Raw genomic sequence first — 57,671 nt, forward strand, 5'->3', positions numbered from 1 at the left:
GTACTGGGATGCTAATGATGCTGATGTAGCTGCATTTGTACCGGGTAAAGTGGTTAAACTTAACGGCAAGCGAGAATTATATCAGGGTAAGGCGCAGGTCAAGATTCAAAAATTACGATTAGCAACTGATAGTGAACCTAACGATCCCAGTTACTTTGTACCGCACGCACCCGAAAAACGAAAGAGTATTCAAGAAGAGATTGAAACATTCTTGTTTGATATTACCGAACCAACTTGGAATCGGATTGTGAGAAATCTGTTACAAAAACATGGTGAGGCGTTTTATACGTATCCAGCGGCTAAAACTAATCATCACGCTTATGCGGGTGGATTATCTTTCCATACCTTGTCGATTTTGAGATTAGCGAAAGCAGTCGTGAATGAATATCCGGGAATTAACGCACCGCTACTGTATGCGGGTGCTATTTTACACGATATCGGTAAAACGACTGAATTATCAGGGCCTGTATCGACTCAATACACAACGACCGGAAATCTACTGGGCCATATATCGATTATTGATGGTGAAATTGTCAGTGCTTGTGATGAATTAAAATTTGATCCACAAGGGCAGGCAGTGGTTTTGCTTCGCCACATGGTTTTGTCTCATCACGGATTAATGGAATATGGATCACCAGTACCTCCGCATATGCTTGAAGCAGAAATCTTACATCATTTAGATGAAATGGATGCTTCAATTATGATGGTTCAAAATGCATTAAAAAATACTCCAAACGGACAATTCTCTGAACGTATTTTTGGCTTGGATAATCGGACCTTTTATAAGGAATAACCGTTAAGATATAAAAATATCCATTCACTTGCTGTTGTGAATGGATTTTTTTTGTTTATTTACATGTTAACGTTAATTTATTCTAAATTGGAATAAGATATTTTCACTTAAATAAATTTTCAGATACAATGGGGTTATTAATAATAATCGAGGATAGATAATGGATATTCAAAAGCTAAAAGCATTCGTCTAATTGACCGAGACCAATAGTTATACCGAAACCGCTGAGCATTTATTTTCTACACAAGCAACAATTTCGAAACAAATAATGTCACTAGAAAAAGAATTGGGCATTAAATTATTTAGTCGCGAGCACCGAACAATTGAAATCACAGATGAAGGCCAACTAGTTTTAGAATATGCCAAACAAATTGTTGCGTTAAAAGATGAAATGTACGAAAAAATCAGTGAGAATAAACGGGAACATTCACTTGATTTGGTTATTAAAACAATTCCATCTATTTCTAATTACCATGCTCTAGAATTAATTAGTGAATTTCATCAAGCACATCCAGAAATCACCTTACATTTATCTGAGGCAGAAAGCTATGAATTGATTCCGGCATTACAAAATGGTATTGCTGATGCTGTGTTTATGCGCATTTTTGATATGGATGAATCTGAGTTTGAGGTGGCTAGTGGCGAAGAAGATAAATTTGTCGTGGTGGTACCAAAGCAACATCGGCTTGCTGGTCAAACTGCAGTTACAATGCAAGATCTGAAAGCAGAAAATTTTTTGATGTTGGGCAAAGAAACTAATCTATACGACCCAGTTATGAAGTTGATTAATCAAGCTGAATTTACACCTGAAGTGATTTATGAAGGGCGCCGAATTGATTTAGTTTTAGAGTTAGTTAACAAAGGCATGGGAATTTCGATTGTAATGGACAAAACTGTTAATCTGAAGGAATATCCACAAGTCGTCAAAATTCCACTAATACCTGAAGTTACTAGTCGCTTGGCTTTTGTACGTCGAAAAAATGACCATTCTGTAGCTAGTGAACAAATTGGACAGTTCTTTCAAACACATTCTAAATTCAATTAATTCCAAATTGGAATAGGGCAATTGCAACTCGTGCTAATATTTTAACCATACAAACAACTGAGCATTTTTCCAAATAAAAAAGCCGCGATTTTATAATCGCGACTTATTTATTTAACTAATTATTCGCTAGCTGAGCTTGATGAATCTGAGCTGCTTGATGAGCTAGTAGAACTTGATGAAGTGGATGAACTTGTTGAGCTTGATGAAGATGATGATGTTAGATAATCATCAAGAATGCTCTTCAAGTCATTGTCCTTAATTGAAACATGACCCTTCTTCAAGACTTTTGAAACAACATTGTGTAACTTAGTGCTGTTGTTCATGTTTGAAGTGATAATTTGATCTTTCAACTTAGCACGATTTGATTTTTCAGTACCCTTGTTTGGATGCTTGATCATGTAGATAACTTCATAACCATCACTTGTTTTAACAGGTTCTGCACTGTATTCGCCAGTCTTCAATTGGAAGGCGGCCTTACGATATGCGCTTGCTAAAGTAGTGTCAGTGTTATCAAAGGCTGATAATTTACCACCAGTACTTGCAGTTGTTGTATCAGTTGATTTGCTCTTGGCAAGTTTCTTGAATGTTGACCATTTCTTATCTGACGAAGCTGAATTTAATTCATCAATGACAGATTGAGCGTCATCTTTACTTGATACTAAGATGTGAGCAGTTGTAACTTCTGGTTCAAACTTCTTCCATTGCTTGTCGATTTGAGCTTGAGTGATCTTGCTGTAATCTTTGACAGCTTCTTTAAGAAGTAAGTTAGAACGGATTTGTTCTTTCAAACTTGAAGCAGTCATACCACTTTGTGAAAGAACACTGCTAAATGATGAACCATATTGTGCTTTATAAGCATTATATTCTTTGGTAACTTCTGATTTTTTAACGTTATCGCCGTATTCTTTTTCAAGAACCTTGTTTAAAATCATTTGTTGGAGGACTTGCTTACCACTAGAAGTACTCTTCATGCTGCTGTAATAAGCACTTTCTGTAATTTTACCCCCGCTAGTAGTGGCAACAGCTTTGTTACCACAGGCAGCAAGCGGAATCATAATTACAAGTCCCGCTAAAATTGCAAGCCATTTTTTCATTTCGAAAACACATCCATTCCTTTTATATTGTAATACTAAAAAATCTCACCTAGATAATATACCACACTCACCAATTTATGTTTGGAATCCAGAGAAAAGTTTAAAGAAAATTCATAAGTTATTCATAATCTAAATGGATAAATTACCACTAAAAAAGTCGAACCAAGTCGACTTTGATAGGTTTATTTAAGGGTTCAAAATTTTTCCGTTTCTTTTTCGATTCTTGCTTGTGCTTCCGCAATACGTTTCAAAGGAACTTCATTTTTATGATTGAAATCTTCCACGGATTGGTTGATGGAATCAATTGTTCGTTGGGCTTCTGCCATTTTGTCATTTAAATTGTGTAACGACTTAGAGAGGTTAGTAGAAGCTTTCACTAGTTGCTTGATATCGTTGACGAAACTTGTAAACGGTGCGAATATTTTTTTCATAGGCTTACTCCATATGATCAATGATTGACTGTTGAATCCTGGTGTAACTTTCATCATTATATTTTTTGGAATTATCTTGGAAAATTATCTTAAAGTTGTCATCCGTGTAGCGAGGTACTAAATGAAAATGTGAATGGAAGACGGATTGATAAGCGAGTTTACCGTTGTTATTCATCACGTTCATAGCTTTAATGTTGGGATTAGAAGCTTTGACGGCACGGGCAATCTTGGGAATCCGTGAAAAAACAGCACTGGCTAAGTCTTCGTCGTAAGCGAATAAATCGGGAACATGTTTTTTAGGAATCACTAACGTGTGGCCAGGGGTGCCTTGAGAAATATCAAGAAAAGCTTTCACCACGTCATCTTCATAGACCGTATAACTAGGAATTTCACCAGCTACAATTTTACAGAAAATACAATTTTCATCCATTATAAATCCTTCTTTCCATTGCTTGTTTGTGCTTAGTATACAAAATATTTCGACTATCTGCACCTTTTTCTGCATTTTGCTGATATGCTATAATGAACCCAAATTAGAAAATGAATAAATAGAGGATTTAACATGACCTTAAGAGTTGAAAATATTGTGGGAGGTTACTCCCAAGTTCCAGTTTTAAAAGATGTGAGTTTTGATGTGAATGATGGTGAATTAGTCGGATTAATCGGCTTGAATGGGGCTGGTAAATCGACTACTATTAATCATATTATTGGTTTATTAACGCCATTTAAAGGGCGGATTTCGATTGATGGCACGAGCATCATGGATGACGCTGAAAAATATAAAGCACAGATTGCTTATATTCCAGAAACACCAATTTTATATGACGAATTGACTTTAAAAGAACACTTAGAATTGACAATTACCGCCTATGGTCTAAACAGTGATGCCGCCTGGGCAAAGGCGAACCATTTACTAAATATTTTTCGACTAGACAATAAGTTAGAATGGTTCCCAGCCAATTTTTCCAAGGGGATGAAGCAAAAAGTCATGATTACCTGTGCTTTTATGACTGATGCCAAATTATTCATCGTCGACGAACCATTCTATGGCTTGGATCCAATTGCGGTCCATGATTTATTGTTGGAAATTGAAAAAGTTAAAGCAGCAGGGGCAGCCGTGTTGATGTCAACACACGTCTTAGATACTGCAGAAAAGTATTGTGATAAATTTGTGCTGCTTGCTGACGGTCAGGTCAAAGCCGATGGAACGTTAGACGAGTTGCGCGCACTTAGTCATGGTGAAAATCAAACACTAGATGATATCTATTTAGCATTAGCAAAGGAAAATGAAAATGAGTAAATTATTTCAAACTCGATTACAAGCTCATTTTTCAATGCTATTTAAGTATTGGAAATTGGTGTTTAATGACCATTTTGTAATCGCGTTATTCTTCATGTTTGGGGCGTTAGCGTATGGCTACTCTCAAGCATTAGACAAAATTAAATCACCGGTCTGGTGGGGCAAACCATTAGCTTTAGTGGTATTACTATTGATTGTTCAACTCGGTCGATTAGCTACGTTGGTGGAAAAACCTGATCCAGTCTTTTTGCTACCACAAACAAAGCAAATTAATCGTTATTTGAATCAAGCTCGTAACTACAGCCTGCTCATGGCTGAATTAATTACAATTGCCTGTTTTGCGGTTTTATCACCATTTTTAGCTGTTGGAGTGGGCATGAATACCACTTCCATTATCTTGCTCGGAATTTCGATGATTGGTCTTAAATTAATTTGGATGAATTGGTCGGTGGTAGCGTTATTTGACCGGAAGTGGCAACGCAGTGCTTACGATTTCAATGCTAAATGGCTTGATCCAGCGTTGCTGATTGTGATTGGATTGTATTTAAGCGCAGTGATAACAGTAGTAATTACTATTATTGTGGGTCTTTCGTCATTTTACTTAATTTCAAATACACAAAAAAGTAATGTACTCGATTGGCGTACTGCGGTTGATCAAGAAGCTACCCGGATGCAACGCATTTACCGATTTTTCAACATGTTTACCGACGTGCCATCAGTTCAAGGCACGATACATCGTCGTCGGTACCTGGATTGGATTATTAAATTACTTGGTAATCAAAAAACTACCTATGGTTATTTATTTTCAAGAGGACTGGTCCGTGGGGCAGATATTAGTGGTCTAATTGCCAGATTGACGATTGTCGGGATGCTGATTGTCTTTTTCATTCCGCAAGGTTGGCTAAACGTCATCGTTTTTGGCTTGTTTATTTATCTAGTTAGCGTTCAGTTGATTTCGTTATATGGACAATTTGATAATTCAGTCTTTGTTCACATCTATCCAGTCACCGAAACTGAAAAGCAAACAGAATTTAGATTGATTGCAACCAAGGTCTTGGTCGTAGTGACAGTCTGTCTGTTGGTCGGTAGTATCACCCAAAAACCAGATTGGATGATGATGGGAATTAAATTTGTGCTCGGAGTAGTTGAAGTTGGAGTACTTTCTACGGTATATTTAAAGGGTCGGATACAATCAAAAGCTTAAGCGAGGAAAACAATGAGAGTTAGAAACAAACCGTGGGCATTACCAATGATTGAAAAGAACCCACAATTAATCACTGCAGATGCAACTAATTTTGGTGGTCACTGGGATGAAAAGTTTGCGAAGAAACAACCAATTCATATTGAAGTGGGGATGGGGAAAGGCCAATTTATTATTGGTATGGCTAAAGCACACCCAGATATCAACTATATCGGTATTGATGTTCAAGTTTCTGTTGCCGCAGTTGCATTACGCGCTGCGTTGGAAGAAGAACAACAATTGACTAATTTATTTTTAGTTGCCGGGGATGGTGAAGACCTCACCGAATACTTCAATGATGGTGAAATTGATCAGTTATATTTAAATTTCTCTGATCCATGGCCCAAAACGCGTCACGAAAAACGACGCTTAACTTATAAAACATTCTTGGATACGTACAAACGAATTCTCCGTCCAGAAGGTCGAATTGAATTTAAAACTGACAATCGTGGCTTGTTTGAATTTTCATTAACGAGTCTCAATAATTACGGTATGATTTTCGAAGGTGTTTGGTTAAATTTACATGACAGTGACGAAAACGAGGGTAATGTTGAGACTGAATATGAACAAAAGTTTAGTGCTAAAGGTCAACCAATCTACAAATTATCTGCCCGTTTTCAGAAAAAATAAAAAGTCGATTTCAGCTGAAATCGGCTTTTTGTGTGCTTGGCCTAAACTTAGTCTTTTTAAATGTAATTCAATAATTGAATTGATTAGTGTTGCGTTAATAATGGATCGAATAATAATCCTGAAGGATTTGCCAGCAGCGGTGAAATTATTGTTACTGGTTTACCAGTTATAATAAGAGTTATCTTTGAGACATTTTTGGATCAAAGTAATCTCCACCGCGTTCCCTGGCAATAAATCCGAAAGATTATGTTTCTATACTTGGTTCATTTTAAGTACAGTACCAGTGCCACTTTAACTAGGCGAATTGAGCCGTAGTTAAATCGACAACGGAAGTAAGTATCAAGTAGGAATTAATAAAAGAATGTGATTACTAAACTCGATTCATTTTAAGTACAGTGCCAGTTTGGGCATCTGTTAAAAATTCGTAAGTGACAATGTCGTTATCTTCATAACGAGAAATCCCGCCTTTATAGGCATCGGTCTCAAAAGCAAAGTTATGGAAGTGAATAGGGGTACTCTCAATCCATGAACCTTGAATTGGACCTTCTTTTTTAAATTGTTTTTTGATTTTACCAAGGATATCAGTCGCTGAGAGATTCTTATCAGCAATTTTTTTGCCTGCAAAGTAACTAGTTGCAGCAAGGGCAGCGATGCCTAAATTTATTCCAAGTCGTTCAATTGGAGAAATTGATTTCGTCATAATAATTGCCTCGCTTTACTTTTATATTTAGGATTTAAACCTCATTCGATTATGACTGATTTAAGAAAAAAATGCAAAAGTAGTGAATTTAAAAAATAATCTTGTATAATGATATCTTAGACAGTAATTAGAGGGGAGATTCATCATGGAAAAATTACCTAAAGTAGATAAAGAAACACTCTTAACACAAATTGCAGATGGTAAATATATGTTATTCTTTAGTGCCGATTGGTGCCCAGACTGTAACTTTATTAAACCTCGTATGCCTGAAATTGAGGCAGAATACCCTGAATATAAATTCTTGGCAGTTGATCGTGATGAAAATATCGACTTGGCTGTTGAATTAGATGTCTTTGGGATTCCTAGTTTTATTGCTTTCGAAGATGGCAAGGAACAAGGACGCTTTGTTAACAAAGACCGTAAAACTAAAGAACAAGTTGAAGAATTTGTAAATGCTTTATAATATTTAAACAAATAAGTAAGTCAAAATGGCGGCTACCGCCATTTTTTTGTGAGAAAGGGAATAATAATGTTAATAGCAAGTTATAATCGGAAAGTTTTGGGAGATATTCTAGTCGTTGTGGTTGATCAAGACGGCGAGGAACAAGTGACTGAAGTCAAAAATAATGTGGCAATTATCAAAGATGTTGAAAATGACCGTGTATTAGGTTTTAATTTCTTGAATGTCAGCCAAATATTGGGTGAGATCGAAGTTAATGGTCAAGTATTTTTAACACCAGAACAAGTGGAAAAATTAAATCAAGTTTTGCGTGATAACGAGATTACTGCAGAACTTGAATTTGATGATAGTCCTAAGTTCGTTGTTGGCCACGTTGAATCTCTTGAAGAACATCCAAATTCTGATCACTTGCATATTACTAAAACCAGAGTTGATAACAATCAAGAAGTGCAGATTGTTTCAGGCTCACCTAATATTGCTAATGATATTAGAGTTGTAGTGGCTAAAGTTGGAGCAATGATGCCAAGTGGATTAATCATTTTCCCAGGCGAATTGCGCGGTGTGGCAAGCAATGGTATGATTTGTTCAGGTCGTGAGTTAGAAATTAAAAACGCACCACAGAAACCAGGTGCATTGATTTTACCAAATGACTTCCAAGAAGTGGGACAACCATTTGATTTTAAGTTGGGCGATCTACTATTTCAGTAGGCGCTTTTTTCTTGTAATGAGGTGAAATGAAGATGACAGACAAATATGATGGGCCATCTTTTTCAAGAGCTAATCATGAAAACAAAAATTCAGAAACTGGCTATGAAACAAAGTCGGGTGATTTTTTGAGCACTTATGTACCGCCCGTAATGAAAAAAGAAAAATTCAAAAACAAAACTAATTTTAGAATGCTCGAAAGACGTTTATACAAACGCCCAGAAGATTATTACATTGTGGTTGATGATGAATCAACTGATTCAAAAGTAACATCGGCACGTGAAGAATCGGCAACAAATGTTAAAGAAACCGTTAAACGTGATAACAAACAGGCCCTAGGACACTCATTAAGCGATATTCTAGAGACTGAGAACCAGGCTCAAAAAAAGTTAAAAATATTTAATCAGAATAATTAAAGTCTTTTGAAAGAGGGAACTCGGGATGGATAAGAACACAGTATATTACTTTGTAGGGATTAAAGGCTCAGGCATGAGCGCACTTGCATTGGTACTTCATGACAAAGGGTATCAAGTAGAAGGGTCAGATATTGATCAATATACTTTTACTCAACGTGGCTTGGAACAAGCCGGTATTAAAATTTATCCTTTTGATCCAAAAAATTTGCATGAAGGACAAACTGTGATTGCTGGGAACGCCTTTCCTGCAACACATCCTGAAATTTTACAAGCCAAAAGTTTAGGCTTAAAAACATATCGTTATCACGAATTTTTAGCTCAACTAATTGAAGGCTATACAAGTATTGGTGTCGCTGGTGCGCATGGTAAAACCAGCACATCTGGTCTATTAGCACATGTCTTAAGTGGTGTTGCACCAACGAGTTATTTGGTTGGAGACGGTAGTGGTAAAGGCCGTCCTGACGCACGCTTCTTCGTGTTTGAAGCTGATGAATATCGTCGCCATTTTGCCGAATATCGTCCAGATTATGCTATTATGACGAACGTCGATTTTGATCATCCCGATTATTATAGTGGTATTGAAGACGTCTTTGATGCATTCGAAGGCTTTGCTGGTCATGTTAAAAAAGGAATCTTTGCATGGGGTGAGGATGAACATTTACGTAAATTAAAAGTTGATGTACCTGTTTATTATTACGGTACTGAAGAAAATGATGACATCCGTGCGACTAATATCAAACGCTCAACTAACGGTTCAACCTTTGATGTGTACTACCGTGATGAATTCTTAGGTAATTTTGCAATTTCATTATTCGGTCAACACAATATTTTGAACAGTTTGGCCGTGATTGGTGTTGCTCATTTTGAAGATATTGATTTAGATGAAATTAAGGAAGAATTGCTTTCATTCCAAGGGGTTAAACGTCGCTTTAGTGAACGTGATGTTGCGGATATGGTGATCATTGATGACTATGCCCATCATCCATCTGAAATTCAAGCAACATTGGATGCAGCCCGTCAAAAATATCCAGACAAAGAAATTGTGGCAGTTTTCCAACCACATACGTATACCCGAACATTGGCATTGTTAGATGATTTTGCGGCCAGCTTGAATTTAGCTGATAAAGTTTACTTAACTGATATTTTTGGCTCCGTTCGCGAAGACGCTGGTAAAGTCTCTAGTGCTGATTTAGGTGCAAAAATTACCAAAGGTGGAGAAATCCTCAAATTGGATAATATGTCACCATTATTAGACTTCCATAATGACGTAGTGGTCTTTATGGGGGCAGGCGATGTGCAAAAGTATGAACGTGCTTATGAAGAATTACTCAGCAATATTACACCTAAAAATAATTAATCATTAAGAAAATATTAAGATGAGATTTTCACGTAAATAGTGAGTCTCATTTTTTTATTTGACCAATGTTGATGTATAAGCCTGTAGTGAGATTGTTAGCTTTTTGATTATGGATTAATTCGGAATAAATTACTTGATTAAAACAGTGGCGTTAGCTAAGATGTTCATTACAGAAGAAAAAATAATTTGTAATTTTAAAGGAGAAGTGAGATAGATGAACAACCCTAACGGTGATTATTCTGATTCAAGGCGGGTGGTAAATGCCGACGCCGGATTAAATCGATTTATGACGAAAATGTACGGACACATGGCACTGTCAGTCTTGGTTTCAGCAGTGACTGCCTTTATCTGTTCGTTCTACACCAGTAGCATTACCACATATTTAGCACAACATGGTGCGATGATGTGGTTGCTATTCTTGGTTCCAGTTGGACTTTCAATGGGAATCAGCTTTAAGGCAACGCGCAATTATGCAGCTAGCTTTACGATGCTGATGGCAATGGCGATAATTTACGGATTTATATTCTCGATTATCAGTCTGGCATATACTAGTGCCAACATCGCTGCAGCCTTCTTATCAGCTTCGGCAGTCTTTATCTCAATGACGGCTTATGGTGCTGTTACAAAACGGGACTTAACCAAATTTGGAACACATGCGCGTGCCGCATTGATTGCATTAATTATCGCTAGTGTGATTAACTTGTTCCTACAAAGTCCAGCAATCACTTATATCTTTTCGTACATTGCAGTTATCATCTTTACCGTTTTAACTGCTTACGATACACAAAATATGAAACGGATGTATCTACAATATGGGTCACAAGTTTCAGTTGGTGGGTTAGCCGTGATGGGTGCCTTACAACTATACTTAGACTTCATTAACATCTTTATCAGCTTGCTCCAAATCTTTGGAATGGGTGGCAGTCGCGACTAATAATTAGATTTCAAACAAAAAAGCAGCCAGATGACTGCTTTTTTTGTTACAATTGATAGTAGATTAAGTTAAAGTCGGGAGAAAATAATGTCAAAAAAAGTATTACTAATTGATGGAAATAGCGTCGCCTTTCGTGCATTTTTTGCGCTGTTTCAACAGGTGGATAAATTTGTAAATCAAGATGGTCTCCATACCGGAGCGATTTTTGGGTTCAATAAAATGTTAGATATTGTGTTAGATGAGGTTAAACCTGACTATGCGCTGGTTGCTTTTGATGCTGGGAAAACTACCTTTAGAACTGAAATGTTTTCAGATTATAAGGGTGGCCGTTCAAAGACACCATCAGAACTGTCTGAACAAATGCCGTACATTAAGAAGTTAGTTCAAGCCCATGGGATTGCGACATATGAACTGCCTAACTACGAAGCCGACGACATTATTGGTACTTTAGCTAAAGAGGCTGGTACCACCGGCTTTTCAACTACGATTGTTACCGGTGATCGTGATTTAACGCAATTGTCGACTGACAATGTGACGGTCTCGGTCACTAAAAAGGGTGTGACTGAGGTTGAAAATTACGATCCAGCTCACGTGATGGAAAAATATGAACTTACACCTGGCCAAATTATCGACATGAAGGGCTTGATGGGCGATACTTCAGATAACTATCCTGGAGTAACTAAAGTCGGTGAAAAGACCGCTATCAAGCTCTTGAAACAATATGGTACTATTGAGGGTATCTATGACCATATTGATGAATTTAAAGCCAGCAAGATGAAAGAACATTTGATTGATGATAAGGATTTAGCTTATCAAGCAAAAAAATTGGCCACAATCAATCAAGATGCACCCTTGGAAATTAAGTTAGCCGATATTGAATTTAAGGGAATTCAAACAGAAGATTTAATCCAACTGTATCAGCAATTAAATTTTAAATCATACCTAGCCAAATTAGATGGCGAACAAACGACGCTCGATTTAGATCCTGAAATTAGTGCGATTGAGTTCACGGTCTTAACTCAGGACAATTTAAGTGAAGTGGCACAATTTGATGATGAAATCACGTTGTACGTAGAGATGCCAGACAGTAATTATCATACCTCTGACTTTGCTGGCTTTGTCATCGGCAATCAAGGCAAGTGGTATGTCAGTCGTGACATCGAGCTACTACAATCTACAGTATTAAAAGCTATTTTAGAAAGTACCACAATTAAAAAGAACGTCTTTAACGCCAAGGCGATGACCGTGGGGCTCAATCGCTTGAATATTCAGCTCAATAATCCAGATTTTGATTTATTGTTGGCCTCATATCTTTTAGATACGAATGATAACAGTGATGACCTTGGACAAGTTGCACATGAACATGGTTTCATGGATGTACAATCCGATGAAGAAGTGTATGGCAAAGGGGCGAAGTTTGCGATTCCTGGTGATACAGAATTGTTTGAACATTTAGCTCGCAAAGCTCATGCCATTGATTCGTTACATGAAAAACTGTTTGCTGAATTGGAAACGAATGAACAAACAGCCCTTTACCGGACAATTGAGTTACCACTTTCTGATGTCTTAGCGAAAATGGAAATTCGTGGTATTCATGTGAATGCCGATACGTTGCAATCGATGGGAAGTAAGTTAATCGAGCGACTCAGTGAAATGGAACAATTGATATATCAAGAAGCCGGTGAAGAATTCAATATTAATTCACCCAAGCAACTGGGTGAAATCCTATTTGAAAAAATGGGCTTACCAGTGGTCAAGAAAACTAAGACTGGTTATTCAACGGCCGTTGATGTCTTAGAAAAGCTCCGTCCAGATGCACCAATTGTGGACAATGTCCTGCAGTATCGTCAAATTTCGAAGTTACAATCGACCTATATTGAAGGCTTACTCAAGGTGATTCATTCAACAGATCAAAAAGTCCACACTCGTTATTTGCAAACCTTAACTCAAACCGGTCGGTTATCATCAGTTGATCCTAATTTGCAAAATATTCCAATTCGTTTGGAAGAAGGCCGCAAAATTCGGCAAGCATTTGAACCAAGTCATGAAGGTTGGGAGATTTTCTCATCCGATTATTCGCAAATTGAATTGCGTGTCTTGGCACATATTACTGGCGATAAGAATCTTCAAGAAGCGTTCATCCAGGATGAAGATATTCATGCCAGTACTGCCCGTCGAATTTTCAAATTAGGTCCTGATGTTGAAATTGATCGTAACTTACGTCGGCAAGCAAAAGCCGTCAATTTTGGTATTGTGTATGGTATCAGTGATTTCGGTCTGGCACAAAATATCGGAATTACTCGTAAGCAAGCTAAAGCGTTTATCGATACGTACTTTGAAGAATTCCCTGGGGTAAAGCAATACATTGACGATATCGTTGAACTGGCCCACAAGCAAGGCTATGTTGAAACATTGACCAACCGTCGTCGTTATCTACCAGACATCCATGCGAAAAACTTTAACTTACGTTCATTTGCTGAACGGACTGCCATGAATACACCAATTCAAGGGAGTGCTGCGGATATTATCAAAATCGCAATGATTAAGATGGAAGACGCATTAAAGGATACTGGCTTACAAGCTAAGATGCTGCTACAAATACATGATGAACTAGTATTTGAAGCTCCAGCAGAAGAAATTGCTACATTAGAAAAATTAGTACCAAGCGTCATGGACTCTGCAGTCTCATTGGATGTGCCTTTGAAAGTTGAAAGTGCCCATGGCAAAACTTGGTATGAAGCTAAATAAATTCATTCACTTTGGGAGAGAAGAATATGCCTGAATTACCAGAAGTTGAAACTGTTCGTCGTGGTTTAATCAAAATTGCCAAAGGTCGTAAGATTATTGGTATCGACGTACACTACCCACAAACAATCACTAATGATGTTGAAATGTTTAAAGAAGCTTTAATTGGCCAAACAATTGAAGATATTAACCGCCGTGGAAAATATTTACTGTTTCGTTTCAGTAATCAATTAACTATGATTTCGCATTTACGGATGGAAGGAAAGTATTTCGGGATTCCGGAAGGCGAAGTACCTCGCAAACATACACATGTTGTTTTCCATCTAGATGACAACACGCAGTTATGCTATAACGATACGCGTAAATTTGGTCGGATGACGTTAGTCGAAACAGGCGAAGAATTAAGCTATGCCGGGTTGAAAACGATTGGGCCTGAACCGACAGACAAAGATTTTACGCTTGAGTATTTTAAAGACATTGTCCACAAAGGACGTCGAGAGATTAAACCATTTTTGCTAGATCAAAAAGGCGTTGCTGGATTGGGTAACATTTACGTTGACGAAGTTTTATGGATGAGTCAAATTCATCCGGAAGAACATGCCAATAATTTAACTGACCAACAGATTACTCGCCTCCGCGAAAACATCATCGATGAAATTGCGATTGCCACTGAGCATCATGGTACTACGGTGCACTCGTATACCAATGCGTTTGGTCATGCGGGTGATTTTCAAAATGAGTTACATGCATACGGTCGCGTTGGCGAACCTTGCGAACGCTGTGGAACCAAGTTAGTGAAGATTAAAGTGGCGCAACGTGGGACGACTTTTTGTCCTCATTGCCAACAATTGAGTGAGGAATAAGCATGACGACTATGGTCCTGGGATTGACAGGTAGTATTGCCACCGGTAAATCGACTGTCAGTGCATTTTTTCGAGAATTAAATATTCCAGTGATAGATGCTGATTTGGTTGCCCGTGAGGTGACTGAACCGCATTCTTTAGGCTTACAGCGGATTGCAGCTTACTTTGGCGAGAAAGTTTTAAATCCTGATGGGACAATGAATCGCGGGTATCTTGGCCAACGTGTTTTTGGCAATCCAGCGGAGCTAAAGGTGCTAACCAACATCACAGCGCCATTAATTCGGGTCGCCATTATTGATGAATTAGCTGCCTATAAGGTCAAACAAATTCCCTTAGTGGTGTTAGACATGCCGCTATTATATGAACAACATTACGAGACAGTTGTCGATCAGGTGATGGTCGTTTGTACGACTGAAGAACAACAATTAAATCGCTTGATGCAACGCAACGGATTAACACAAGTTGCGGCTCAACAGCGTATTGATTCGCAAATATCAATTGCTGAAAAAATTAAGTTAGCTGATGTGGTGATTGATAATACTGGGGATGTTGCCGAAACAAAGCGTCAAGTGGTAAAATGGCTTGAAGAACAATCGTTTAGAAATGAGGAGTGACGCACATGCATTGTCCCAATTGCGGCAATAATAATTCGCGCGTGGTTGATAGTCGACCAACCGAAGATGGCAGCATCAGACGCCGTCGAGAATGCGAAAACTGTAATTACAGATTTACGACTTTTGAACGCATCGAAGAAACTCCGATATTAGTCGTCAAAAAAAATGGCGACCGAGAAGAATTTAACAGTAAAAAAGTTCTCGCCGGGGTAGTTCGGTCTGCAGAAAAACGGCCTGTGAACATGGAAAGTATGACCTCCTTAGTCAGTCGCGTAGAGACAAGTGTTCGCGGCTTAGGTGAAAATGAAGTGTCCAGTACTGCCATTGGTGAATTCGTGATGAATGAACTGAAAGACTTAGATGAAATTGCCTATATTCGCTTTGCCAGTGTTTATCGGCAGTTTAGAGATATGGATGATTTTATGTCCGAATTAAAGAAAGTTATGAAAGACTAAAATTAGATTGGAGGAGCCGTCGTGGTCAATCAAATTCAAAGAATTAAGCCACATACTGGTTTCGTCGTTTCGTTAGCAGCTGATTTTAGTGCTTTTTCTGAACAAAATTTTACCAATCTCTATCAACCAATTATTGGTGCAAATGCGTTTGCACTTTTTTTTGCGTTACAAACAAATGTTGAGGCGCACCCAATGCTTTCAAAGCGAGTGGGCCATACTAAATTATTAAATCGATTAAACTTTGATATTGATCAATTAACCGAAGCACGTGCCAGGTTGGAATCTGCTGGTATGTTAAAAACGTTCGAAACTAATGATTCTCTTGGTGAGGCAGTGGTGTATGAATTGCAGCCCACGTTGACGGTCCATCAATTTAATAATGATGATTTATTGAGTGTGTTACTGTTGGAAGCAATTGGGGATGCAGATTATACCGCTTTGATCAATCAAGCAACTCAATATCAATTGAATACGCGTGATTTAAAACAAACCACTCAAAGCTTTTTTGGCTCATATCATGTCGCGCAAAGTGAAGTTGAACAAGTACCGGATGTCATTCAAGAGAGTCGGCAAAAGTTTGTGATTTCTGATAATGCACAGCCTCAAATTGCCGATAGTAAATTTGATTTTCAATTATTACTTAATTTAGTTGATCAACAACCAATTCGAATTGATGGTGTTGAAAAGCATCAACAATTGATTATGACCGAACACGTAATGTATGGGATTGATGAAATGACGATGGCTAGAATGGTGGGCCAGTCGATTAACTTAAATACTAATGAGTTAGATGAAAACAAATTTAAACGTAATATTGTACAAGCTTTTACGATGGTGCAACCAGTTCAAACGATGGAACCTGAACAACAAGAAGTACCTGTGACTAAAGCGGATGCTAATCAGTTAACGCCGAAAGATCAACAGTTACTCAAGGTTGTTGAGGCCTATACGCCTAATGAGTTCTTAACAGACTTATTAAAAGAAAAAGGTGGTTACATTTCCAATAACCAGCGGGCTAATTTAACCGCGCTGATTAATCGAAACTTATTTCCATCGACCGTCGTTAACCTGTTAATCTATTATTTATTGGTCGAAATGGACCAAACAACGTTAACGCAGGCCTTGATGGATACGGTGGCGAATGGTTGGGCACAAGCTAAAGTGCGCACGCCAATCCAAGCCTTTGATCAAATTAAAACTTATCAAAAGAAACGGCAAACTCGCAAGCAACCAGCTCGCAAGGGTCAAGTTAAAGAAACTTTACCTGATTGGGCCAAGGAAGATTATCAACCCAAGAAAAAAGAAACTTCAGCGGAAGAATTGGCAGCCATCCAAGCGCAAATGGAGCGCCTAAATAAAAGTAAGAAGGGGTAGCGATGCAAAGTCTTAGTGATGCAATTAAAGAAATTATGAATGAGGACGATTTTGATCCAAAATATCGAGCATTGATGCAAGAAGTGTATCAAGATGAAGATGTTCGTAGTTTTATTAAAGCCAACGAGGATAAACTTTCGAAAGAAACGTTGGTCCATGGTGAGGCGAAACTATATGAATTTTATACGCAGAAAAAAAATCCAGAGTCATCGTTTGCCCCGGGCTACGAGCCAGCACTTGTGATGAGCGGTAAGTGGATTGATGTGACCTATCAACCGTCACAAAAGTTAACCGCCAAAAGAAACTCGCAATATCGTAGCAAGTTAGTGCATTCAATTAGCATGCCTAAGTTTGTCCAATCAGCAAGCTTTGAAAGCTTTGATATCAACGATGCACAACGCGCTGAATCCATTCGTGAAGCCTTGGATTTCATTGAAGGTTATACTTCTGATTCTGATCAATATCAACCTGGGTTGTACTTATACGGCAACTTTGGGGTCGGCAAAACCTACTTACTGGGAGCCATCGCCAATGAACTTGCAACACACGGGGTGGCCAGTACCATGGTTCATTTCCCAAGCTTAGCGGTTGAAATTAAAAATTCAATTAATGATAAAACCATTGATACCGGTAAAATGGTCGACACCATTAAAAAATCACCAATCTTAATGATTGATGATATTGGTGCTGACGCGATGTCGTCATGGATTCGCGATGATATTTTAGGGGTTATCTTGGAATATCGGATGCAGGCGGAATTGCCTACGTTCTTCAGTTCTAATTTTTCGATGAAGAAATTAGAAGACGAGCATCTCGCTGTGAATCAACGCGGGGACATCGAACAATTAAAAGCCAAACGGATTATGGAACGAATTAGATTCTTAGCTAAAGAAGTAACCTTGACCGGCGAAAATCGACGGACAAGAGCTTAAAAATGCATCAAATTGCCTGATTCCTGTCATACTTGATTCAAAGAATCTATATCTTGTTGGATTAATTCACTATTATGGTTTGAATAATCACAAAGCTAGCAGGGGATGATTGTTTGTGGTAAACTAATAACCTTGGTTTAATATCTATCGATTTAGCGAATTCATCGAATAATGTTGACATGACCTAGTTAGATTTGTTATGATATTAAAGTTGAAAGATAAAGCAGAAGCACCCGCTTCTCGCCTTGGTAATGTTAATTGCCGGGCTTACGAGTTTTAATAAGCAGTTAATGAGAGTTAACTGTGTCGCGGGGTGCATGTGCACGCCGCTTTTTTGTTTCATCTTTCGCTAAAAAAATTGGAGGTGTGTTGCCATAGCTCAAGATATGATGGTCAATGACGGAATTCGCGCTCGCGAAGTACGACTCGTTGATGACGAAGGTAATCAATTAGGTGTTAAGTCTAAGTCAGAAGCGTTAAAAATGGCTGAAGATGCTGATTTGGATCTTGTCTTAGTTTCACCTAAGGCAAAGCCACCCGTTGCTCGGATTATGGATTACGGTAAATACCGTTTTGAATTACAGAAGAAGCAACGTGAGGCTCGTAAGAAACAAAAAATTGTCTCAGTTAAAGAAGTCCGTTTAAGCCCAACAATCGATACGAATGACTTCAACACTAAACTCACCAATGCCCGTAAGTTCTTGGGTAAGGGTGATAAAGTGCGAGTATCAATTCGTTTTAAAGGTCGTGCCATTACTCATAAAGAGATTGGTCGTGACGTTTTAAATAAGATGGCTGAAGCAACTAAGGATATTGCGACTATTGAACAACATCCAAAGATGGAAGGTCGCAGCATGTTCTTAACATTAGCTCCGGCTACCGATAAAAAATAGAAAGTAGGAATTTTGTAATGCCAAAAATGAAGACTAATCGCGCTGCTGCAAAGCGATTCAAGAAAACTGCAAATGGTGGACTAAAGAGTGCCAATGCTTATACAAGTCACCGTTTCCATGGTAAGACAAAGAAACAACGTCGCCAATTACGTGGACTTAGCATGATGGATAGCACAAACGTAAAACGTTACAAGAAAATGCTTAATCTATAAAATAAATAAGATAGTAGGAGGACACCACAATGCGAGTTAAAGGTGGAACAGTTACACGCGCACGTCGCAAACGTATTATTAAATTAGCCAAGGGATATCGTGGTTCAAAACACCGTCTCTTTAAGACTGCTAAAGATCAAGTGATGAAGTCATATCTTTATTCATTCCGTGATCGTAAGCAAAACAAACGCAATTATCGTCAACTTTGGATTGCACGTATTAATGCTGGTGCACGTATCAATGGTATTAGCTACAGCAAATTAATGCACGGTTTGAAGTTAGCAGATATTAACATCAACCGTAAGATGTTAGCTGAATTGGCTGTTAACGATGCTGCTGGATTTACAGCAATTGTTGATGCTGCTAAAGCTGCAAGCAAATAATTATTTCAAAAGACTGACGCAAAACTAGATTTTGTTCAGTCTTTTATTTTGTTTAAAATATTGACTAAGCAATATTTCGACAAAACGTTGTAATTGCATGTATTGACGGATAATCGTATAATAAATTGAACTATATAAGTGGAGCTTACAAATTATGATGAAAGCATTTAAACCAACTTGGATGGTTAATACAATCTATTCAATTTCTCCATCACAATTGAAGAGTCATGGTATTCGAGCAGTGTTTACTGATCTCGACAATACTTTGATTGCTTGGAATAATCCTGATGGGACGCCGGAATTAAAGGCGTGGATGCAAAGTTTAAAAGATGCAAACATTCCATTGCTAGTGGTTTCAAATAACAGCCATAATCGCATTGAACGGGCCGTGGCAAAGTTAGAATTACCATTTATTTCACGTGCACTAAAACCCTTAGCTACGGGTATTAATCGTGCAATGAAAAAGCTTGAATTAAAACCGCATGAGGTTGTGATGGTTGGCGATCAACTTTTAACAGATATTGCGGCTTCTAACCAAGCCGGTGTATATAGTATTTTGGTTAAACCACTCATTGATTCTGATCAATGGAACACCCAAATTAATCGTTTCTTTGAAAAATACGTAATGAAACAGATGCTAAAAGAAAATCCAACATTAAGTTGGCAGGAGAGTTTGAATGACTGAAGCTTTAACAGAAATAGAAGATGAAGAGTTAAGATGTATTGGATGTGGTGCCTTAATCCAATCTGATGACCCAGCTGGAATTGGTTATACCCCAGAATCAGCAATCAAAAAAGGACTCGAAACTGACGAATTATATTGTCAGCGTTGTTTCCGCTTGCGCCACTATAATGAAATTGCACCAGTTTCTTTAACTGATGATGATTTCTTGCGCTTATTGAACCAAATTCGTGATGCGGATGCGTTAATCGTTTACGTGATTGATATTTTTGATTTCAATGGTAGCTTGATTCCAGGATTACACCGGTTTGTTGGTGACAATCCAATTTTGCTCGTTGGAAATAAAGAAGATATTTTACCTCGTTCATTGAAACGTACGAAGTTAATGGATTGGATGCGTCAGCAAGCCAACCTCAGTGGTCTACGCCCAATCGATGTGGCCATGGTATCTGCTAAAAGGAACAATCAAGTGAGTGACTTACTCGAAAAAATCAATAAGTATCGTGAAAACCGCGATGTATATGTTGTTGGAGTAACTAACGTTGGCAAGTCAACTTTGATTAACCAAATTATCAAAAGCACGACCGGCGTGAAAGAATTAATCACGACTTCACGTTTCCCAGGCACAACGTTAGATAAAATTCAAATCCCATTAGATGATGGGCATGAGTTAGTCGATACTCCCGGTATTATTCATGCAGAACAAATGGCTCACGTGCTGTCTGCTCAGGCATTAAAGTTGGTGGCTCCTCAAAAGGAAATTAAACCACGGACCTTCCAGCTAAATGATCAACAGACTATTTTCTTGGGTGGGGTTGCCCGGTTTGATTACGTCAAGGGACCACGGTCTGGCGTGGTAGCTTATTTTGATAATAATCTTAATTTACATCGTACCAAGTTAGAAAATGCAGATGCCTTTTATGAAAAGCATATGGGTGGATTGTTAACTCCACCAACTGCTGATGATAAAGACGATTTCCCAGAATTAGAACGACATGAATTCCATATTGACCAAAAGAGTGATTTAGTAATTGAAGGACTTGGATGGGTAACTGTTCCAGCTGGCACAACTGTGGCCGGCTGGGCACCAGTTGGTGTTTCAGTACTCGTTCGTAAAGCAATGATTTAAGGATGAAGGTATATAAATGCAATTAAGAGGTAAACAAAAGCGTTTCTTACGCGCAACGGCGCATGATTTAAGACCAATGTTTAGTGTTGGTAAAAATGGTCTGACCGAAACTTGGTTGGATCAATTGAGCGGAGCGCTTGATAAACGAGAATTAATTAAGGTTAGTATCTTACAAAATTCTGATGCAACCGTCGACGAAACCAAAGAATTTATTGAAAGTAATACCGATATTCAAGTGGTTCAAACAATTGGTCGCGTGATGGTATTATTCAAAGTATCTGCAGATAAGGATCTTCGTAAAATTTCTGAAGAGGTTGCTGCAATTTAAGAGGAGTGTTAAGTTTGCAGAGTAATTTAGCTTATCAAACCACCACTGAGGTCGAATTAGACCAACAAATCAATCCAGAACGGAAACGCATTGGGTTATATGGTGGAACGTTTAATCCAATTCATACCAGCCATTTAATTGTGGCTGATCAAGTATACACGGCGTTAGGTTTGGACGAAGTCTGGTTTATTCCAGATGAAGTGCCACCTCATGTTGATAGTAAGACAGCAATTAACGCCGATTTACGCGTGGAAATGGTTGAAGCTGCCATTGCGGATAATCCCCATTTTCGCGTTGAATTAGCGGAGGTTGAACGTGGTGGCGTGAGTTATACGTATGACACAATTACCTTTTTAAAAGAAAAGTACCCGATTTATGACTTTTACTTTATTGTTGGAGCGGACATGGTGGCAGATTTGCCAACTTGGCATCGGATTGATGAACTTGCCAAGTTAGTCATGTTTGTTGGTGTGCAACGCCCTGGATTTATTGTAGATAGTAAATACTCGGTCTTGTGGGTGGATTCACCTTTATTAGATATTAGTTCAACGGATATTCGCAACCGAGTGAAAAGTGGGTTATCGATTAGATACTTGGTACCTGCGGCAGTTGAAACCATAATAAAGGAGCACCATTTATATGAGTAGTTCATTGTCATATGAACATAAGATTATTAATTATAGTCGTGAAGAGTTAATTGAACTCGTCAAAGCAGCGGTGTCAGAGTCTCGCTTTGAACATATTTTACGGGTTGAAAAAATGGCCTTAAAGTTAGCCGAAATAAATCATTTTGACTTAGAAAAAACGAGTATTGCGGCATTAACCCATGATTACGCCAAGCAACGACCTGATCAAGATTTTATTGAGGAGATTCACGCCAAGCAATTGGATCCAGAACTATTGTCGGCTAACAATGCCATTTGGCATGGGGTAGTTGGCGCTGAATTAATTAAAGATGAATTAGGTATTTGGGATGAAGATATCTTAAATGCAGTTCGGCACCATACAACTGGTAATCCAGAAATGTCGACGCTGGAACAAATCATCTTTATGGCTGATTATATTGAAGAAGGTCGCACGTTTGATGGGGTTGATAAAGCCCGCGCGTTAACTTTTAATAATTTACGCGATGGTGTGCAATATCAAATTAAACGCACAATCCAATATTTAATTGAACGAAATAAGAATGTTTATCCCAGTGCGATTGATACATACAATGCCTGGGTCGCAAAGTGAAAGGAATTTAAATGAATACAAAAGATATTTTAGAAATTGCTGTGAAAGCAGCTGATAGCAAACGTGCTGAAGATATCGTTGCCTTGGATGTCCAGGGTGTCAGCTTTATGGCCGACTACTTCTTGATCACCAATGCTAACTCAAAGCGTCAAGTGCAAGCCATTGCGGATGCGATTGTTGAAGATGCTCGTAAAGCGGGTATTGAAGTCAAACGGGTTGAAGGTAAGCAAACTGGTAACTGGGTCCTTGTTGACTTAGGTGATGTTGTGGCTCACGTCTTCCAAAAGGATCAACGTGAGTACTACAACCTAGAAAAATTATGGTCAGATGCACCAATCGTCAACGTGAATGACTGGGTTGAGGCTTAGTCATGATTTACTCGACGTTTGCTCAATTTTATGATGAATTATTTGATGAACAAATGTATCTTGATTGGGCAAAGTTCGTGCAAAAGAACGTCGCTCAAGATGATAAAATTTTGGATTTAGCTGGTGGCGCTGGCCGATTGGCGGTCTTGTTAGCGAAGAAAAATTATGACGTAACCGTCACGGATTTATCTGAAGAAATGTTGAGTCTGGCAGACCAACATATCGAAGATGCTAAAGTGCAGGTACCCTTGATTCAAGCTAATATGCTCGATTTAGATGGTTTTGATCAATTTGATGTAATTACTTGTTTTGCCGATTCACTGTGTTATTTAAAAGACATTACTGAGTTGGAGCAAGTATTCCACCAAGCGATTAGCCATTTAAATGAAGGTGGTAAGTTCATTTTTGATGTGATTTCACCGTATCAAACGGATGAAGTGTATCCTGGCTACATGTATAACTTTGAAAATGAAGACTCCTCACGTTTTTTCATGTGGGCGAGTTTTGAAAATGAGGACCAGCCACACTCAGTCATTCATGATTTATCATTCTTTAATGAGAATGAGGATGGTAGTTATCAACGCGTAAGTGAAATGCATCATGAGCGGACTTATGAAATGGATGAGTACTTAGATGCCCTTGACCGCGCAGGGTTCAAACAGATTACGGTGAGTGCTGACTTTGGTCAACATGAAGTAGATGATCAGACGACGAGATGGTTCTTTATTTGCGAAAAGTAGGAGAATCTCATGAAAGCAGTGGGCTTAGTAACTGAATATAATCCGTTTCATAACGGCCACTTACATCATTTAAACATGGCGAAACAAGTCAGTGGTGCTGATGTAGTGGTTGCGGTGATGAGTGGTAACTTCACGCAACGTGGTGAAGCTGCGATTCTGGATAAATGGACCCGGGCAAACGAGGCCTTGGTTAGTGGTGTAGATTTGGTGATTGAATTGCCGATTTTTTATGCAGTGCAGCCGGCCCATTTATTTGCCCAAGGGGCGTTAACTTTGTTAAATCAGTTGCAGATTTCGGAGCTAGTTTTTGGTTCTGAACACCCAGAAATTGATTTTAACCAATTAGTGCAGGCAGAAGAACAATTCGATAGTGAAGAGTTTAGCCAGTATAACGGCACCTATGCGACCCGCTTTAACCAACAGTTAAAGCAACAAACGGGGATTGAGTTGACGGAACCGAATGACATTTTGGCGTATTGCTATCATAAAGCAGTGCAGCAAATGAATTCGTCCATCAAACTGACGGCCATTGAACGGGTTTCAAATTCATACCATGATCAACGAATTAGTTCGCAGATTGCTAGCGCCAGTGCGATTCGGCATGCCGTGTTTAATCAGTTAGATTATCGGGAAAGCGTGCCGGAGCAAACGGCGATTGATTTGTTTCAAAGTAAAGCAGTCGTCGATTGGAATATGTGTTATCCATACTTGAGATACTTGATTAATCAAGCATCGATTGACTTTCTCCAGGGTATTTACCAAATGTCTGAAGGCCTGGAGCACAAATTTAAAGAAATCGCTGAAAATGCTGCTACTTTTGATGAGTTTATGAGTCAGATTAAATCTAAGCGTTACACTTATTCTCGTCTATCTCGCTTATGTTTATACACTTTGCTGCAAATCACCGATACTGAGATGAAACAGGCCGCTCAGCTGCCATATTTGCGGGTGTTAGGCTTCAACGAGCGTGGGCAGGAATATCTTCACTCTGTGAAAAAGGATTTAACTATCCCGTTAGTTACTAAAGTGGATCGAGATTTGAAACAAGGGGCGTTGAATTTAGATTATCGTGCTGGTAAATTCATTGAACAAATGACTGGAGCAGCACAAGATCTAAAGAAAAGCCCGATAATTATGAAATAGTTGTGCTGTCAAGCAAATTACATTGACATTCAATTTTGTCGCTAGTATAATGTAATTTGTTGCGTTAGGAGGGTCTACTGATGAAATGGTCATTAAACGAACTACAACGATACAAAAATGAACCACTCCATGTGAAAGAACAGTTAGACCTGAATGAGATGCTAACTGAACGATTCCCAGATCAAGTTCTGGCCGTTGCACCAGTCATGGTCGATGGTTATGTTTCGTTTAAAGATGGAGATGTGATGTTAACGTTGAAGGTTAAAACAACCTTGACGGTCCCATCTAGTCGTTCATTAAAGCCGGTTCAGCTACCAACTGAAGTAGAAATCACTGAATTTTATTTGAGTGATGCTGCACATTTGGAGAATTATGAAGCTGATGAAGCGGCACTCGTGTTGGATGAAGATCAAAAAATTGATCTTGACGAGGCAGTAGGAGAAAATCTGTTACTAGCAATTCCATTACGTGTTTTGGCCGAAGATGAATCTGAAGACGGGGATGATATGCCAACCGGTACTGGTTGGGAAGTTGTTTCTGAAGAAGAATACATCGATAAAGGGTCGAAATCTAACACTGTTGATCCACGTCTCGCTAAATTAAAAGAATTACTTCCTGATCAGGATAACGAAAATGATTAGCAGACAAACACATTAATGTGGATAAATTTTATTAAGGAGGTGGCAAGAAATGGCAGTTCCAGCAAGAAAGACATCAAAGACTAAGAAGGCAATGCGTCGCGGACACATTAAACTTTCAGTTCCTGGTTTGGCACCATGTCCAAACTGTGGAGAATTACGTAAGTCACACGTTGTTTGCCCAAGTTGTGGTTTTTACGACGGTAAGCAAGTTATCAACGTTAAGTAATTCAAATTTTTAAATCGCATTATCAAAAGAAACATTCAAGGTGCCGGACCTGAATGTTTCTTTTTTTGGGTCTTCGTCAACTGGTATTGGTGACCCAGATATTGGAACATCCTTCGGGATGTTCTTTTATTTTACAATCAAAAGGATACGAGTCCTAAAATGACTCTTGTTAGTAAATCCATAGCAAGCTCTTTTCAACGTTTTTATTTTTCTGTTAATTCCTTCTATGGCTCCGTTTGAGAAAGCTGAAGAACAGCTAGCAACAACACTTGAACGATTCTTTTTTAATGTTGATATAGCTGTATCCATAGCATTCCCCACGGGGATGTAATTTTTTAATATACTTGTTAATGACTCTCCATCACGATTATGGATTGCCTGTTGAATAGCATGAGCAGTTTCATATACTTTTTTTTAAGTTGAACTTTCATTCAGGCCCAAATCAATTAAATTTTGTTGAGTCATGTATTCATTGATTCCACAAATATATTTTGGAGAGCGTAAAATATCTTGTGTAAATGCATAAAAGATTTCTGAATTGTATAGAAATAGGGAATGCCTTCCCTTATGATATTTAGTAATCACAGAAAACATCACAGGAGGCATTCCCCATGAATGAACTTACCACAGAAATTATCGCTGCACTATCCCAAAAGCAAGATTTGGACGAAGTTTTTCGTCACCACCTCGAAATTGCGATTAACCAGCTGATTCAAACCGAATTGGCAGAGTTTTTGGGTTACGAACGCTACTCATACGCTGGGATTAACACTGGTAATAACCGCAACGGCAGTTATGAGCGCTCGTTTGATACGAAGTACGGCCAACTTAACTTAACCATTCCTCGAGATCGCAATGGCCGGTTTGAAAATCATACCTTGCCAGCCTACGGTCGGCACAGTGATAATTTAGAAACAACGGTCATTCAGTTGTATACCAAGGGAATTACCACTGCTGAAATTGCCGAACTTATTGAGAAAATGTACGGTGCTCACTACTCCAAAGCCACGGTTTCCAACATGACTAAAGCCGTCAATGAACAGGTTCAAGCTTTCTAGCAACGTCGACTGGCTTCACAATATGTGGCCATCTTCTTAGATGCCACTTACTTGCCGTTAAAGCGGGATACCGTTCAAAAAGAAGCCGTTCATATTGCGATTGGCATTCGTCCAGATGGTACGAAAGAAGTGCTGAACTACCAAGTGGCGCCAACGGAATCGACTGGAATATGGACTGAACTGCTGGGAACTTTGATCAAGCAGGGCGTTAAAGATGTGCTGTTGTTTGTGGCCGATGGGTTAGTTGGTTTGGATGAAGGCTTGAATCGGCATTTCCCTAAAGCCAAACGACAACGTTGCCTGGTTCATGTTGGGCGGAATCTGATGAACAAAGTTCGCGTAAAAGACCGCAAGGCCGTGATCAGTGACTTTAAACAAGTTCATCGGGCCGCCAACCGTGAAGCAGCCGAACTGAAACTGAATGAGTTCGCCAACAACTGGCATCAGACCTATCCCAAATTAATCAAAGATCTGCTTAAAATGCCGAATTTACTCACTTTCATGGACTTTCCACCAGCTATCCGGCAATCACTATACTCCACTAACCTGATTGAGAACTTTAATAAGCATCTCAAGCGCACCACCCACCACAAAGAACAATTTCCAACGGAAGATTCACTGGATCGCTTCCTGGTTTCTCAGTTTAATGTTTATAACGAGAAGTCTCTGAAGCGGATCCACCGAGGGTTCAAAGGACTCCAGGACACCTTGGAAGCATCATTTATTTAAGTTAGATACATATTATATGTACGAAGGCATTTCATTTACACAAGATTCTTGACGCTACCATTTAGTCTTAAAGACCCTTGAAAGCGCGGTTAAAAATCGAACCATTACTGGGGACCTGATTATCCATACGGATTTAGGATCACAGTATACCAGCGATGATTACAATCAACGTTTAACTGAGCTACATATCCGCCACTTATACAGCCGTAAGGGTTGTCCGTATGATAATGCGCCAATGGAATCCTTTCACGCTTCCCTCAAAAAGGAATGTGTTTATCCAGTGCCGGTCTTTGAAGATTATGAAACTGCTGCTGCCGTCCTTTTTGAATATGTGCATGCTTTCTACAATAGGAAGAGAATTCATAGTTCACTGGGCTACCAGACCCCCTTACAAGTTGAAATTGCAACACTTACAAGCCAAATGGCCGCCTGATTTAATGCTTTCCAGGGTTCAAATAAGTTATTAATCGCGATTAATGATTTATTTGAGCTGTGGAAGGTAAACGCGGTTCTGAATGTCTCTTAAAATCTGTCTCAAATATTGACTTCAATCCACAAATGTTCCAACGACTTCAACAGGTCAAACGGGACAACCGGTGGTACCAGTTGAAATTCCAGGCTACACTGTGGTTCCCGGTCAAGAGGTGACGATTCCAACAGATACAACACCAGTTGAAATTCACTACATCGCTAACGACCAAACCGTGACCGTTCATTATGTCTTTGAAAAGGCTGGCCAAGCAGCAGCCGCGCAGACAATCACCGGTAAAACTGATGCGACATTTAGTCCTACTTCTCCAGTGATTGAAGGCTATGTCGCTGATTCATTGATTGTTACGGGCAAGTATTTAGCGACAGGCAATGATTACACTGTGACTTATACCGGGACTGTGCACACATTTACATTCCAACCCAAGGATCCGGATGGAAACAACGTTGGTAATCCGATTGAAGTGACCGGTAAGACTGGCGAAGCAATCACGGTACCAAATGTGCCGGGTTATGAATATGTTGGTCAGGAAGTGAAAGTGCTAACCACGACTACTGAAGTTCCGCTTGTATATCAACCTACTGAACATACAGTGGTTATTACACCAATCGATAAAAACGGAAAACCAATTGGCGATGCGCACACAGTGACGGTTAAGACTGGCGAATCGCTGACAGTACCATTGATTCCTGGCTATACATTTACTGGAACTGTGCCAACCATTTCCGGCAACGGGGCAGTGACCTTGACATACACGGCCAACCCAGTTCCTAAAGAATCATCCGCTGAAAGCGTGACTAGCCAACCAACTAAACATGAAAGTGACAGCTCACCAGTCGCAGCAAAACAGGCAAGCTTGCCACAAACAGGAGAGGAGGAAAACTCAGAATTATCGGTCTTAGGAATTACAGGAACATTGATGACAATGTTTGGCTTATTCGGAATTGCTAGGAAACGAAAACGTAAAGATGAATAATTTGCAAGAATTTGTGAGATGAGCCAAAATAATCATTATGATTTGACTGATGGAACCAATTCTAAAAAAAGGTTGTACAAAAAAGGAGCCGTGAACAAAACTGATGTTTTGTTCACGGCTTTTTTTGAGTGCGCCCGGCATGGGCGCCAACTAGGTGGTGAAAGTCCACTGTGGGCCGTAGTAGTCGGAACCACTAGCCAAGGACAAGGGTGTCCACTATGAAGTGGAATCTGAAGGAAGTCTGAGGAGCAAAATACCGCACCAATGAACAAGAAGTAGCTATAAGGCCAGAACTGATTGGATAAGATTGCTCAACAAATCGAAGTCCGATACTACTCAAAATCACGATGGTAAAGCTAATGGTGACATGGTATGAAAGTTGACGTTCTTACCCGGGGAGGCCTGATAGACAAGTCCCGACAAGAAGAGCAATCAAGTTCTACAGGACAACTGTTTCAGTGATGGAATACTGAGTTTATCAGGAGTCAGCCGAGGCCATAGCAGTGACTTCGTCACGAAGGGCTGAACAGTAATAACTCACATTGATTATGGAGGTGGAATTTATGCGACGATCGCAGAAAACAGAAAACAAAGCTGACCACCAGTGGATGGTAGGTCTGGAAGACCAAGAACAAACTGGGGCGCGTAGGATGAATTCTAATGAAACAACGATGCTGAGTGGCATTAAGTTTGAACAACGCGTGTTGGATCGAGATAACTTGAATCTGGCCTATCAACGGGTTGTGCGTAATAAAGGTGTCGCAGGCATCGACGGAATGACCATCGATGATCTGTTAGGTTATTTGAGAGTTCATAAAACTGAACTTATTCATCAGTTGAATGATGGGACGTACCGGCCGAAGGCGGTTAAACGGGTAGAAATACCCAAACCAAATGGTGGCGTGCGAAAATTAGGCGTGCCAACGGTAATTGACCGAATGATACAACAAGCAATCGCACAAGTGATGTCTCCGATTTTTGAACAAGTTTTCTCAAATAATAGTTTTGGTTTTCGACCTAATCGAAGTGCGCAAGATGCAATTAAACGAGTGGTATCGCTGTATAACGAGGGTTACCACGTCGTGGTTGATCTTGATTTAAAGGCATACTTCTATACAGTCAATCATGATTTACTGATCAAGTATATCGAACAATATATTGATGATCCTTGGTTGATTAAGCTAATTCGAAAGTTTTTGACTAGTGGTGTTATGACTGGTTCAACCTTCGAAGCGAGTGTCGTGGGAACCCCGCAAGGCGGATCACTGTCACCACTATTGGCGAATATCTATCTCAATGAGCTGGATAAAGTATTAACGGAACGAGGTCTCCACTTTGTCCGATATGCGGATGACTGCAATATTTACGTTAAGAGTAAACGAGCAGGTCACCGGGTACTTGAGAGTATTAGTAGATTTCTGGAAAAGGATCTTAAAGTAACCGTCAATCGTGACAAAAGTAAAGTCGGGTCACCATTGAGATTGAAATTTCTGGGATTCTCACTGGGAGTTGGTAGGGGTGGTGCTTTCTCAAGGCCGTCAAAACAATCCCAAATACGGGTCAAACAGGAACTCAAACGAATTACGAAACGCAATCGCGGAATTTCACTTGAACAAATGTTTATGGAAATCACACGAAAAATGCGCGGATGGATTCAATACTACTCATCTGGTAAGATGACAAACTTCTTGAAACGAATAGATCAGTGGCTACGGTCTAGAGTTCGACAATACATCTGGAAATCATGGAAGAAAATCAAAACGAAGATCACTAACCTGAAACGACTAGGTTTGAATCAGAATGATGCTCGGCTAGCTGTTTATACCCGCAAGGGTTACTGGCGCACAGCACATAGCAAAACACTACTTTATACGTTAACAAACGAAAAACTGGAACAACTTGGATTGATGAATCTCTCCAAGGTATTCCAGTCTATTCAAAATGCTTAAATTACTGAACCGCCGTATACGGAACCGTACGTACGGTGGTGTGAGAGGTCGGTAGCTGAACTAATCAACTGCCTCCTACTCGATTTTCAGTGAATTGAATATAAATTGGTTTACCAAAAAAATCCAAGGTCGAAATCGACCTTGGATTTTTGCACAGTTTGTAAAAGAAAAGAGCAGCGAATGAACGCTACTCCTTGGATAATTATGATAAAGACATATCTACGACTTCACGACCAACAATCTTGCCGGCTTTCATTTCGTCGATGATATCATTAACTTCACTTAATTTACGAGTATGAACGATTGGTTTAACTTTACCTTCAGCACCAAATTGGAATGTTTCAGCTAAGTCTTGACGAGTACCAACAAGTGAACCAGCCACTTGGATACCATCTAAAACAGTTTTACCAATGTTTAATTCCATGTTACCAGTAGGAAGGGCAACGGCAACTAAACGGCCATCTGGACGAAGTGAATCAACAGCATCTGTAAATGCTTGAGCATTAACAGCGGTAACTTGAGCTGTATGAACACCACCAGTTAATTCTTGAATCTTTTGAGCAATGTTTCCATCGTGACGGTTAAGTATGATATCAGCGCCACATTCTTTAGCAGCACCTAATTTATCTTCATTACCATCAACTACGACAACATGAGCACCAAAGACATGTTTTGCATATTGAACGGCAAGGTTACCAAGACCACCGGCACCAACAACTGATACCCATTGACCTGGCTTTACGCCACCGGTCTTCAATGCTTTGTACATTGTAACTCCGGCACAAGTTAATGAAGTGGCTTCAACTGGGTCAAGGCCTTCAGGAACTTTAACAGCATAGTTAGCATCAACGATAACTTGTTGTGCCATGGCACCATCAACAGTGAAACCAGCATTACGGACGTTACGACAGAATGTTTCACGACCAGTTAAACAATATTCACAGTGTCCACAACCGCCAAAGAACCAAGCGATTGAAACACGATCGCCAACTTTAAGTGCAGTAACCCCTTCACCTAATTTGCTAACAATCCCAACACCTTCATGTCCAATGACACGGCCAGGGAAGGCACCATAATCGCCACTAGTAACATGCAAATCAGTGTGACAAAGACCACAATATTCAACATCAACAAGTGCTTCACCAAATTCTAGTGGGCGAAGTTCCTTGTCAATAATATCAACATAGCCATCTACTGCATCACGTACAACTGCTGCTTTCATAAACAATACCTCTTTCAATATAAAATATAGGGTTAAAGAAACTAATCAACTTACTCTAAAATGATAGCACTTACAGCGATAATCAGCAAGTGAAATTATGAACAAAAATGTTTAAATTTGTGTTGAAACTCTTAATTACTAGTTAGTTTGACTTACAAACTTTTTCACATGATGGATAAATGAAATCTACATTAAAATTTATCGTAAGAACATTTACCTGAATTATTCATAGTTCATAAAAATCCCGTCAGTTTTCGTATTTTTTCGAAAACTGACGGGTATGTCTTTATCTTTTGCTGAAATACGATGTTTATCAGTTCTAGCTAGTGAGATCTTTCAACTAACTCAGAATTGCTTTGAACTTTTGGATACACTTGTCCCTTGGTTGTACAGATTTTTTAATTTTGCCGGTTATTCAATAGCCTGGATACGCTGTAGAGCCTGGTAGAACAGCCGATGGTAAACATGATACGAGCTCAGCCGCAACTGAATGCGTCGGCCAGTATGCACAACACGTGCCGCAACTTTGAATAAACGGATCCGCAATGTGCTAACGCACAAGCCGGAATCATGTTTTGTCAGTGCTAGCTGCTTTAAAAAGTTGACAATATTGTAAGCCAGTACACTAACCATCATCCGGGAAGCATTGGCATTAAACGTTGAACTATCAGTCTTATCGAAAAAGAAACCTGTTTTAGCTTCTTTGATGTAATTTTCCATTTGGCCGCGTTTGTGATACAGTTCGAAGGCAGTTTCAGCCGTTAAATTAGTCAGATTAGTGACGATAAATTCATGTGAAAAGATCAGTTCACCAGCTACTCGAGTTGATTTAATATAAATCTGCCGTGGCTTAGGCCACGATGCTGATTGATAGATTTCAGAGTAGTAATGAGTCTCTTCCTCTTGCCACTGGGTTTGATCACTGATCTTGACGAACTTTTCAGCTAGATTCTGTAATTTTCGATTGCGTTTGAGTCGAATAAAGTAAAACACATCGTTGGCTTCACAGACATCGTAAACTTCTGGCGTGGCGAAGCCACTATCACCACGAACCAGAATGTCAGTCGTGGGCAGCTGAGTTTGATAATGCTTTAATAGTGGTGTTAAAAAAGCTTTTACATCTTTGCTGGTGTAGGCATTTCCAGGACGCAAGACAGCTTTCAATAAGTTACCATCTTGATCAGTTGCCAGTAATGGATGATATCCTTCAGTACCATAATGTGCGTTGTAGTTAGTGGCTTCCTGTTTGCCATAAGTGTCCGAGTGAGTTGAATCGATATCAATAATCGTGGCTGTCTGGTTGGTTAATAGTCGAACACGGTCGATCAAAGCCTCATTTAAAGTCTGTAATGTGCTAACACTATCTTTATCAAAGCGTTGCCAAAAACGTGATATTGTTGCTTGTGAAGCCAAAGACGGTTTATCCAATAATAATTTAAAAAGCGGTTCTTTTTCTAAAGAAGTTGCCGCAGAATCTGCGCTATAACCAGCAATAATCTGAAGAATTAACTGTTTTAAGATACTAGAATTACTGTGTTGACAATATCGTCGCTGGTCATTGAACCTCAATAGTTTGTCGGCCAAGATGGTGAACTGGAATTTTGCCATCAGCTCTACACACAATGTTAGCCCGCCATCGGAAGATAATTGACCACCCGTATGCGATACTAAAATGTTTTTGTTGAAATTTAATGCCATTTCCTGTAAAGTTTTCAATATAGAGTCCTCTTCTCTCATGTGGTTTTGTTTAGCAATTTAACTATACCAGAGCTGAGGCTCTTTTTGTGTACTTAAAAGGTGAAAATACAAAATACCCATCAAACGCGTGATGCATGTGTTTGATGGGTATTTTGCATATCTTTGTGAATAAATCAGGATTTACTATATTTGATGAGAAAAATATGATAATATGAAAAGGTATGTAAGAAATCGATAAAAATATTAAAACTTTTGTGAAAATGGAGCGTATTTGTGATGAGTAAAATTTTAATTATTGAAGATGAAGAGAATCTTGCCCGCTTCGTAGAATTGGAATTAAAACATGAAGGATATTCAGTTGATATCAAGCTTGATGGCCGTTCCGGACTCGAAGCCGCTATTACAACTGATTATGATGTAATTTTATTAGACTTGATGTTGCCTGAATTAAATGGTTTAGAAGTGGCCCGCCGAGTTCGTGAAGTTAAAAACACACCAATCGTAATGATGACTGCACGTGATTCCGTGATTGATCGAGTATCTGGCTTAGATCACGGTGCCGATGATTATATCGTTAAACCATTTGCGATTGAAGAATTATTGGCTCGTGTTCGCGCATTATTGCGTCGTATCAACATTGAAGACGAAAATAGCAATGGAAAAACTACTCAAACAATCGTGCGTTATCGTGACTTGGCTGTTGAAAAAGAAAACCGTATCGTTCATCGTGGTGATGAAGTAATCAACTTAACTAAACGCGAATACGATTTATTACTTCTTTTAATGGAAAACATTGATAAAGTGATGTCGCGTAGTTTATTACTGGAAACTGTTTGGGGCGCAGACTCAAAAGTTGAAACCAACGTGGTTGATGTTTATGTGCGTTATATCCGTAATAAGATAGACAAAGAAGGCACCGAAAACAGTTACATTCAAACCGTTCGTGGAACTGGTTATGTAATGCGTTCAAAATAACGATTTTTGGGGTTTTTGAATATTGGAAAATGCAACTAAATCAAATAAAAGAGAATATCGTTTATCATTAAAAGTTAAATGGGCACTGGGGACCGCGCTTGGCGCACTGGTCATCTTTGCTAGTTTAACTTTTGTTTTATTTAACGCGTTCACAGACAACTTACTTGATCAAGAAAAAAGCGCAATGAACCGTTCATTGGTCAATGTTGAAAAAAAGTTAAGTCAAAATTCAACTGACTTAAGCACACAAGCAGTAGCTAAACAAATCGGTGATAGCCAGTCAATGGAAACTAGTCGAAAAATCACACAGGATTTGAGTACTTCGAATACGGTGATTGCGGTCTTTGATCCAGACGGCAAAGAAATATATTCAACTGGGACGATTGATAAAAAGTTTAAGCCAGTCAAAAAGCAACAAGTCAGTTTGGCTGGTAAACATTTTGCACGACGATTGTTTGGGGTTGAACCAGTTATTTCAAGTAAAACCAATAAAACGATTGGGTATGTCTATATTGAAAATTCGCTGACGGCATTTTATCGGATTTTCCAACGCTTACTGATTATTTCCGCTTTAACGTTGGTCTTAATGGTCATAGCCAGTGGCTTACTCGGTTACTGTTTGTCGTATTTCTTGTTGCGACCAATTGATGATATTCATGATACGTTGGTAGCAATTCGAGACGATCCAACTGCTGATAATCGGGTGCCTAAATTATATCGACACGATGAACTTGGCGATTTGGCTCTGATGTTTAATGAAATGATGGACCGGATGCAGCGGTACATGGACCAACAATCACAATTTGTGGGGGACGTGTCACACGAATTGCGGACGCCGGTTGCAATTATTCAAGGGCACATGGAGCTACTTAATCGGTGGGGAAAAGACGATCCCAAAGTGTTAGCGGAATCCATTGATGCTTCATTGAAAGAAACTAAGCGAATGCAAGATTTGGTCCAAGAAATGTTGGATTTGAGTCGGGCGGAACAAGTTGAAACGAATTTTAAAGACGAAAAAACGGAAGTTGGCGAAGTTGTTCATCAAGTCTTTAATAATTTTAAAATGATTCATCCGGACTTCTTGTTCATCATGGATGATGACTTGAAGGATCGAATTGTTTCACCAATCTATCGAGATCATTTAGAACAAATCCTGATTATTTTGTCTGATAACGCGGTGAAGTATTCAACCGACCGCAAAGAAATTCATATTTCATTGTCACGGACTTTGAATCGTGTTGAAATTGGAGTTCAAGATTTTGGTGAAGGTATTTCGAAAGAAGATATGGCTAAAGTCTTTGACCGGTTCTACCGAGTTGATAAGGCTCGTAGTCGTAAAAAAGGTGGTAATGGACTGGGATTAGCCATTGCAAAACGCTTAGTCGAAGGCTATGGCGGAGAAATGACCTTGGAAAGTTCAGCCGGATACGGCTCGCTATTTAAGGTCACCTTACCAATTGTCGATGAAGATATCAAAACCTTAGACGATTAACTAGCCAAGCCAAATATAGGTACTAAAAAAGCTGTCCTTCAAAACTATGAGTTTTGAAAGGCAGCTTTTAAAATACCAATTTATTTATGATGTTGCTGTTTACCAGCATTCCGGTTTTGTTTCTTAGCTGGTTGATTATTTTTTGGAGCAATTTTGGTTGGTGATTCAATAATTGGTTTTACCACTTTTTTCTTCTCTGGGGGATTTTTCTTTAATTCAGCTTCAATATCACGTTTAATCTTAGGACGATAAAGGTTGATAATGATTGTTTGAATGATGGCAAAGATACCACCGATAAAGAAGTAAAGTCCTAATCCGGCAGATGAAATCATGGCCATATATCCAAGCATAATTGGGCTGACGAACATCATCATGCGCATTTGCTTCTTTTGGGCTTCAGGAATTCCAAGTGTTGATAGATAGCCTTGGATTAGGTAAGCCACAAATGAAAGAATAGCTAGGATAATACTTGGAGAACCAAGTTTAATGCCGTAGAACATCGCGTTAGATAAGTGAGAATAACGAATGGCTGCGTATAAGGCGGCAAAGACGGGCATTTGAATCAATAGTGGTAAGCATCCAATTCCACCGGTCATGCTAATACCATTATCTTTATAAAGAGCCATCATTTCTTGACTGATAGCGGCTTTTTCTTCAGGTGTTGTCGCAGTCTTTTGACGTTCTTGGATATCGCGCATTTCAGGTCCAACCATACCCATTTTTTCTTGTTGAATGGTTGATTTACGCATTTGGCTAATCATAATTGGTAGCAAAATCATTCGAACGACGAATGTAATGATAATAATTGCCCAACCGTATGAATAAGGGCCACCAAAGAAATTAGCAATCCATTCCATTAAGTGTTGTGTAGGCTTGGCGAGATATTCGTAAGTCATCCCATAAGGATTACCATTCTTGTCTTGGCGAACACAACCGCTTAAAGTAAGTGCTAGGACCGATATTATCGCAATTAGCGATATTTTTTTATTTCTCATTTTAATAAATCAATTCCTTTTTCTTCATATTAGTTTCACAAACATAGGATAATATACCACGGAACAAGTCCTCAACGCCACTAACTTTTTCAAACTTTATCTGATTTGAAAGTCGATAAATGATTGAAGGGGCTGATTGACCACATCAACATATTCGACTGAAGCCAGTGGAGTAGGGCCGTTTTGTACTCTTTTGGTGAATTCTGCAATCATTCAGGTTGGACCTTCTGCTTCTATATATACATCCCCATTAGGTAAATTTTTAACAAAACCTTTAATATTCAACCGTTGAGCCAGTGACACGACTGACCAGCGGAAACCGACACGTTGAACTCGTCCCGTCACAGTTATTTTAATAGATTCCATGTTAAGACCTCCGTTATGACCCTTGTCATGGTATAATAGCACAATTGGAGTGAATAAATTTGGAAAACATATCATCGACACAAAACCAAAAAGTAAAAAACTGGACAAAGCTCGCCACAAAGAAGCAAAGAACTCGCGAAGGCAGCTATCTTTTAGATGGTTGGCACTTAGTACAAGAAGCACTTAATTATGATGCACCAATTAAAGCAATTATGGTGACACAAGAACAGTTTGATTTGCATAATCAAGATTTTAAAGACATCGACGAAATCTATATCGTCACGTTTGAAGTTATGCAACATATCACTGATACAGTGACACCACAAGGAATTGCTGCTGAAGTTGGGATTCCTGTTGCATATACCGAAGTACCAAATGAATTGTCTGGCACCTGGTTATTAATGGATGAAGTTCAAGATCCAGGTAACATAGGTACCATGATTCGGACCGCAGATGCTGCCGGCTTCACTGGTGTTGTTGCTGGTAACAAAACGGCTGACATTTTTTCACCAAAAGTAGTTCGTGCAATGCAAGGTAGTCAATTCCATATTGACGTTAAGCAAGGTTCAACTTTGGATTGGATTGATATGCTACATGCTGAAGGAATTCCGGTTTACGGAACTGAATTAAACAAAGATGCAGTGGATTATCGTGAAATTGAAAAAAGTGATAGTTTCGCATTAATTATGGGTAATGAAGGCAATGGCGTTCAACCGGCAGTCTTAGAACGGACTTCCAAGAACCTGTATATTCCAATTGCTGGGAAAGCAGAATCGTTGAATGTCGCTGTTTCAGCCGGGATACTAATGTTTGAATTAAAGAAATAATTTGAGCGTTATAGTTTACTTTTATTTAGTAAGCATGTATCATACCTTTGAGTTAATAAAAAGGAGAACTAAATGAAGAAAAATGCATGGCAACATGATAGTGAATATGTAGAATTGATTAGCGATTTAATCGACACTGATGAGGTTCAAAAATTAGCTACTTATACCCATCATCACAACTCAGACCGGTTGCAACATTCTCTATCAGTTTCATTTGATAGTTATCGGATTGCGAAAAAGTTACATTTAAATTATCGTAGCGTTGCTCGTGCAGGTTTACTTCACGATCTTTTTTACTACGACTGGAGAACCACTAAATTTGATTTAGGTTCTCATGCTTTTATTCATCCCCGGGTGGCTTTACGTAACGCTGAAAAGCTCACACCTTTGAATGACATGGAAAAGGATATCATCTTGAAGCATATGTTTGGCGCAACCTTAGCCTTACCAAAATATCGTGAAAGTTTGCTGGTTTCATTAGTGGATGATTACGAAGCTGAACGTGAATTCTTTGCACCAATGCGTGCTCGTGTAGAATTATGGTTGAAAGTTCGGACTACTTTATAATATAATAGTTGAATAAGTTAAATGATTGGAGGGGTTAACGTGGATCAAGTAATGATTGATACAACAGAAAAATTAGCACTTTGTCCTAAGTTTGAAGAAACATTTGTCATTCTTGGTAAAAAATGGAATGGTTTAATTGTCGAGCTACTTTTGAAAGAAAACGTCTTGAGATTTAAAGATTTCGTTGCCGGAATCGGTAAATGTAGTGATCGTGTTTTAGTTGAACGATTGCGTGAACTTGAGAGTGAAGGAATCGTTACGCGAAACACGCATCCCGGTTCAGTCTCAAAAGTTGACTATTCATTGACCGACAAAGGTCTAGCTCTCAAACCCGTTATGGAAGCTGTTCATAACTGGGGCGACGAATGGATTGATTAGTTAATTATTGTTTTAATGTCACACGTATTAAAAACGTTGATGGAAGTTAGTAGCAAATGTATTTGGTTAGGAAGTTCTTATCAAGACTGAAAGTAAGAACCTGAATCATTTCCGAATTTCACTTCCGTAGTTGATACTTAATCGTACTCCGGTTAATCACCGTTACCGATTTCTAAGTGTATAGCATGTTGCTATAAACTAGGGTGGTACCGCGATACTTCGTCCCTTTTCAGGGGCGGAGTTTTTTTATTTTGAAAAAGGAGAGTTCAAATGGGATTACAAGATAAGTTAAATGATTTACTGCAACAAGGACTGAAGCAAGTCGAAGAAAGTGTTAACCTCGAATCGATTAATGATGTACGAGTAAAAATGTTAGGTAAAAAAGGCCCAATCACTGAAGTGTTACGTGGTATGCGTGATTTGAGTGCTGAAGAACGTCCCAAAGTTGGTCAATTTGCTAATGAAGTTCGTGATCAATTAACCAATGCAATTGATGAACAAAGAGCCAAACTTGAAAATGCAAAGTTAAATGACCAATTAAAAAAAGAAGCGATTGATGTAACTTTACCGGGTAACAGTGTTGCTCAAGGTCAACCGCATGTGATTCAACAAATTATTGATGAATTAGTCGATCTATTTATTGGGATGGGATATGTCGTTGCTGAAGGCGGTGAAGTTGAAGAAGATCGTTATAACTTCGAAATGCTAAATTTACCTAAGGACCATCCAGCTCGTGATATGCAGGACACTTTCTATGTGACCCCAGAAATTTTGATGAGAACTCAAACTTCACCTATGCAAGCGCGGACGTTGGAAACACATGACTTTAGCAAGGGACCACTTAAAATGGTTTCCCCTGGGAAAGTTTATCGTCGTGATACCGATGATGCCACCCATAGTCACCAATTCCATCAAGTGGAGGGCTTGGTTATCGGGAAGCACATTACGATGGCTGATTTAAAAGGAACCCTAGAAGTCGTGGCGCAAGATTTATTCGGCGATGAATTAGAAGTTCGTTTGCGTCCTAGTTACTTCCCATTTACGGAACCATCAGTTGAAGCAGATATTACTTGCTTTAATTGCCATGGTAAAGGTTGTGCTGTCTGCAAATATACTGGATGGATTGAAGTGCTAGGTGCCGGTATGACTCATCCTAATGTACTTAAAATGGCCGGTGTGGATCCAGAGGAATATGGTGGATTTGCATTTGGTCTTGGACCAGATCGTTTTGCAATGCTCAAATATGGTGTGAATGATATCCGTGATTTCTACCAAAATGATGTACGTTTCTTAACGCAATTTGATCAGAAGGGATAATTAAAACAAATGAAAGTTTCTTATAAATGGCTTCAAGAATATTTGGATATTGACGTAAAACCCAAAGATTTAGCAGAAAAATTAGCACGGACATCGGTTGATATTAATGATGTCTATTCACCCAGTGATGGTTTAACCAAGCTCGTTGTTGGTTATGTAACTAGCCTTAAGCCACATCCAGATTCAGATCATTTAGCAATTTGCCAAGTTAATATTGGTGAAGCTGAAGATGTTCAAATCGTATGTGGCGCACCTAATATTGCTGCCAATCATAATGTGATTGTAGCTTTACCAGGCGCACGGATTGGCAATAATATTAAAATTAAGCGCAGCAAAATGCGTGGTGAACTTTCTGAAGGGATGATTTGTGCACTTCAAGAAATTGGTTTTACCGAAAAAGTTGCACCCAAAGCTTATGACGAAGGTATTTGGTTCCTACCTGAAGAAGCTAAACCAGGGGAATCTATTTTTCCATATTTAGGTATGGATGATGTAATTATCGATACTGATATCACACCTAATCGTGGTGATATGTTCAGCATGCGCGGTAACGTGAATGATATTGCGGCTTTTTATGATTTAAAACCACATTTTACTGAGAAAAAAGTAGTTGAAAATAGTGATGAACAAACATCAGATTTAATTAGTGCTGCCATTCCAAATCCAGAAATTGCTCCAACGTACAAATTACGAGTAATTAAAGATGTTCAAATTGCTGACAGCCCATTATGGCTTCAAATTAAATTATGGAATGCTGGGATCCGTCCAATTAATAATGTGGTTGACGTTACCAACTATATTTTAATTAAATATGGTCAACCATTGCACAGCTTTGATTACAATAAATTACCTAGTCATGATATTAGTGTCCGTCATGCTCATCAGGGCGAAGAATTTGTTACGTTAGATAAAGATACCCGTGAGTTGATTGCGGAAGATATCGTGGTAACTGCAGGTGATAAGCCTGTTGCCTTGGCAGGAACAATGGGTGGGTTAGAAACCGCCATTTCTGATGACACCACTGCGGTGACTTTGGAATCTGCTATTTTTGATTCAATCTTGGTTCGTAAACAAGCCCGCCGCTTAGACTTACACAGTGAATCATCTACCCGGTTTGAACGAGGCATTGATCCAGCAACAGTTGAAACTGCAGTTGATGAAGCTGCCCAAATGATTGCCGAATTAGCTCATGGGACAGTAACCACTGGTATTGTGACCGGTTCAGAAACGAAACCTAAACCAGTGATTGTCAAAGTGACTCTGGCTCGGATTAATCATGTGTTGGGGACTTCATTAGTGGCTCAAGACGTAACCGACATCTTCAACCGATTAGCCTTTGTCAGTGAATTTAACGGAGATACCTTCACCGTTGACGTACCAACTCGTCGTTGGGATGTAAACATTGAGGCCGATTTGTTAGAAGAAATTGCTCGAATCTTTGGTTATGATAATATTCCATCTACTTTACCTGCTCAAACTAACAATGTGGGTGGATTGGATGCGGAACAAAAATTAATTCGTTCATCACGTCATGTCTTGGAAGGTTTAGGCTTAAACCAAGCCATCAGTTACTCATTGACAACAATTGAGAAGGCACAGCAATTCCAAATTACGAATGGTGGCACGCCGATGGTCTTGGATTATCCAATGAGTCAAGATCACGTAGCTACTCGGATGAACTTAATTAGTGGATTACTAATTGATGTGGCGTATAACGTTGCTCGTTCACAAGAAAACATTGCATTGTACGAACAAGGTCGAACATTTGTACCAGTTGCAGCTGATCAACGTCCAACTGAAGAAGAACATATTGCCGGTGTTGTGACGGGTAAATTGTTAACTGATACTTGGCATAATAAGACCGAGGCAGTTGATTTTTACCAGATTAAAGGTATCGTTGAACAATTCTTACAAAATATGGCGCTAACTGGCAATGTCACTTTTGTGGCTAATACGGCTCGCAAAGAAATGCATCCTGGACGGACAGCAGATATTTTATTAGATGATCAAATTATCGGTTACGTTGGAGAAATTCATCCTAACACGGCCAAAGAATATAAGATTCCTGAAAGTTATGTGTTTGAATTAAACCTAGAACCAATTATCGCTAATGATAAGATTGCGCGTCATTATCAAGAAATTAGTAAATACCCATCAATTACTCGTGATATTGCGATGTTAGTCAACGACTACATTACCAATCAAGAAATTGTGTCGTTGATTCAAGACAAGGGTGGGGCTTTCTTAACTGACGTGACTCTATTTGATGTTTATCAAGGTACCCATGTCCCAGAAGGTAAAAAATCACTTGCCTATTCATTAACGTATCAAGACAAAAATGAAACTTTAGTTGAAGACAAAGTTAATCAAGCATTTGATAGAGTGACCGCAAAATTAATCGAAGAATTCGATATTACGGTGCGTTAATTATTAAAGATTGGTTTACAAATTGTGAATCAGTCTTTTTTATTTTATAATGGGGCGTGCAATCAAATTTGAGATAATATTTTAATTCAAAACTAATTGGTGGGGTGGAGTTAAGTGAGTCGGTTTAAAGAAAAAAAGAAGAGTAAAAAGTACGGATGGATTATCGCACTGGTCGTCTTAATTGTCGTCGTTATTGGTGGAGCTAAATTTTATATTAGTGATTCAATGAAGGCCGTTGATTCGAAAAACTCGAAATCAGTGGAAGTTTATATCAAGTCTGGATCTTCTAATGACCAGATTATTAAAACTTTACAAAAAAAGAATTTAATTAAAAGCTCAATTGTTTTTAAATACTATGCTAAAAGTAATGTCAAAACCGGTTTTAAAGCTGGCTACTACTCATTGAATAAATCAATGAATGTGAAAACAATTGCCAAGAACCTTGAAAAAGGTGGAAGTGCAACTCCTGTTTCTGGGGTTGGCAAGTTAGTTGTTCAAGAAGGGGCGACCGCGGATCAAATCGCGACCGCAGTTCAAAAATCGACTAAATATTCTTCAAAAGAATTTATGGCGTTGATTCAAGACCAATCTTTCTTAGACGAATTAGCCAAGGAATATCCTGATTTATTGGGTTCTGCAATGTCAGCAACTGATGTGCGTTACAAGTTGGAAGGATATCTATTCCCAGCAACTTATGACACTAAGAATGTGACAAGCCTAAAAGCTTTAGTTACACAAATGGTAGCCACGACCAACACGCAGTTGAGTCCTTACTTTGCCACAATCAAGAGTAAGGGGTATTCTGTCCAAGAAGTCATGACCTTAGCTTCATTAGTTGAGCGTGAAGGGGTTACTAACACCGATCGCAAAAAGATTGCCGGAGTGTTCTTCAATCGAATCGACAAGGACATGCCCTTGCAATCGGATATTTCTGTCATGTATGCGTTAAATACTCACAAAAAAAATCTAACTTATGCTGATTTGAAAGTTGATTCACCATACAATTTGTATGTCGAAAATGGTTATGGACCTGGACCATTCAATAGTCCTAGCTTACAATCAATTTTGGCAGTGCTAAATCCTTCAGACCGTAGTAAAAATTATTTGTATTTTATTGCGAACATGAAGACGGGGAAGGTTTACTATGCTAAAACCTATGCCCAACATCAGAAGTTAACTGACAAGCTGGCTGACTATAATAAATAACCTGGAGTGTAATTTTGACAAAGAGAAAACAACCAATCATTATTGGCGTTACTGGCGGCTCTGGAAGTGGTAAAACTTCTGTAAGTCAGGCGATTTATGAGCAAATGGCTGGTAAGTCAATTATGATGTTACAACAAGACACATACTACAATGATCAATCAGATATGACGATGGAAGAACGTAAACAAGTTAATTATGACCATCCATTGGCCTTTGACACAGAGCGTTTAATTGCCGATTTAACCAAATTGCGTAACTTTGAAACGATTGAAATGCCAGTTTATAATTATGCAGAATTTAATCGTTCCAAAGAAACGATTCGGACAGAAGCCAAAGATGTTATTATTCTTGAAGGTATCATGATTCTGGATGACGCGAGATTGCGTGATTTAATGGATATTAAGGTTTTTGTTGATACGGATGATGATATTAGAATCATTCGTCGAATTAAACGTGATATGGAAGAACGTGGACGTTCACTGGATTCAATCATTACACAGTACTTAAAAACCGTGAAACCAATGTATCATCAATTTGTTGAGCCATCAAAACGTTATGCAGACATTATTGTGCCAGAAGGCGGAGAAAATAAAGTCGCAATCGATTTATTGAGTACAAAAGTTAATGATATTTTAACGAAACATGGAAAATAATGAGAAAATTACATCTCCTTGTTTACAACGTTATGCCCACGTGGTATTGTATGGCTTGTTAATTAATTATGATGTATAGAGGTGCGAAATGGCAGAAGAAAAAACCTTTCCTATGACATTAGAAGGAAAGAAAAATTTAGAAGAAGAATTAGAAACACTAAAAATGGTCACTAGACCGGAAGTAATTGAAAGAATTAAGATTGCGCGTAGCTTTGGTGATTTATCAGAAAACTCTGAATATGAATCAGCTAAAGATGAACAAGCATTTATTGAAGGACGGATTAGTAGCATTGAACATATGTTATTAAACTTAGAAATTATCGATAACGATTCAATTGATAAAGATGTTGTCTCAGTTGGTCGGACCGTTACCTTCAAAGAATTACCAGACGAAGAAGAAGAAGCATACACTATTGTCGGTGCAACAGAAGCCGATCCAATGTCAGGTAAAATTTCTAATGAATCTCCAATTGCGGCTGCATTATTAGGCCACAAAGTTGATGAAGAAGTGACTATTAAGATTCCTTCTGGTGATATGCACGTTAAAATCACTAAAGTTGAAGAATAACTTACAAAAAAGAAGTCTAATCAAACCGATTAGTACTTCTTTTTTTGCATTCTGTGCTAGAATATATATATTCTATGAAAACGATTACAGAAGGAGAGAGAACATATGCAAATTACAGTGACGAAAGAAGCAAGCAATTGGTTCCACGATGAAATGGGCGTTAAGTCCGGTGAAGGAGTTCGTTTTTTTGGCAAGGTCTACGGTAAAACACCGGTTCATGATGGTTTTTCATTAGGCATGGTCCGTGATGACCGGCCACTTCATCCAAGTTCAAAGACAGAATTTGATGGCGTGCATTACTTTGTCGATCGTCTAGATGAATGGTTCTTTAAGGGCTATGACTTAACTGTCGATTACGATGATAAAACTGACGGTCCTAAGTATGATTACAAAGAAAATGGAGAATTAAAATAGTTTAAATCAAAAAGAATGAAACGCATTAAGCTGCGCTTCATTCTTTTTTGGGGTGCGCCCGGCATGGGCGCCAACTAGGTGGTGAAAGTCCACTGTGGGCCGTAGTAGTCGGAACCACTAGCCAAGGACAAGGGTGTCCACTGTGAAGTGGAATCTGAAGGAAGTCTGAGGAGCAAAATACCGCACCAATGAACAAGAAGTAGCTATAAGGCCAGAACTGATTGGATAAGATTGCCCAACAAATCGAAGTCCGATACTACTCAAAATCACGATGGTAAAGCTAATGGTGACATGGTATGAAAGTTGACGTTCTTACCCGGGGAGGCCTGATAGACAAGTCCCGACAAGAAGAGCAATCAAGTTCTACAGGACAACTGTTTCAGTGATGGAATACTGAGTTTATCAGGAGTCAGCCGAGGCCATAGTAGTGACTTCGTCACGAAGGGCTGAACAGTAATAACTCACATTGATTATGGAGGTGGAATTTATGCGACGATCGCAGAAAACAGAAAACAAAGCTGACCACCAGTGGATGGTAGGTCTGGAAGACCAAGAACAAACTGGGGCGCGTAGGATGAATTCTAATGAAACAACGATGATGAGTGGCATTAAGTTTGAACAACGCGTGTTGGATCGAGATAACTTGAATCTGGCCTATCAACGGGTTGTGCGTAATAAAGGTGTCGCAGGCATCGACGGAATGACCATCGATGATCTGTTAGGTTATTTGAGAGTTCATAAAACTGAACTTATTCATCAGTTGAATGATGGGACGTACCGGCCGAAGGCGGTTAAACGGGTAGAAATACCCAAACCAAATGGTGGCGTGCGAAAATTAGGCGTGCCAACGGTAATTGACCGAATGATACAACAAGCAATCGCACAAGTGATGTCTCCGATTTTTGAACAAGTTTTCTCAAATAATAGTTTTGGTTTTCGACCTAATCGAAGTGCGCAAGATGCAATTAAACGAGTGGTATCGCTGTATAACGAGGGTTACCACGTCGTGGTTGATCTTGATTTAAAGGCATACTTCGATACAGTCAATCATGATTTACTGATCAAGTATATCGAACAATATATTGATGATCCTTGGTTGATTAAGCTAATTCGAAAGTTTTTGACTAGTGGTGTTATGACTGGTTCAACCTTCGAAGCGAGTGTCGTGGGAACCCCGCAAGGCGGACCACTGTCACCCTATCGGCGAATATCTATCTCAATGAGCTGGATAAAGTATTAACGGAACGAGGTCTCCACTTTGTCCGATATGCGGATGACTGCAATATTTACGTTAAGAGTAAACGAGCAGGTCACCGGGTACTTGAGAGTATTAGTAGATTTCTGGAAAAGGATCTTAAAGTAACCGTCAATCGTGACAAAAGTAAAGTCGGGTCACCATTGAGATTGAAATTTCTGGGATTCTCACTGGGAGTTGGTAGGGGTGGTGCTTTCTCAAGGCCGTCAAAACAATCCCAAATACGGGTCAAACAGGAACTCAAACGAATTACGAAACGCAATCGCGGAATTTCACTTGAACAAATGTTTATGGAAATCACACGAAAAATGCGCGGATGGATTCAATACTACTCATCTGGTAAGATGACAAACTTCTTGAAACGAATAGATCAGTGGCTACGGTCTAGAGTTCGACAATACATCTGGAAATCATGGAAGAAAATCAAAACGAAGATCACTAACCTGAAACGACTAGGTTTGAATCAGAATGATGCTCGGCTAGTTGCTTATACCCGCAAGGGTTACTGGCGCACAGAACATAGCAAAACACTACTTTATACGTTAACAAACGAAAAACTGGAACAACTTGGATTGATGAATCTCTCCAAGGTATTCCAGTCTATTCAAAATGCTTAAATTACTGAACCGCCGTATACGGAACCGTACGTACGGTGGTGTGAGAGGTCGGTAGCTGAACTAATCAACTGCCTCCTACTCGATTGGGTTACTTTCGTTTCTTATAAATTACTACTCCGGCAAGACTGATAATAGTAATCGTACTGATTACGATGCCAGTCATCAAATAAGGAGAGCGGTAGTAGAATACAACTTTATGGTGACCTTTTGTGATGTCAGCGGCCATAAATGTTTTGATAACTTTGGTGGTTTTAACTTTTTTACCATCAATTTTGATATGCCAGCCCTTTGAATACGGAATCGTGGTCATCAAAACTTGATTCTTTTTCTTGATGTCGATATTTCCCGTAATCTTGGTGTTGGAATGACTCGTAATCTTTAAATCTTGTGATTTGATTGATTGATTCAATTGCTTGAAGTAAGTTTGATTCAGGCGATATAAACTGACGTTTTGTAACCAGATACTTTGTTTAGCCAGCTTAATCGTAAACGTGATTGGTTTATCTTTTTGTTGAGATGCAACGTTAATCACGATGGTGTGCCGATAGGTGGGATACTGTTTCAATTCCTTCCCATTCAAATAAAAGGTTGCTGAGTCGGAGTCAAGAGCGGAACCTAGCGTTAGGTAGTACGAATCGTTTGTTTTGGGCGTGAATTTTAATTTCACTTCAGCCGGTTCAAGGACTTGTTTGCGAGTCAGCATGGAACCAGTAATTTGAGTAACGGTTGGTAAATTGACGAACGTCACATTATCAAAGTTCTGAACATCAAATAATAAAGTGGCCGACTTATCTCCAGACAAAACTTTATAGAGTTCAGATTGATACATGATTGGATCTTTAGTCTTCAACACTAAGCTCTTAATTGCTTTTGAAGCACCAAAGGCAATCGATAGCGCAGATTTATTTTTATAAGTTTTGGTTAGAGTATCACTGGAAATTTCTTTTTGTCGATTTAAGTCGGGTTTGTTAGAGACCTCAGGTAATGAACTGACAGTTTTAGTCTTCCCTGACAGATTAGTGACTGTCTTTGAGGTCATAAAGTACTGCATCGACAATAATGAATCTGTAACTTGAGTCCCATTAGTATACGTGACAAAGCCATCACCGTCAAGTTGACCAATCGAGCCCATAAATGCAGGAATTGATGGCTCCAATGTAGAACCAAAGTGCGAACCACTGTTATAATCACCTTGCATCGGATCGTCCTTGGTTCTGAGGAAGGTTTGACCTACTCGATAGAAGCCAGAATCAATTGATTTCAATTTTGAAGAGGTTTTATCAAGCTGCTTAGTGTAATTACCAAATTCCGATTGGCTGACATAACTAATATTATTCAGTGAAGTGAACGCATTAGTTGCTGATTCACCGATGACAACCATCATAAATAATAGTTCATGTAAAAGTGGTGAGCGAGAACTCGGGACAATCATCCAAATTAATGAAATTGCACTAATCGCGACACTAAATGATAGCTCAACGTTGTTAATATATGTGATTTTATCTAAGTAATGGAATAAGAATGCATAGATGATAACAAGGAAAACTGTGACAATAATCAGACCATATGGTGACGGTTTAAAATCTTCATTTAATTGCTTAGCAGCTAAGTAAAGCATCCAAAATGAAAATAGGAATGAAAAACGGTAGGGATACCAAACTGGAAACTGTCCTGCGTGCCATAATAAATCTAATGGTTGCAGGAAGAACGAGCAAATAAAGAATATTGAGATTAATCCGGCCACAATTCGAGTTTTACGTGACCATCTTGAGTCAAAGATGAAGAGTAAAAAGGCAATGGTCAGTAACATACCAATAAAAATATTTGGCTGACCATCAGGCATTTGATCAAAGTTAAAGGATCCGGGAATTAATTTGGCCACCATGTTAAATGGAAAGTATTCAGTGCTCCATTTAATCGCGGTTTCGGTGTAGGTCCCTTTACTTTGCGACAGAGAGAAACCGACTGGTATTAAGAATGCAGCTGCAACCAAGACTGATGTTAAGCCGCTGACAGCATATCTAACGAAACTACGGATACTTTGTTTCAAATGTTGGTTTGATTCAAATAAGTGAAAAATCGTGAAGAGTACCGTAAAAATGGCCACCATCCATGCCATATAATAGTTATCAATCAGCAAGACCGTAAACCAAATGATGAAGGTCCATGGTTTCTGAGTATCCAATAATTTAATTAAGCCGTAAATGACTAATGGTAGCAAAATTAGTACGTCCAACCAAATCACGTTTAGCTGGTTGGCAATCATCCATCCCATCAAGGCGTACGATGTGGCAAAGGCGATCACTCGCCAGCTGGTTTGTAGCTTGAGCTTCATTAACATCCAAGCAAAGCTTAAACCGGACAATCCGTATTTCAGTAACGTAAGAATTAAAATGCCGCTAGAGAGTAGCTTACCTGGAAAAAGCAAGATGATGACGTTTAATGGGCTCATCAGGTAGTAGGCAAAAATTCCAAGGGTATCGCCACCCAAGTCCTTTGCGAATGAATAGAAAAATGTCGAGGGATGGCTTAAAATGGTTGAGCGATAGTAAGAAAAGAAGTCAACATATTGTTGACCTAAATCGACGGTTAGAATCGTGCTAGAACCAAATGGTGCCATTCCCCGAAAGATAAAATAACCTGTCATTAATGCGAACGGAAATAAAAAACTTAAGATTAATAATAGCTTAGTAGTTGGTTTTGTAAAGCGAATACTTAATTTCAATATAATTTCCTCAATCTCATCTGTTGTGAATTATTAATTTTGCATAATAACACTGTTTTATATGCACAAGTTAATATAGAATAGAATATCATACGTTGCTCAATAAAATGACACGCAAACGGCATAATTTGTTAAAATAAGATTAATATGTCTGTCTGAAGGAGTATTAAACAAGTTGAAATTTTCAAAAAGAATCCGAAATATGTTTGGCAACACTAAAAAAAGACGTTCTTCGCAATCTGAAATTCCGTTCCGCCTGAATTTCTTAATGTGGACAGCGGGAATATTGCTTTTGATTTTGGCGGCCAGACTATTTTATATGCAAGTACTAAATGGTGCAACCTACACAGCAGAGGTTAATCGATCAGAAGTTTCCACCCAAACAGGAAGCGTGCAACGTGGGGCCATTTATGATTCAACTGGTAAGGTACTAGTTGGAAATGAAGCCCATCAAGCCATCACCTACACAAAAGGTGAAGATGACACGTCCACTGAGATTTATAAAACAGCTAAGACTCTCAGTAAGTATGTTTCAGTTTCAAAAACTAAATTAACGAAACGAAACAAGGCTGACTACTTGTTAGCTGACACGAAAAAATATAAGGAAATTACTGCTAAAATGTCAGGCACGTCTGGCTTAAGCGATGATGCTTTATACACTAAAGCCCTCAAGTATTTGTACTCTCATCCAGATGATTTTACATTAACTAATAAGCAAAAAAATGGAGCCATGATTTATGCTGACATGTCTGGTGCTTACTCATTATCAACGACTTACATCAAAGAAACTGGAGTAACCAGTACTGAAATTGCCCAAGTTGGTGAACACTTGAGTGAAATGTCAGGTGTGGCCATCGGGACTAGTTGGACGCGTAACTATCCTCAAGGGGATGCGATTCAATCATTGACTGGGACTGTTTCGACTCAAAAATCAGGATTGCCTAGTGATAAGGTCAATACACTCTTATCAGAAGGCTATTCTCGGAATGATAGTGTTGGTCAAAGTTATTTAGAATCTGAATATCAAGCTACGTTAGCTGGCTCTAAATCTCAAACTGAAGTTTCAAGCAGCGGTTCGGGGACAAGTTCTATTACCAAAGCTGTAGAGAAATATTCTGGTAAAAAAGGTGATAACTTAGTCTTAACTATCAATGCTAAGTTCCAAAATGAAGTTCAAGACATTGTTAAAACTGTTTACCAAACTGGTGCCATTAGTGATTCAACCGGTGCCTATGCGGTTGTTATGAACCCAAATACCGGGGCAATCTATGCTATGGCAGGGGTCGACCGAGATGTTGATACTGGTAAAATCACAGATGATCAAATTGGTTCCATCAATCATCCAATTACAATGGGGTCCGTTGTTAAGGGAGCTACTGTACTGGGTGCCATGATGGATGGGGTCATCTCACCAACCAATGATACTTTGACTGATCAGCCAATTAAGTTAGCCGGGACTGCCTCGAAGGCATCTTGGTTTAATAAATCTGGTTCAGCCAATATCACCTTGGATGCCTCAGACGCCCTTGAAGTTTCTTCTAACTCCTACATGATGCAACTTGCCATGAAAGAAGGAGGTTTCACTTATTCTTCTGGTGCTGGATTGGATATGCCAACAAGTATCTTCAGTAAATTGCGCGGTTACTTCAATCAATTCGGATTAGGTGTGAAGACCGGGATTGATTTGCCAGGTGAATCGGCCGGTTATACTGGGGTTGCCAGCCAGGCTGAAATTGGGAAGGCATTGGATTTGTCGTATGGTAACTACGATGCCTATACGGTTATGCAAATTGCACAATATGCTTCAACGATTGCCAATGGTGGCTATCGGATGAAGCCATACGTCGTCCAACAAATTCGTGGTACTAAGTCAAATGGGTCATTAGGTAAGGTTGAATCAACAACTCAACCAACTATTTTGGGCTCAATCAATGCGACGGCTGCCGAATGGAAAGTAGTTAAACAAGGAATGTACCAAGTGGTCCATGGTACGAACACTTATAAGACTGGTGGGGCGCTCTCAAGTATTTCACCATCGGTTGCTGCTAAGACAGGGACTGCCGAAACATTTTATGGCACGGCTGAGACCGAAACACTTAGTTTAATCTCGTACGCACCATATGATGATCCACAGGTAGTCGTGGCATTAGCCATCCCTGGACTAGGAACTTCTGGAGCATCAATTAATACCACAATGGCTAAACAAATTTACGAAGCTTACTGGAAAGATGTTCAATCTGACAGTGATTACAAGTAAATTATCACGAAATACTAGTCAAAGCCTTTTTAAAATGGTATAGTATCATAGTTAGGGTTTACCCAATTAATCAAAGAAAAAGTTTGGAGGTTTCCGACATGCGTGTTCATATTACACTAGAATGTACTGATTGCCACGAACGTAATTACTTATCAAGTAAGAATCGTCGTAACAATCCCGACCGTGTTGAATTTAAAAAATATTGCCCACGGGAACGTAAAGTTACATTACATCGCGAAACAAAATAATATTATTTATTCGGGATAAAATTTCGAGTCGTCGGCTAAAGCCGCGGCTCTTTTTTTTAATATTTTTGACATTAAGAGGTGCGAAAATGGCTTCAAAAACAGAGATACGAGAAAAATATATCGGGCGAATGATGAAATTCACCGCACCGGACAGAACTGTTAATCAAGAAAAATTATATCAACAATTATTTCGCAGCTCTGAGTGGCAAAATGCGGCAACCATTGGGGTAACTCTGAGTTCACCAATGGAAGTCGATACAGCGCCAATTATTAAACAAGCTCAAAAAGAGGGGAAGATTGTTGGCATCCCAAGAACTTTGCCACAGCGACAAATGGAATTTGTTAAATTGACTGCTGACTTACAATTTATTTCTAAATTTCACATTGATGAACCAGTTGACGGTCAAGTGATTTCAAAGTCAACGATTGACTTGATGATTGTTCCTGGTGTGGCGTTTGCCAATAATGGTTATCGCCTGGGATTTGGCGGTGGATATTATGATCGCTATCTTGCAGAGTTCGAAAATGATACAATCTCTTTATGCTTAAACGTGCAACAAATTTCAGATGATCAAATCCATGAATTAATTGATCTGTTTGATATTAAAATCAAAAAAATTTTTAGAACTTAGGAGGACATAATGATTAGAGACTTAAGAAATCAACCATTTGTGACGTATACCATCGTTGCAATTAACATCGTCGTCTTCTTGCTCATGACCATTTTAGGTGGTTCAACTAACACACAGATATTACTAGAGTTTGGTGCAAAATATTCTCCATACATTCAGCAAGGAGAATGGTGGCGGTTATTTACTCCCATGTTTATTCATATAGGCCTCATGCATTTAGTGGTTAATATGGTGACCGTATTTTACCTTGGTCGAATGGTTGAATCTTTATTTGGACATTTGCGGTATACGATTGTCTACCTAGTTTCTGGGATTGTGGGAAACATTGCCAGTTTCGTCTTTTTACCAGCCAATATCTCTGCGGGTGCTAGTACGGCTATTTTTGGCCTATTTGGGGCCTTTATGATGTTAGGTGAATCATTTAGGAACAATCCTTATATTCGCTTAATGGCACGTCAATTTATGATTTTTATCGTCATGAACTTAGTTTTTGATATCTTTTTGTCCGGGGTCGATATCTATGGCCATATTGGAGGGCTTTTAGGTGGATTTTTAATTGCTTATGTTGTGGGAGCACCAAATCTTGGTAAAAATGACTTGATAAAGCGCTTTCTTAGTGGCATTATATTATGTATAGCAATTGTTTTCTTTCTTCAGCTCGGAATGCGAGGATTTTAGTTTTGGATCGTGAAATGAATACGTTGTATGACGTTCAACAACTACTCAAACAGTTCGGGGTGTACGTCTATGTTGGTAAGAGAATGTGGGACATTGAATTAATTGCCTTAGAATTGGATAATCTTTATAAATCTGGCGTAGTTGAAAAAGATTTATATTTAAGAGCTAAGATTGTGTTACGGCATGAACATCGAATTGAAGAAGACAGCGAGAAGCATAAATAAACGGCATTAGGGAGATTTAGACATGAACAAAAAGTTAATCGGCGTTGATTTAGGTGGCACTACTATTAAGTTTGCAATTTTGACTGACACTGGTGAAGTTCAACAAAAATGGTCACTAAGAACTAATATTTTAGATGATGGTAGACACATTGTGCCAGATATCGTTGAATCAATTAACCATCACATTGATATATATGGAATGACTAAAGATCAATTCATCGGTATCGGAATGGGGACACCTGGGACTGTTAATTTTGCTAACGGGACTGTTAAAGGGGCCTTTAATTTAAATTGGCGTGAAAGCCAACCAGTACAAGAATTAATTGAAGAAGGTACTGGTTTAAAATTTGTTGTTGATAATGACGCTAACGTTGCCGCTTTAGGTGAACGTTGGAAGGGTGCTGGTAACAACAGTACCGATGTTGTCTTTATTACTTTAGGAACTGGTGTTGGTGGTGGCGTCATTGCCAATGATCAACTGGTTCACGGTGCCGTGGGTGCTGGTGGTGAACTTGGACATATGAATGTACAACCAGGTGGTTATCTATGTACTTGTGGTAATCATGGCTGTTTGGAACGTTATGCTTCCGCAACTGGAATTGTACAATTAGCTCAAGATTTTGCTGAACAATATGTTGGTAATAGCAAATTAAGTGCTATGATTAACGATGGTGAAGAAATTACTTCAAAGATTGTTTTTGATTTAGCCAAAGAAGATGACTATTTAGCTGTTAAAGTAGCTGAAAAAGTTGGATATTATTTGGGTATGGCATCTGCCAATGTTGCTAATATTTTGGATCCAGAATTCATCGTTATTGGTGGCGGCGTTTCAGCTGCTGGTGATTTCTTACTCGACTTTGTTAAGAATAGTTTCCAAGAATTTGCGTTCCCAACCGTCCGTGAATCAACTAAGCTTAAGCTAGCTGAATTAGGTAATGATGCTGGCGTGATTGGCGCCGCTTCATTAGCAAAGAAATTTATGTAATTTTTGGAGGAAAAAGAATTGGCTCTCGGATTGTCTAACATGAATATGCTCAATATCTTGATTATTGTATTAATCGCGGCTTGGGTAATTTACCGTGTCTATCAATATGCCATGCGTAAAAAGTATGCAAATATCATCACCGAAGAAGAATTCACGCAAGGGATGCGGAAAGCTCAAGTAATTGACTTACGAGAAAAAAATGATTTTGATCGTGGTCATATTATGGGTGCCCGTAATGTGCCTTTGACAGTGCTTAAGCAGCGCTACGTGGAAATTCGTAGTGATTTGCCGGTTTATCTATATGATCAAGGAATGATGCTCAGCACACGGGCGTCAAAATTACTTGGTAAAAAAGGATACAGCGACATTTCAATTTTAAAGAGCGGTTATGCACGTTGGACTGGTAAAACCAAAACTAAGAAATATTAACACAAAAAAATAACGAACGATTCATTAACTAATGAACTGTTCGTTATTTTTAATTGTTGTTTATAAATTATGTGCTGACCGATTTTTACGGTTAGCTGTTCTACGATTCTCGTCGAACTTAATTTCTTGATCTTCAATTGGTTTAACAACCTTCCGATGATAGGAAAACAAGCCACCAACGACGGCACCAAGTGTGGCAGCAGTTCCGACGATAACGCCTTTTGCAAATGATTTCATGATCACGCCTCCTCGTTTGATTATCTACATTATGCAAAAAAATGAGACAGATTACCAGTAAAGAGTATATTTTAGGAGAAAATAATGATAAATGTGGTGGCAATTGTTGGCCCGACAGCAGTTGGGAAAACTAAATTATCAATTCAAATGGCGAAACAATTAAACGGTGAAATCATTTCAGGTGATTCGATGCAAGTTTATCGGAAACTGGATATTGGAACTGCTAAAGTAATGCCAGCTGAAATGGACGGAATTGTCCATCATTTAATTAATATCAAAGATTTTGATGAACGGTTTTCGGTGGCAGAATTTAAACAATTAGCAGAACAGCTAATTGAAGATATTCACCAACGAGGCAAGTTACCAATCATTGTCGGGGGCACTGGCTTTTATTTGCAAGCTTTGACTGATAACTTAACGCTCGGTAATGACGATTATGACGAAACGTCAGATAAAATTCGAAAACAATTTCATGATCAATTAGCAGCGGATGGACCTGAGGCATTGTGGCAGCAATTATTTGAACTCGATGAAGCGGCTGCCAAGAAGATTCCACAAACTAACAGTCGGCGAGTTATTCGTGCATTGGAAGTTATTCAAAAAACTGGGCAACTTTTTTCGGATCAAGAAAGCAGTCGACCGAAGTACAATTTCAAATTGATTGGACTGGATACAGAGCGGTCCGTATTGTATCAGCGGATTAATCAACGCGTAGATCAAATGATTGCACAAGGCTTGTTGGATGAAGCAAAATGGCTCTATCAACAAGGTGGACGAGACTCACCGGCTTCCAAAGGAATTGGTTATCATGAATTATTCAATTATTTTGATAATCAGATTTCATTAGAAGTGGCAGTTGAAAATATCAAAAAAGATTCTAGACATTACGCTAAACGACAACTGACATGGTTCCGGAACAAAATGACAGTTAATTGGTTTAATTTGGTCAGTGGGCAGAATACGATAGAACAGGTTAATAACAGCATTTTAAAATGGTTAAAATAAATA

Annotated in this window: 61 protein-coding genes, 4 pseudogenes and 1 other annotated feature (1 of these 66 only partly in view); of the genes and pseudogenes, 54 read left to right on the plus strand and 11 right to left on the minus strand. The window is 38.9% G+C overall.

What is annotated here, in order from left to right; all coding sequences use genetic code 11:
• On the plus strand, positions 1-793 hold the 3' portion of the coding sequence (locus F0161_RS04975; RefSeq protein ID WP_225420337.1) for a 3'-5' exoribonuclease YhaM family protein. The gene continues 131 nt to the left of window position 1, outside the view; only the last 793 of its 924 coding nucleotides appear in the window; the start codon falls outside the window, past its left edge; the stop codon is at positions 791-793.
• A 193-nt stretch (positions 794-986) separates the two neighbouring features.
• Positions 987-1,838, plus strand: coding sequence for a LysR family transcriptional regulator (locus F0161_RS04980; protein WP_150203902.1), 852 nt, complete (start codon positions 987-989; stop codon positions 1,836-1,838).
• A 119-nt stretch (positions 1,839-1,957) separates the two neighbouring features.
• Here the strand turns inward: F0161_RS04980 and F0161_RS04985 are convergent, their stop codons facing one another.
• From F0161_RS04985 to F0161_RS04995, 3 genes are all read right to left on the minus strand, one after another.
• Positions 1,958-2,932 carry a peptidylprolyl isomerase gene (locus tag F0161_RS04985; protein WP_150203903.1) on the minus strand — a complete coding sequence of 325 codons (975 nt, stop codon included), beginning with the start codon at positions 2,930-2,932 and terminating at the stop codon, positions 1,958-1,960.
• A 194-nt stretch (positions 2,933-3,126) separates the two neighbouring features.
• A complete protein-coding gene (locus F0161_RS04990; RefSeq protein WP_150203904.1) occupies positions 3,127-3,363 on the minus strand; it encodes a hypothetical protein in 237 nt (78 codons plus the stop codon).
• A 4-nt stretch (positions 3,364-3,367) separates the two neighbouring features.
• A complete protein-coding gene (locus F0161_RS04995; protein ID WP_150203905.1) occupies positions 3,368-3,793 on the minus strand; it encodes an HIT family protein in 426 nt (141 codons plus the stop codon).
• A gap of 132 nt (positions 3,794-3,925) precedes the next feature.
• On the opposite strand from F0161_RS04995, the gene F0161_RS05000 reads away from it, so the two are divergent.
• The 3 genes from F0161_RS05000 to trmB are packed head-to-tail and all read left to right on the plus strand — an operon-like array spanning position 3,926 to position 6,533.
• Positions 3,926-4,663 carry an ABC transporter ATP-binding protein gene (locus F0161_RS05000; RefSeq protein ID WP_150203906.1) on the plus strand — a complete coding sequence of 246 codons (738 nt, stop codon included), beginning with the start codon at positions 3,926-3,928 and terminating at the stop codon, positions 4,661-4,663.
• Positions 4,656-5,867 carry an ABC transporter permease gene (locus F0161_RS05005; protein ID WP_190318917.1) on the plus strand — a complete coding sequence of 404 codons (1,212 nt, stop codon included), beginning with the start codon at positions 4,656-4,658 and terminating at the stop codon, positions 5,865-5,867. Before F0161_RS05000 ends, F0161_RS05005 begins: the two co-directional genes overlap by 8 nt.
• 12 nt (positions 5,868-5,879) lie before the next feature.
• Entirely contained in the window at positions 5,880-6,533 is a 654-nt protein-coding gene (gene trmB / locus F0161_RS05010; RefSeq protein ID WP_150203908.1) for a tRNA (guanosine(46)-N7)-methyltransferase TrmB, read from the plus strand.
• A 370-nt stretch (positions 6,534-6,903) separates the two neighbouring features.
• Here the strand turns inward: trmB and F0161_RS05015 are convergent, their stop codons facing one another.
• A complete protein-coding gene (locus F0161_RS05015) occupies positions 6,904-7,233 on the minus strand; it encodes a PepSY domain-containing protein (protein ID WP_150203909.1) in 330 nt (109 codons plus the stop codon).
• A gap of 145 nt (positions 7,234-7,378) precedes the next feature.
• Here F0161_RS05015 and F0161_RS05020 point away from each other — a divergent pair, with 145 nt between their 5' ends.
• From F0161_RS05020 to rpmF, 24 genes are all read left to right on the plus strand, one after another.
• Positions 7,379-7,696 carry a thioredoxin family protein gene (locus F0161_RS05020; RefSeq protein ID WP_150203910.1) on the plus strand — a complete coding sequence of 106 codons (318 nt, stop codon included), beginning with the start codon at positions 7,379-7,381 and terminating at the stop codon, positions 7,694-7,696.
• 66 nt (positions 7,697-7,762) lie between these two features.
• Entirely contained in the window at positions 7,763-8,401 is a 639-nt protein-coding gene (gene ytpR, locus F0161_RS05025) for a YtpR family tRNA-binding protein (protein WP_150203911.1), read from the plus strand.
• A gap of 32 nt (positions 8,402-8,433) precedes the next feature.
• Positions 8,434-8,814 (plus strand): hypothetical protein, encoded by a 381-nt coding sequence (locus tag F0161_RS05030; protein ID WP_137602022.1) that lies wholly within the window; start codon positions 8,434-8,436, stop codon positions 8,812-8,814.
• Between the two features lie 25 nt (positions 8,815-8,839).
• Positions 8,840-10,171, plus strand: coding sequence for a UDP-N-acetylmuramate--L-alanine ligase (murC, locus tag F0161_RS05035; protein WP_137602021.1), 1,332 nt, complete (start codon positions 8,840-8,842; stop codon positions 10,169-10,171).
• A gap of 214 nt (positions 10,172-10,385) precedes the next feature.
• Positions 10,386-11,105, plus strand: a complete 720-nt coding sequence (locus F0161_RS05040) for a Bax inhibitor-1/YccA family protein (RefSeq protein ID WP_137602020.1) — start codon at positions 10,386-10,388, stop codon at positions 11,103-11,105.
• An 87-nt stretch (positions 11,106-11,192) separates the two neighbouring features.
• Positions 11,193-13,853 carry a DNA polymerase I gene (gene polA, locus F0161_RS05045; protein WP_150203912.1) on the plus strand — a complete coding sequence of 887 codons (2,661 nt, stop codon included), beginning with the start codon at positions 11,193-11,195 and terminating at the stop codon, positions 13,851-13,853.
• Between the two features lie 26 nt (positions 13,854-13,879).
• Positions 13,880-14,713, plus strand: coding sequence for a DNA-formamidopyrimidine glycosylase (gene mutM, locus F0161_RS05050; RefSeq protein WP_137602018.1), 834 nt, complete (start codon positions 13,880-13,882; stop codon positions 14,711-14,713).
• A 2-nt stretch (positions 14,714-14,715) separates the two neighbouring features.
• Positions 14,716-15,327 carry a dephospho-CoA kinase gene (gene coaE, locus F0161_RS05055; protein WP_150203913.1) on the plus strand — a complete coding sequence of 204 codons (612 nt, stop codon included), beginning with the start codon at positions 14,716-14,718 and terminating at the stop codon, positions 15,325-15,327.
• 5 nt (positions 15,328-15,332) lie between these two features.
• Entirely contained in the window at positions 15,333-15,782 is a 450-nt protein-coding gene (gene nrdR / locus F0161_RS05060; protein ID WP_150203914.1) for a transcriptional regulator NrdR, read from the plus strand.
• 21 nt (positions 15,783-15,803) lie between these two features.
• Positions 15,804-17,156 (plus strand): DnaD domain protein, encoded by a 1,353-nt coding sequence (locus F0161_RS05065; RefSeq protein ID WP_150203915.1) that lies wholly within the window; start codon positions 15,804-15,806, stop codon positions 17,154-17,156.
• A gap of 2 nt (positions 17,157-17,158) precedes the next feature.
• On the plus strand, positions 17,159-18,088 hold the full coding sequence (dnaI, locus tag F0161_RS05070; RefSeq protein WP_150203916.1) for a primosomal protein DnaI: 930 nt from the start codon (positions 17,159-17,161) through the stop codon (positions 18,086-18,088).
• Between the two features lie 215 nt (positions 18,089-18,303).
• Positions 18,304-18,430, plus strand: a sequence feature (ribosomal protein L20 leader region).
• A gap of 47 nt (positions 18,431-18,477) precedes the next feature.
• A complete protein-coding gene (gene infC, locus F0161_RS05075; RefSeq protein WP_137602034.1) occupies positions 18,478-18,981 on the plus strand; it encodes a translation initiation factor IF-3 in 504 nt (167 codons plus the stop codon).
• Positions 18,982-18,998: 17 nt separating this feature from the next.
• Positions 18,999-19,193: a 50S ribosomal protein L35 gene (rpmI, locus tag F0161_RS05080; protein WP_137602013.1), complete on the plus strand. Its 195-nt coding sequence runs from the start codon at positions 18,999-19,001 to the stop codon at positions 19,191-19,193.
• Between the two features lie 29 nt (positions 19,194-19,222).
• Positions 19,223-19,576 carry a 50S ribosomal protein L20 gene (rplT, locus tag F0161_RS05085; RefSeq protein ID WP_137602012.1) on the plus strand — a complete coding sequence of 118 codons (354 nt, stop codon included), beginning with the start codon at positions 19,223-19,225 and terminating at the stop codon, positions 19,574-19,576.
• 154 nt (positions 19,577-19,730) lie between these two features.
• Positions 19,731-20,261 carry a YqeG family HAD IIIA-type phosphatase gene (locus tag F0161_RS05090; RefSeq protein WP_137602011.1) on the plus strand — a complete coding sequence of 177 codons (531 nt, stop codon included), beginning with the start codon at positions 19,731-19,733 and terminating at the stop codon, positions 20,259-20,261.
• A complete protein-coding gene (gene yqeH, locus F0161_RS05095) occupies positions 20,254-21,387 on the plus strand; it encodes a ribosome biogenesis GTPase YqeH (protein WP_150203917.1) in 1,134 nt (377 codons plus the stop codon). The genes F0161_RS05090 and yqeH overlap by 8 nt, the downstream gene beginning before the upstream one ends.
• Before the next feature lie 16 nt (positions 21,388-21,403).
• Positions 21,404-21,715: a ribosome assembly RNA-binding protein YhbY gene (gene yhbY, locus F0161_RS05100; RefSeq protein WP_137602009.1), complete on the plus strand. Its 312-nt coding sequence runs from the start codon at positions 21,404-21,406 to the stop codon at positions 21,713-21,715.
• Between the two features lie 5 nt (positions 21,716-21,720).
• Positions 21,721-22,362: a nicotinate-nucleotide adenylyltransferase gene (locus F0161_RS05105; protein WP_404825411.1), complete on the plus strand. Its 642-nt coding sequence runs from the start codon at positions 21,721-21,723 to the stop codon at positions 22,360-22,362.
• Positions 22,355-22,951, plus strand: a complete 597-nt coding sequence (yqeK, locus tag F0161_RS05110; protein WP_137602007.1) for a bis(5'-nucleosyl)-tetraphosphatase (symmetrical) YqeK — start codon at positions 22,355-22,357, stop codon at positions 22,949-22,951. The genes F0161_RS05105 and yqeK overlap by 8 nt, the downstream gene beginning before the upstream one ends.
• An 11-nt stretch (positions 22,952-22,962) precedes the next feature.
• On the plus strand, positions 22,963-23,319 hold the full coding sequence (rsfS, locus tag F0161_RS05115) for a ribosome silencing factor (RefSeq protein WP_137602006.1): 357 nt from the start codon (positions 22,963-22,965) through the stop codon (positions 23,317-23,319).
• 2 nt (positions 23,320-23,321) lie between these two features.
• On the plus strand, positions 23,322-24,059 hold the full coding sequence (locus tag F0161_RS05120) for a class I SAM-dependent DNA methyltransferase (RefSeq protein WP_137602005.1): 738 nt from the start codon (positions 23,322-23,324) through the stop codon (positions 24,057-24,059).
• A 9-nt stretch (positions 24,060-24,068) separates the two neighbouring features.
• Positions 24,069-25,202 carry a nucleotidyltransferase gene (locus tag F0161_RS05125; RefSeq protein WP_137602004.1) on the plus strand — a complete coding sequence of 378 codons (1,134 nt, stop codon included), beginning with the start codon at positions 24,069-24,071 and terminating at the stop codon, positions 25,200-25,202.
• An 80-nt stretch (positions 25,203-25,282) separates the two neighbouring features.
• On the plus strand, positions 25,283-25,843 hold the full coding sequence (locus tag F0161_RS05130; protein ID WP_137602003.1) for a YceD family protein: 561 nt from the start codon (positions 25,283-25,285) through the stop codon (positions 25,841-25,843).
• 49 nt (positions 25,844-25,892) lie between these two features.
• Entirely contained in the window at positions 25,893-26,069 is a 177-nt protein-coding gene (gene rpmF, locus F0161_RS05135) for a 50S ribosomal protein L32 (protein WP_137602002.1), read from the plus strand.
• A 126-nt stretch (positions 26,070-26,195) separates the two neighbouring features.
• Here the strand turns inward: rpmF and F0161_RS11845 are convergent.
• Positions 26,196-26,471, minus strand: a pseudogene (locus F0161_RS11845) (transposase); the annotation flags it as partial.
• A 209-nt stretch (positions 26,472-26,680) separates the two neighbouring features.
• Between F0161_RS11845 and F0161_RS05150 the strand changes: the two are divergent.
• The 5 genes and pseudogenes from F0161_RS05150 to ltrA (F0161_RS05170) all read left to right on the plus strand — a co-directional run bounded on the left by F0161_RS05150 (position 26,681) and on the right by ltrA (F0161_RS05170) (position 31,271).
• Positions 26,681-27,856: pseudogene (locus F0161_RS05150) on the plus strand (IS256 family transposase).
• Between the two features lie 67 nt (positions 27,857-27,923).
• Positions 27,924-28,289, plus strand: a pseudogene (locus F0161_RS05155) (integrase core domain-containing protein); the annotation flags it as partial.
• A 163-nt stretch (positions 28,290-28,452) separates the two neighbouring features.
• A complete protein-coding gene (locus F0161_RS05160) occupies positions 28,453-29,322 on the plus strand; it encodes an LPXTG cell wall anchor domain-containing protein (RefSeq protein ID WP_150203920.1) in 870 nt (289 codons plus the stop codon).
• Positions 29,323-29,340: 18 nt separating this feature from the next.
• Positions 29,341-29,544, plus strand: a complete 204-nt coding sequence (locus F0161_RS05165) for a hypothetical protein (protein ID WP_150203921.1) — start codon at positions 29,341-29,343, stop codon at positions 29,542-29,544.
• 341 nt (positions 29,545-29,885) lie between these two features.
• On the plus strand, positions 29,886-31,271 hold the full coding sequence (ltrA, locus tag F0161_RS05170; RefSeq protein WP_150204643.1) for a group II intron reverse transcriptase/maturase: 1,386 nt from the start codon (positions 29,886-29,888) through the stop codon (positions 31,269-31,271).
• Between the two features lie 202 nt (positions 31,272-31,473).
• Here the strand turns inward: ltrA (F0161_RS05170) and adhP are convergent, their stop codons facing one another.
• Both adhP and F0161_RS05180 read right to left on the minus strand, forming a co-directional pair.
• Complete coding sequence (gene adhP, locus F0161_RS05175; RefSeq protein WP_150203922.1) at positions 31,474-32,493, minus strand: alcohol dehydrogenase AdhP; 1,020 nt, start codon at positions 32,491-32,493, stop codon at positions 31,474-31,476.
• Positions 32,494-32,904: 411 nt separating this feature from the next.
• Positions 32,905-34,209, minus strand: coding sequence for an IS1380 family transposase (locus F0161_RS05180; protein ID WP_150203923.1), 1,305 nt, complete (start codon positions 34,207-34,209; stop codon positions 32,905-32,907).
• Between the two features lie 258 nt (positions 34,210-34,467).
• On the opposite strand from F0161_RS05180, the gene F0161_RS05185 reads away from it, so the two are divergent.
• Positions 34,468-35,166 (plus strand): response regulator transcription factor, encoded by a 699-nt coding sequence (locus tag F0161_RS05185; RefSeq protein ID WP_137602669.1) that lies wholly within the window; start codon positions 34,468-34,470, stop codon positions 35,164-35,166.
• A gap of 22 nt (positions 35,167-35,188) precedes the next feature.
• Positions 35,189-36,658 (plus strand): HAMP domain-containing sensor histidine kinase, encoded by a 1,470-nt coding sequence (locus F0161_RS05190; protein WP_137602668.1) that lies wholly within the window; start codon positions 35,189-35,191, stop codon positions 36,656-36,658.
• An 80-nt stretch (positions 36,659-36,738) separates the two neighbouring features.
• Here F0161_RS05190 and yidC read toward each other — a convergent pair whose 3' ends face one another.
• Together yidC and F0161_RS05200 are read right to left on the minus strand one after the other, a co-directional pair.
• Positions 36,739-37,653 carry a membrane protein insertase YidC gene (yidC, locus tag F0161_RS05195; protein WP_150203924.1) on the minus strand — a complete coding sequence of 305 codons (915 nt, stop codon included), beginning with the start codon at positions 37,651-37,653 and terminating at the stop codon, positions 36,739-36,741.
• Positions 37,654-37,866: 213 nt separating this feature from the next.
• The gene (locus F0161_RS05200; RefSeq protein WP_150203925.1) at positions 37,867-38,019 is read right to left on the minus strand and encodes an acylphosphatase; all 153 of its coding nucleotides are present in this window, start codon (positions 38,017-38,019) and stop codon (positions 37,867-37,869) included.
• 59 nt (positions 38,020-38,078) lie between these two features.
• Between F0161_RS05200 and F0161_RS05205 the strand changes: the two genes are divergently transcribed.
• The 10 genes and pseudogenes from F0161_RS05205 to ltrA (F0161_RS05250) all read left to right on the plus strand — a co-directional run bounded on the left by F0161_RS05205 (position 38,079) and on the right by ltrA (F0161_RS05250) (position 48,248).
• Positions 38,079-38,846: a TrmH family RNA methyltransferase gene (locus F0161_RS05205; RefSeq protein ID WP_137602665.1), complete on the plus strand. Its 768-nt coding sequence runs from the start codon at positions 38,079-38,081 to the stop codon at positions 38,844-38,846.
• A 72-nt stretch (positions 38,847-38,918) separates the two neighbouring features.
• The gene (locus F0161_RS05210) at positions 38,919-39,413 is read left to right on the plus strand and encodes an HD domain-containing protein (protein ID WP_150203926.1); all 495 of its coding nucleotides are present in this window, start codon (positions 38,919-38,921) and stop codon (positions 39,411-39,413) included.
• A 51-nt stretch (positions 39,414-39,464) separates the two neighbouring features.
• Positions 39,465-39,791: a winged helix-turn-helix transcriptional regulator gene (locus F0161_RS05215; protein WP_150204644.1), complete on the plus strand. Its 327-nt coding sequence runs from the start codon at positions 39,465-39,467 to the stop codon at positions 39,789-39,791.
• 270 nt (positions 39,792-40,061) lie between these two features.
• Positions 40,062-41,108 carry a phenylalanine--tRNA ligase subunit alpha gene (gene pheS / locus F0161_RS05220; protein WP_150203927.1) on the plus strand — a complete coding sequence of 349 codons (1,047 nt, stop codon included), beginning with the start codon at positions 40,062-40,064 and terminating at the stop codon, positions 41,106-41,108.
• A 9-nt stretch (positions 41,109-41,117) separates the two neighbouring features.
• Complete coding sequence (gene pheT / locus F0161_RS05225; protein ID WP_150203928.1) at positions 41,118-43,535, plus strand: phenylalanine--tRNA ligase subunit beta; 2,418 nt, start codon at positions 41,118-41,120, stop codon at positions 43,533-43,535.
• A gap of 114 nt (positions 43,536-43,649) precedes the next feature.
• The gene (gene mltG, locus F0161_RS05230; RefSeq protein ID WP_150203929.1) at positions 43,650-44,741 is read left to right on the plus strand and encodes an endolytic transglycosylase MltG; all 1,092 of its coding nucleotides are present in this window, start codon (positions 43,650-43,652) and stop codon (positions 44,739-44,741) included.
• Positions 44,742-44,755: 14 nt separating this feature from the next.
• Complete coding sequence (gene udk, locus F0161_RS05235) at positions 44,756-45,394, plus strand: uridine kinase (protein ID WP_137602659.1); 639 nt, start codon at positions 44,756-44,758, stop codon at positions 45,392-45,394.
• 88 nt (positions 45,395-45,482) lie between these two features.
• Positions 45,483-45,962 carry a transcription elongation factor GreA gene (greA, locus tag F0161_RS05240; protein WP_137602658.1) on the plus strand — a complete coding sequence of 160 codons (480 nt, stop codon included), beginning with the start codon at positions 45,483-45,485 and terminating at the stop codon, positions 45,960-45,962.
• Between the two features lie 105 nt (positions 45,963-46,067).
• Entirely contained in the window at positions 46,068-46,376 is a 309-nt protein-coding gene (locus F0161_RS05245) for a HesB/YadR/YfhF family protein (RefSeq protein WP_137602657.1), read from the plus strand.
• Between the two features lie 487 nt (positions 46,377-46,863).
• Positions 46,864-48,248, plus strand: a pseudogene (gene ltrA, locus F0161_RS05250) (group II intron reverse transcriptase/maturase).
• 88 nt (positions 48,249-48,336) lie between these two features.
• Here ltrA (F0161_RS05250) and F0161_RS05255 read toward each other — a convergent pair.
• Entirely contained in the window at positions 48,337-50,973 is a 2,637-nt protein-coding gene (locus F0161_RS05255; RefSeq protein ID WP_225423222.1) for a YfhO family protein, read from the minus strand.
• Positions 50,974-51,148: 175 nt separating this feature from the next.
• Here F0161_RS05255 and F0161_RS05260 point away from each other — a divergent pair, with 175 nt between their 5' ends.
• The 7 genes from F0161_RS05260 (at position 51,149) to F0161_RS05290 (ending at position 56,426) form a co-directional block, all read left to right on the plus strand.
• A complete protein-coding gene (locus F0161_RS05260) occupies positions 51,149-53,230 on the plus strand; it encodes a peptidoglycan D,D-transpeptidase FtsI family protein (RefSeq protein ID WP_371858090.1) in 2,082 nt (693 codons plus the stop codon).
• 98 nt (positions 53,231-53,328) lie between these two features.
• On the plus strand, positions 53,329-53,478 hold the full coding sequence (rpmG, locus tag F0161_RS05265) for a 50S ribosomal protein L33 (protein WP_057889501.1): 150 nt from the start codon (positions 53,329-53,331) through the stop codon (positions 53,476-53,478).
• Positions 53,479-53,564: 86 nt separating this feature from the next.
• Entirely contained in the window at positions 53,565-54,110 is a 546-nt protein-coding gene (locus tag F0161_RS05270; protein ID WP_150203930.1) for a 5-formyltetrahydrofolate cyclo-ligase, read from the plus strand.
• 9 nt (positions 54,111-54,119) lie between these two features.
• Positions 54,120-54,788 carry a rhomboid family intramembrane serine protease gene (locus F0161_RS05275; protein WP_137602463.1) on the plus strand — a complete coding sequence of 223 codons (669 nt, stop codon included), beginning with the start codon at positions 54,120-54,122 and terminating at the stop codon, positions 54,786-54,788.
• A gap of 14 nt (positions 54,789-54,802) precedes the next feature.
• Positions 54,803-55,012 carry a YqgQ family protein gene (locus F0161_RS05280; protein WP_137602466.1) on the plus strand — a complete coding sequence of 70 codons (210 nt, stop codon included), beginning with the start codon at positions 54,803-54,805 and terminating at the stop codon, positions 55,010-55,012.
• Between the two features lie 22 nt (positions 55,013-55,034).
• Complete coding sequence (locus F0161_RS05285; protein WP_150203931.1) at positions 55,035-55,997, plus strand: ROK family glucokinase; 963 nt, start codon at positions 55,035-55,037, stop codon at positions 55,995-55,997.
• 18 nt (positions 55,998-56,015) lie between these two features.
• Positions 56,016-56,426 carry a rhodanese-like domain-containing protein gene (locus F0161_RS05290; RefSeq protein ID WP_137602461.1) on the plus strand — a complete coding sequence of 137 codons (411 nt, stop codon included), beginning with the start codon at positions 56,016-56,018 and terminating at the stop codon, positions 56,424-56,426.
• Positions 56,427-56,486: 60 nt separating this feature from the next.
• On the opposite strand, the gene F0161_RS05295 is transcribed toward F0161_RS05290, so the two are convergent.
• Complete coding sequence (locus F0161_RS05295; protein ID WP_137602460.1) at positions 56,487-56,663, minus strand: DUF3042 family protein; 177 nt, start codon at positions 56,661-56,663, stop codon at positions 56,487-56,489.
• Positions 56,664-56,747: 84 nt separating this feature from the next.
• On the opposite strand from F0161_RS05295, the gene miaA reads away from it, so the two are divergent.
• Positions 56,748-57,668, plus strand: coding sequence for a tRNA (adenosine(37)-N6)-dimethylallyltransferase MiaA (miaA, locus tag F0161_RS05300; protein WP_137602459.1), 921 nt, complete (start codon positions 56,748-56,750; stop codon positions 57,666-57,668).
• The last annotated feature ends 3 nt before the right edge of the window (positions 57,669-57,671 follow it).

It is taken from the genome of Paucilactobacillus nenjiangensis (assembly GCF_008632615.1).
Classification (GTDB): Bacteria; Bacillota; Bacilli; order Lactobacillales; family Lactobacillaceae; genus Paucilactobacillus; species Paucilactobacillus nenjiangensis.

Excerpts from the sequence above, each read along its gene's own strand:
- F0161_RS04985 (WP_150203903.1), bottom strand. The coding sequence starts at position 2,932 with ATGAAAAAATGGCTTGCAATTTTAGCGGGACTTGTAATTATGATTCCG.
- F0161_RS04990 (WP_150203904.1), bottom strand. The coding sequence starts at position 3,363 with ATGAAAAAAATATTCGCACCGTTTACAAGTTTCGTCAACGATATCAAG.
- F0161_RS04995 (WP_150203905.1), bottom strand. The coding sequence starts at position 3,793 with ATGGATGAAAATTGTATTTTCTGTAAAATTGTAGCTGGTGAAATTCCT.
- F0161_RS05000 (WP_150203906.1), top strand. The coding sequence starts at position 3,926 with ATGACCTTAAGAGTTGAAAATATTGTGGGAGGTTACTCCCAAGTTCCA.
- F0161_RS05005 (WP_190318917.1), top strand. The coding sequence starts at position 4,656 with ATGAGTAAATTATTTCAAACTCGATTACAAGCTCATTTTTCAATGCTA.
- trmB (WP_150203908.1), top strand. The coding sequence starts at position 5,880 with ATGAGAGTTAGAAACAAACCGTGGGCATTACCAATGATTGAAAAGAAC.
- F0161_RS05015 (WP_150203909.1), bottom strand. The coding sequence starts at position 7,233 with ATGACGAAATCAATTTCTCCAATTGAACGACTTGGAATAAATTTAGGC.
- F0161_RS05020 (WP_150203910.1), top strand. The coding sequence starts at position 7,379 with ATGGAAAAATTACCTAAAGTAGATAAAGAAACACTCTTAACACAAATT.
- ytpR (WP_150203911.1), top strand. The coding sequence starts at position 7,763 with ATGTTAATAGCAAGTTATAATCGGAAAGTTTTGGGAGATATTCTAGTC.
- F0161_RS05030 (WP_137602022.1), top strand. The coding sequence starts at position 8,434 with ATGACAGACAAATATGATGGGCCATCTTTTTCAAGAGCTAATCATGAA.
- murC (WP_137602021.1), top strand. The coding sequence starts at position 8,840 with ATGGATAAGAACACAGTATATTACTTTGTAGGGATTAAAGGCTCAGGC.
- F0161_RS05040 (WP_137602020.1), top strand. The coding sequence starts at position 10,386 with ATGAACAACCCTAACGGTGATTATTCTGATTCAAGGCGGGTGGTAAAT.
- polA (WP_150203912.1), top strand. The coding sequence starts at position 11,193 with ATGTCAAAAAAAGTATTACTAATTGATGGAAATAGCGTCGCCTTTCGT.
- mutM (WP_137602018.1), top strand. The coding sequence starts at position 13,880 with ATGCCTGAATTACCAGAAGTTGAAACTGTTCGTCGTGGTTTAATCAAA.
- coaE (WP_150203913.1), top strand. The coding sequence starts at position 14,716 with ATGACGACTATGGTCCTGGGATTGACAGGTAGTATTGCCACCGGTAAA.
- nrdR (WP_150203914.1), top strand. The coding sequence starts at position 15,333 with ATGCATTGTCCCAATTGCGGCAATAATAATTCGCGCGTGGTTGATAGT.
- dnaI (WP_150203916.1), top strand. The coding sequence starts at position 17,159 with ATGCAAAGTCTTAGTGATGCAATTAAAGAAATTATGAATGAGGACGAT.
- infC (WP_137602034.1), top strand. The coding sequence starts at position 18,478 with ATGGTCAATGACGGAATTCGCGCTCGCGAAGTACGACTCGTTGATGAC.
- rpmI (WP_137602013.1), top strand. The coding sequence starts at position 18,999 with ATGCCAAAAATGAAGACTAATCGCGCTGCTGCAAAGCGATTCAAGAAA.
- rplT (WP_137602012.1), top strand. The coding sequence starts at position 19,223 with ATGCGAGTTAAAGGTGGAACAGTTACACGCGCACGTCGCAAACGTATT.
- F0161_RS05090 (WP_137602011.1), top strand. The coding sequence starts at position 19,731 with ATGATGAAAGCATTTAAACCAACTTGGATGGTTAATACAATCTATTCA.
- yqeH (WP_150203917.1), top strand. The coding sequence starts at position 20,254 with ATGACTGAAGCTTTAACAGAAATAGAAGATGAAGAGTTAAGATGTATT.
- yhbY (WP_137602009.1), top strand. The coding sequence starts at position 21,404 with ATGCAATTAAGAGGTAAACAAAAGCGTTTCTTACGCGCAACGGCGCAT.
- yqeK (WP_137602007.1), top strand. The coding sequence starts at position 22,355 with ATGAGTAGTTCATTGTCATATGAACATAAGATTATTAATTATAGTCGT.
- rsfS (WP_137602006.1), top strand. The coding sequence starts at position 22,963 with ATGAATACAAAAGATATTTTAGAAATTGCTGTGAAAGCAGCTGATAGC.
- F0161_RS05120 (WP_137602005.1), top strand. The coding sequence starts at position 23,322 with ATGATTTACTCGACGTTTGCTCAATTTTATGATGAATTATTTGATGAA.
- F0161_RS05125 (WP_137602004.1), top strand. The coding sequence starts at position 24,069 with ATGAAAGCAGTGGGCTTAGTAACTGAATATAATCCGTTTCATAACGGC.
- F0161_RS05130 (WP_137602003.1), top strand. The coding sequence starts at position 25,283 with ATGAAATGGTCATTAAACGAACTACAACGATACAAAAATGAACCACTC.
- rpmF (WP_137602002.1), top strand. The coding sequence starts at position 25,893 with ATGGCAGTTCCAGCAAGAAAGACATCAAAGACTAAGAAGGCAATGCGT.
- F0161_RS05165 (WP_150203921.1), top strand. The coding sequence starts at position 29,341 with ATGAGCCAAAATAATCATTATGATTTGACTGATGGAACCAATTCTAAA.
- ltrA (WP_150204643.1), top strand. The coding sequence starts at position 29,886 with ATGCGACGATCGCAGAAAACAGAAAACAAAGCTGACCACCAGTGGATG.
- adhP (WP_150203922.1), bottom strand. The coding sequence starts at position 32,493 with ATGAAAGCAGCAGTTGTACGTGATGCAGTAGATGGCTATGTTGATATT.
- F0161_RS05185 (WP_137602669.1), top strand. The coding sequence starts at position 34,468 with ATGAGTAAAATTTTAATTATTGAAGATGAAGAGAATCTTGCCCGCTTC.
- yidC (WP_150203924.1), bottom strand. The coding sequence starts at position 37,653 with ATGAGAAATAAAAAAATATCGCTAATTGCGATAATATCGGTCCTAGCA.
- F0161_RS05200 (WP_150203925.1), bottom strand. The coding sequence starts at position 38,019 with ATGGAATCTATTAAAATAACTGTGACGGGACGAGTTCAACGTGTCGGT.
- F0161_RS05210 (WP_150203926.1), top strand. The coding sequence starts at position 38,919 with ATGAAGAAAAATGCATGGCAACATGATAGTGAATATGTAGAATTGATT.
- F0161_RS05215 (WP_150204644.1), top strand. The coding sequence starts at position 39,465 with ATGATTGATACAACAGAAAAATTAGCACTTTGTCCTAAGTTTGAAGAA.
- pheS (WP_150203927.1), top strand. The coding sequence starts at position 40,062 with ATGGGATTACAAGATAAGTTAAATGATTTACTGCAACAAGGACTGAAG.
- pheT (WP_150203928.1), top strand. The coding sequence starts at position 41,118 with ATGAAAGTTTCTTATAAATGGCTTCAAGAATATTTGGATATTGACGTA.
- greA (WP_137602658.1), top strand. The coding sequence starts at position 45,483 with ATGGCAGAAGAAAAAACCTTTCCTATGACATTAGAAGGAAAGAAAAAT.
- F0161_RS05245 (WP_137602657.1), top strand. The coding sequence starts at position 46,068 with ATGCAAATTACAGTGACGAAAGAAGCAAGCAATTGGTTCCACGATGAA.
- rpmG (WP_057889501.1), top strand. The coding sequence starts at position 53,329 with ATGCGTGTTCATATTACACTAGAATGTACTGATTGCCACGAACGTAAT.
- F0161_RS05270 (WP_150203930.1), top strand. The coding sequence starts at position 53,565 with ATGGCTTCAAAAACAGAGATACGAGAAAAATATATCGGGCGAATGATG.
- F0161_RS05275 (WP_137602463.1), top strand. The coding sequence starts at position 54,120 with ATGATTAGAGACTTAAGAAATCAACCATTTGTGACGTATACCATCGTT.
- F0161_RS05280 (WP_137602466.1), top strand. The coding sequence starts at position 54,803 with ATGAATACGTTGTATGACGTTCAACAACTACTCAAACAGTTCGGGGTG.
- F0161_RS05285 (WP_150203931.1), top strand. The coding sequence starts at position 55,035 with ATGAACAAAAAGTTAATCGGCGTTGATTTAGGTGGCACTACTATTAAG.
- F0161_RS05295 (WP_137602460.1), bottom strand. The coding sequence starts at position 56,663 with ATGAAATCATTTGCAAAAGGCGTTATCGTCGGAACTGCTGCCACACTT.
- miaA (WP_137602459.1), top strand. The coding sequence starts at position 56,748 with ATGATAAATGTGGTGGCAATTGTTGGCCCGACAGCAGTTGGGAAAACT.